This is a genomic window from Nocardioides sp. (assembly GCF_036405735.1).
Lineage (GTDB): Bacteria > Actinomycetota > Actinomycetes > Propionibacteriales > Nocardioidaceae > Nocardioides.
This window is the reverse complement of record NZ_DASWXC010000058.1, coordinates 114,647-157,924: the sequence shown is the minus strand read 5'-3', so window position 1 is coordinate 157,924 and position 43,278 is coordinate 114,647. Positions and strand designations below refer to the sequence as shown.

The following is a 43,278-nucleotide window of genomic DNA, read 5'->3' as shown; positions in this document are numbered from 1 at the left end:
GCCGTGCGCCGCCGCCTGCTGCTCGGCGTCGGTGCGGCCGCCGTCGTCGGCGGAGCCGCGTGGTCCGCGGCCGCTACGGTGGACGACACGGCACCGGTGGCAGCGGCGCCCGCGGCCGCGGCCACGGCTGAGGACGCCTCGGCGGTCGAGGCGATCGCCGGCGCGCTGGACAGCTGGCTGAAGCTCGCCGGCGAGCTGGACGACCCGGCGCCGCTGACGGGCAACCTGCCGTTCGGCGTGCAGGACTTCGTCGCGCAGGAGCTCCCGCAGGTGGCGCAGATGCTGACCTGGGCCGACGGGCAGATCGCGGCGATGGCCGGCGAGGGTCTCACGCTGGCCGCGTTCGACGAGCGGCTCGACGACCTCGACGGCGACGGCGACCGGGCCAGCGACTACCACGGCCTCGAGGGCGTCGTCGTCGACTTCGACGCCGACATCACCCCGCAGACCGGCACCGGTCCCTACGACGTCAAGGTGAGCATCGCGGTCGACGTCGACGAGGACAGCCCGCTCGCGATGACGCTCGACGGCCTCCAGATCAACGGTGCGGAGGTCGCCGACGCCCTCGACCTGCGGCTCGGCACCACCGTCAAGGTGGACCCGCTGGGTGCGACGAAGGTCCGCATCCCCGTCAGCGCCGACCCGGTGGGCACTGTCCGCGCCGGTGTCGACGTCGCCTTCGAGGGCGACGACAACCCGCTGAAGTTCCAGACCGGCATCCTCGGCGTCGCCGGGACCGGCACGGTGAAGGCCGACGCCGGCGTCTCGGTCACCCTCAAGGACCCCAACGGCGACGGCTTCCTCGACGAGACCGAGCTCGCCACGCCGGCGAAGCTGGTGAAGCTGGGCTGTGTCTCCAACGGCGCCGCAGTGGACCTGGCCGTCACCACCGACCTCGCCGGTCTCTCGGGCACGGTCGGCACGATCACGCTCGACGACGCCAGCCTCTGCAACGGTCTCTCCGCACCCGAGGTCAAGCTCGGTGACCTGGCCCAGTTCCGCAGCCTCACCCTGGGCGATGTCGTCAACGGCCTGGCCCAGGTGACCCGCGCCGTGCAGTCCGCGCAGGCCGCCGGCGACCTCGACATCCCGTTCGTCGAGGAGCCGCTGCGCGACATGGTCGACGTCAGCGACAAGCTCGTGAAGTTCTTCGTCGACAACGGCTTCACCGACGAGGCCAACCCGCTGTCCACCATCTCGGTCGACAACGCCGCGGAGGTGGGCGTGACGTCCGTCCAGGACCTCATGCCCAAGCTCGCCACCGCCCTCGGGATGGAGCCCGACGCGCTCGACTTCCGGTACGCCGACGGGCGACTGCTTCTCGGCGTCAAGGCCTCCGGCGACGCCGGTGAGAAGACCGCCGACCTCGACCTGGGCACCACGCTGACCGGCGCGGGCATCACGGAGGTCACCGGTGCCGCCAGCGCATCCGTCCACCCGTCGTACGCCATCGACTTCGGCATCGGCCTGGACGTCACCGCCGGCAAGGCGTTCGACGAGCGGTTCTTCCTCACCAACGGCGCCGGCGGCGCCATCGCCACCCTGGACGCGCCGGTGAAGGCCGACATCCAGCTGGACGCGATCGCCTCCGTGCTCGGCGTCCACCTGGCCGACTCCGTCGCCGACGGCCCCGTGGAGCTGCTGAAGCGCGCCGACGCCGCCAAGCCGATGGTCTCCGTCGGCCTGGTCGACCCCAACAGCGACGGCCGCACCACGCTGGCCGAGCTCGCCGCTGCCAAGGCCCTGCCGGTCACCGGCGCCATCAACGCCACCGTCCCGTCCTTCGACCTGACCGCGTCGGCCGAGCTGGCCGGCGTCCCGCTCGGGGCCGGCAAGCTCACCGTCGCCTGGGCGAAGGTGCCGGACGCCTCGACGCTGAAGGTGACGCCGAGCCAGGACTTCCTGGACAACGTGCTGCCCTTCACGCTCGACACCGACAACCCGCGGGCGATGATCACGCAGGTCCTGACAGTGACCAAGCAGACCATCGACCAGATGCGCACCGCGGTCGCCGCCGGCAACGCGACCTCGAGCAAGCCGCTGCCGCTGATCGGCAAGAGCGTGGCCGACCTCGACCCGGTCCTGCAGAAGATCCAGGGTGTCGTCGACGAGCTCATCCAGGTCAACGACATCAAGACCATGGCCCAGCTCCAGACCGAGCTGAGCAAGCGGCTCGGCACCGCCCTCGGGCTCAAGCTGCCGACCGGGCTGAAGGCGATGGAGGCCGCGACGGAGAGCGGCCAGAGCTTCGCGGCCTCGGACTTCGTGAAGTTCCGCTACCTGAAGAAGGCCGACACCACGCCGGGTGCGCTGATCGTCGACCTGGACTTCGGCGTGTGCACCACCGACCGAACGGCCGGCCGCACCTGCACGGTCACCACCGACGCGCTGACCGGCATCCCGTTCAACCTCGACCTCGGCAGCGGTTCGAAGGCGGCCGGCATCGCCGGCATCGGCAGCTCGGGCACGGTCAACGTGTCCTTCGACGCCCGCGCCAAGCTCTCCTTCGGCGTCGAGCTTCCCGACGTCGCCGTCGGCGCGGCCGGCCAGCTGCCGAAGGTCACGGGCGAGCCGAAGCTCTTCGTCCTCGACAACGCCCTGCTCGACATCGGCGTCGGCGCGAGCGTCGACGGCACCATCAACGCTGCGCTCGGCCCGCTGCAGGTCAGCCTGGGCAAGCAGGACGTCGAGAACGCCCAGGCGAGGATTGCCGCCCGCTTCAAGGTCGCCACGCCGGCGCCCACCGGGAAGCGCCTGATCATCGGCTCCGACGCGTTCAAGACCTGGACGCTGACCCTGCCGCCGAAGTCGCCGCTCACCGTCCACGAGGAGGACGAGGCGCTGGCAGCGAGCTGCCCGCCGCTCATCCCGGACGGCGTGGACGCCTGCGCGGTCCTGCCGGTCTACGTCGGCGACACCGACCTCGGCAGCATCACCTTCGAGGCGCCGGACCTGCTCAAGCCCGCCGGCTGGTACGTCGACAGCACCTCGGTCGAGAACGCCATGAAGAACGAGGCGATCCAGTGGAAGCTGCTCGTCGAGGGTGTCCGCACCCTGACCCAGCAGGTCAGCGAGGGCCTGCGCAACCTCCCGGCCGGCACGAAGATCCCGCTGCTCGGCACTGACGTCACCGCAGGCGCCGACGTGATGGACAAGTTCGACACCAACGTGCTCGGCCGCATCGACGAGCTCGCCACGACCCTGACCACCCAGGCGCCGACCACCGGCCTGGCGAAGTCCAAGGCCGAGGAGCTGCTCGCCGAGATCCCGGGTGTCTCGGGCAGCACCGCGCCGACCGTCGAGATCACCTGCCTCCTCGCCGACGGCACTGCCGAGACCTGCAAGGGCGACGAGCCGATCGCGAAGCTGCAGAGCCTCGAGGTGCACCTGCCGCTGTTCTACGGGGTGGCGGAGACCACCGCGCCGTTCGACCTCGGCTTCCCGGGCCTGCGACTCGCCAGCGAGGCCGGCGTGACCGGTTCGGCCGGCATCCGGGCCAACCTCGCCTTCGGTGTCGACCGCGACCTCGGCTTCTACGTTCCCACCGCCGGGGCCGACAAGGAGCTCTCGGTCCAGGCCACCGGCGACCTGCCCGAGGTGGCGGACGGCCCGGACCTCAAGGGTGACCTGGCCTTCATCCCGATCGAGATGGAGGACAACCACGACACCAACGCGGAGGGCGACCCCGTCCACGACGTCAGCGTCACCGCCGCGGTCGACCTGCGCACCGACCGTGCCGACGGCCGCCTGCCGCTGGCCGATCTCGGCCGGGCCCAGGTCGTCCCGTCGGTCGACGCCTCGGCGAAGGTGAACCTCGCCATCACGACGCTCAAGGGCGAGAAGGCCGCGTCCGCGCTGCCGACGTTCGCGACCGACCTGAAGGTCGACGCGGGCGTCTACTGGACCGGAGCCGGCGCACCGATCCCCAACGCGACGATCAAGTTCGACAACGTCACGATCGACGCCGGCAGCCTGGTGACCGACTTCCTCAAGCCGGCGGCCAAGACGCTGCACACCTACACCGGTCCGCTGGAGAAGCCGATCGACGCGATCCGGCAGCCCATCCCCGGCGCCACGGAGGCGGCGAAGCTCGCCGGCATGCCGAAGCCGCCGACCTGGTACGACGCCTTCAAGGCCGCCGACCAGGCGGCCAACGGCGCGAACTCCACCGGCCTGCAGATGATCGACCGGGTCATCCAGCTCATCGACCTGGTCCGGGCCATCGACAGCGCCGACGCGCCCGACGGGGTCATCAACCTGGGGTCGTTCACCGTCGCCGACGAGAAGGTCGCCCAGCCGGTCGCGCTGACCGAGGCCGACACGCTGATCGAGAGCAAGACGGTCGTGACGCCCAACGTGCTGGGCGCCATCGAGTTCAAGGGTCCGCAGGGCGACCAGGCCGACGCGGCACTCGACGACGCGAGCTCCACGGGCGGCTTCACGTTCCCGGCGTTCGAGAACCCGTCGTCGCTCTTCGGGATGCTGCTCGGCAAGGACGTCACGCTCGTGTACTTCGACGCCGGCAAGCTGGCGGTCCAGCGTGGCTTCCAGTTCCGCTACCCGATCGGTCCCGCGAACCTCTACATCGGCGGCAGCGCCGGCGTCTCCGGTCACCTGGCCGCCGGGTTCGACACCTACGGGATCCGCAAGGGCTTCGAGGTGCTGCTCGACGAGGACGAGACCAACAACACCGCGTGGAAGGTGTCGGAGGGTCTGCTCCAGGGCCTCTACCTCGACGACTTCGACCAGACCGGCAAGGACGTCCCCGAGATCCGGTTCGACGCCGAGCTCACCGCGGGCGCGTCGGTCGGCGTACCCGGCTTCGAGGCCGGGGCCGAGGGCGGTGTGCACGGGACGGCCGAGTTCAACCTGAAGGCGAACGAGACCGGCAAGGTCCGCTACACCGACCTCGCCGCGCAGCTGAAGGTCAACAGGAACCCGCTGTGCTTCTTCGACGCCTCCGCCTACGTCGACGCGTTCATCCGCGCCTACGTGGACACACCCGTCGGGCGTGGGGAGTACCCGATCGTCTCGAAGCGGATCTACGAGCAGGAGGACCTGTTCTCCTTCTGCCAGACGCCGCAGGGCGGTGAGAACGGCGAGGAGCCGTACGTCAACGTGCTGGCCGACCTCGACGGCGCCGGGAAGATGACGTTCCGCAACGACCCCTCCCCGGAGTCGTTCCAGGTGACGCAGACCGACCACGACACGGTCGAGGTCTCCTCGCAGGGCCTGGTCGAGACCTACGACGGCGTGACGGCGATCTTCGCCGACCTCAAGGGCGGGGACGACGTCTTCGACGTCCGCACCTCGACCCTGCTCACCGCCGAGGCACCCCGGGTGCCGGTCACCGTGTGCGGTGGCGCGGGCAACGACCGGGTCACCGTCGAAGCCGGCACCGCGACGCTGTACGGCGACAGCGGTCCGGGTTGCGTGGCCGTGACCAGCGTGAGCGCCGGGTCGGACACCCTGACCTCGGGCGCGGCGAACGACCTGCTCGTCGGTGGTCCCGGCGCCGACGACCTCAACGGCGGGGCGGGGATCGACGAGCTGACCGGCGAGCAGGGCGACGACATCCTGCTCGGCGGCCCGGGCGACGACAAGGTCGACGGCGGCAACGGCACGGACATCACGTCCTACACCGACCGGCAGCAGCCGGTGACCGTCGACCTCGCGGCCACCAGCGGCGTCCCGGGCGAGGCCGACACCTCGATCTCGATCGAGGCGGTCTACGGCGGCGCGGGCGCCGACCTGATCAAGCTGCCGGCCAGCGGTGACGTCCGCGCCGACGGCGGCCCGGGCGACGACGAGTTCCACGCCGGCGCCGGGACCGCGCTGCTCATGGGCAGCGCCGGCAACGACACCTTCATCGGTGGCGCCGGCGCCGCGCAGGTGGTCGGCAGCGACGGCAACGACGTCCTCGTCGACGGCCCCGGCTCCCAGAGCTTCCTGGGTCTGGGTGGCGCCGACGTGGTCGACTACTCCGCGCTCGGCGAGCCGGTCCGGGTCAGCATCGACGGGGTGCCAGGCGACGGGCCCATGTCGGCCGCGGCGGACAACATCGTCGACACCGACGTGGTCATCGGCACGGCGTACGCCGACCAGCTCATCGGCGGCTCCGTCGGGGAGGAGCTGCGCGGAGGCGCCGGCGACGACCGCCTCGAGGGCGGGCCCGGCTCCGACGTACTCCTCGGTGCCGAGGGCCTCGACGAGCTCGTCGGCGACTCCGGCGCGGACGACCTCCGCGGCGGTGCCGACGACGACGTCCTCCAGGGCGGTGCCGGCACGGACGCCCTGCTCGGCGAGACCGGCGACGACGACCTGACCGGCGGCGACGGCGACGACGCGCTCGACGGCGGCGTGGGTGCCGACCGGCTCGACGGTGGTGCCGGGGCCGACTCCTTCACCGGTGGCGACGGCTTCGACTGGGCGGACTACTCCGCCCGGGCCGAGGACCTGACCATCTACAAGGACAACGTGGCCAACGACGGCGCGGGCGAGAAGGACAACGTCCGGACCGACGTCGAGCGGATCACGACCGGCCCGGGGACCGACACCGTCTGGGGCTGGACCGGTGACGACGTCTTCGAGACCGGCCTGGGCAACGACCGGATGCACGGTCAGGGCGGCGCGGACACGTTCGAGGGTGGCGAGGGCGACGACGACCTCTACGACCTCGACATGAACAAGCAGGACGCCACCCAGTACGTCGACCACGGCGACGACCGCTTCGTGGCCGGCCCCGGCAACGACGAGGCCTTCGGCAACGGTGGGCTCGACGTCTTCGAGCTCGGCGACGGTCGCGACTGGGCCTACGGCGGCAACGGCGCCGACCGGATGGACGGCGGCGACGGCGACGACCAGATCTACGGCCGCGGCGGCGACGACTACATCGACGGCGGGGTCGGCACCGACGGCATCCAGGGTGGCGACGGCGACGACGAGATCCGTGGCGGCACCGGCGCTGGCACCGGCACCATCTACGGCGGCCTCGGTGAGGACACCATCTACAACGCCACCGGCGGCGGCAGCGTCTACACCGGCACCGGTGGCGGCGCGGGCACCGACGCGGACCCGGACGACAACACGGTCTACGGCTACGCCGGCGTGCAGAGCACCTACACCGGAGCCGGCGGCGTCGACACGATGTACCTCGGCGACGGCAGCGACCTCGTCCACGCGGGCGGCGGTGCCGACGTCGTGCACCTGGGCGGCGGTGAGGACACCTTCTATGCGAGCCTCGGCGACGACACCGTCTACGGCGGTACCGAGAAGGACCAGCTGCACGGCGGTGAGGGCGACGACGTCCTCGAGGGCGGCCTGGGTGCCGACGGCGTCAACGGCGACGAGGGCGACGACGTCCTCGACGGCGGTGAGGGCGACGACACCCTGTCGGGTGGTCGCGGCGACGACCTGCTGGTCGGCGGCATCCACGCCGACATGCTCTACGGCAGCGACGGCTTCGACACGGTCAGCTACGAGGGCCGCACGACGCCGGTCGTCGTCAAGGAGGACGGCAACTACACCGAGGGCGGTGTGGAGGACGTCAGCAACCGGCCGACGTACGAGGGCTACCGCGACTACATCGAGTCGACCGAGCGCATCGTCGGCGGCTCCGCGAGCGACGTGATCTCGATCGGGTTGAGCTCGCGCAAGGGGGTCGCGATGCTCGAGGGCGGGGCCGGCAACGACACCTTGATCAGCCGCGCCGGCCACCCGACGATGTTCGTCGGCGGTCCCGGCAACGACACCCTCACGGGCGGGTCGGGGGCCGACGTGTTCGACCAGGGCACCGAGCCCGACGGCGCCGACAAGATGACCGGCGGCGGTGGGTTCGACGCGGTGGACTACTCCCGTCGCCCGACGGGCAGCACCACGGTGACCTTCAACGGGATCGCCGACGACGGCGCAGGCGACGAGAAGGACAACGCCGGTGCCGACATCGAGGAGAACTCCCTCGACGGCGAGCGGCTGATGACGTCCATGGTGAAGATCGACGAGGGTGCCGCGGGTGCGGTCCGGTCGGCCGTCTTCACGGTGGTCCTGACCCGGCCGGCGACCACGGCCACAGTGGTGCCGTGGTCGGTCGCCGACCACACCACGGCCGAGGGCGAGGACTACGTCGGCAGCTCCGGCACGCTGACGATCCCGGCGGGCGCACGGACGGGCACCTTCCAGATCCAGATCCTCGGTGACACGGTCGACGAGTGGGAGGAGTACGCCTTCGTCACGGTCGGGGACCCGGCTCAGGACGCGGACACCGTGCTCCTGGTCATCGCGGACGACGACGGCTCGGGTGGTCAGGGTCCCTCGCCGACCGGCACTCCGGTGCCGCCGACGCCGACGGGGACACCGACGGGGACGCCGACGGGGACGCCGACAGGAACCCCGACGGGCACGCCGACGGGGACGCCGACGGGGACGCCGTCCGGCACGCCCACAACGGGGCCGACCCAGGCGCCGCCTCCGCCGGCCACCGGCCCGGGGAGCGCCGCGTGTGCCTCGGCCGTGGCGACGACGGCGCAGGCGAAGGCGACGTCGGTCAGCGCCGCCAAGAAGGTCACCACGCTGAAGCAGAAGCTGAAGAAGGCCAAGAAGGCGCACAGCCGGAAGGTCCCGAAGCTGAAGAAGCAGCTGAAGCAGGCCCAGCGCGCGGCCCAGGCGGCGTCCGGCTCGGTCGCCGTCGCCCAGGCCCAGCAGTCGGTCGCCTGTCGCTGACGTGCCGGTCAGCGGCGGTACGCCGGCGCCCGGCTGCCGGGCGCCGGCTCGCCGCTCGCCAGCAGCGGGATGACCCGGGGCTCGACGAGGGTGGACAGCACCACGACGCTCGTAGAGCGGACGACGGCGCTGGACTGGTCGATGCGCACCAACACCGCCTGCAGCTGGGCGTGGGAGGCGGTGGCGACCTTGCAGACGACGTCGAAGGAGCCGGTGGTCGCCGAGGCCTCGAGCACCTCGGGGATCTCGGCCAGGTCGGCCGCGACCTGGTCGAGAGCGCCCTGGGAGATCTCCAGCGTGACGAAGGCCTGCACCGGGAAGCCCGCGGCCGCCGGGTCGAGGGTCGGCGTCCAGTCCCTGACGACGCCGTTCTCCACGAGCCGGCGCAGTCGGCTCTGCACCGTCGCGCGCGCCACCTTCGTGACCCGGGACAGCTCCAGGTCGCCGATGCGGGGGTGCTCGTCGAGCGCCGCCAGCAGGGCGACGTCGAGGGCGTCGAGCCGGGCGGTCGCGGCGGTGTCAGCCATGGACCTCAAACTAGTCACTATGTCCAGATCTTCCTAGAAGAAGATGCGCAGGTTGGGCACTCTGACCAGAGCGACGTGCGCATCTTGCCCGGCGCTGACCGCCGATCTTGGATGTGAGTCATGACACTCGCGGACACGCTGACGGACCAGGAGAAGCTCGCCGACCTCGACCTCGACACGCTCAAGCAGCTGGTCGGCCTGGTGGAGTACGACGCCTCGCACGACCCGTTCCCCGTGACCGGCTGGGACGCCGCGGTCTGGGCGGTCGGCAACGCCGCGCAGGGCGCCCACTTCTTCATCTCCGCCTTCGGCATGGAGCTGGTCGCGTACTCCGGCCCCGAGACCGGCAACCGCGACCATGTGGCCTACGTCCTCAAGAGCGGCAGCGTGCGCTTCGTGCTCAAGGGCGGCGTCGACCCGACGAGCCCGATCATCGCGCACCACGCCAGGCACGGCGACGGCATCGTCGACATCGCGCTCGAGGTCCCCGACGTCGACAAGTGCATCGAGCACGCCCGCAGCGTCGGGGCCACCGTCCTGGAGGAGCCGCACGACCTCACCGACGAGCACGGCACGGTCCGGGTCGGCGCCATCGCGGCGTACGGCGAGACCCGCCACACGCTCGTCGACCGCAGCCGGTACGACGGCCCCTACCTGCCCGGCTACGTCACCCGCACGTCGTCGTACCGACGTCCCGAGGGCGCCCCGAAGCGGCTCTTCCAGGCGCTCGACCACATCGTCGGCAACGTCGAACTCGGCCGGATGGACGAGTGGGTCGAGTTCTACCGCAAGGTCATGGGCTTCACGAACATGGCGGAGTTCATCGGCGACGACATCGCCACCGACTACTCCGCGCTGATGAGCAAGGTCGTCGCCAACGGCAACCACCGCGTGAAGTTCCCGCTCAACGAGCCGGCGATCGCCAAGAAGAAGTCGCAGATCGACGAGTACCTCGAGTTCTACCAGGGGCCCGGCGCCCAGCACCTGGCGCTGGCGACCAACGACATCCTGGCCACCGTCGACGCGCTGCGCGACGCCGGCATCGAGTTCCTCGACACGCCCGACTCCTACTACGAGGACCCCGAGCTGCGTGCCCGCATCGGCGAGGTGCGGGTGCCGATCGAGGAGCTGCAGCGGCGCAAGATCCTCGTCGACCGCGACGAGGACGGGTACCTGCTGCAGATCTTCACCAAGCCGATCGGCGACCGGCCCACGGTCTTCTTCGAGTTCATCGAGCGGCACGGCTCCCTCGGGTTCGGCAAGGGCAACTTCAAGGCGCTCTTCGAGGCCATCGAGCGCGAGCAGGCGCGGAGAGGGAACTTCTAGTCATGCCGTACTACCGCCGCGCCGGCGACGTCCCGCCGAAGCGCCACACCCAGCACCGGGCGCCCGACGGGACGCTCTACTACGAGGAGCTGATGGGCGAGGAGGGGTTCTCCTCCGACTCCTCGCTGCTCTACCACCGGCACATCCCGTCGGCGGTCGCCGAGTTCCGCACCTGGGACCTGCCCGACCAGTCGCTGGTGCCCAACCACCCGCTCACGCCGCGCCACCTGAGCACGCACAAGCTCTTCGAGGACGGCGCGTCGGGGATCGACGCCGTGACCGGCCGGCGGCTGCTGCTGGGCAACGCCGACGTCCGCATCTCGTACGTCGTCGCGGACGCCCCCTCGCCGTACTACCGCAACGCGATCGGCGACGAGTGCCTCTACCTCGAGGCGGGCGAGGCGGTCGTCGAGACGGTCTTCGGCGACCTCGAGGTGGCCGAGGGCGACTACGCGATCATCCCGCGCGCCACCACCCACCGCGTCGTGCCGCGGGGGGCGGTGCGGATCTACGCGATCGAGGCCAACTCGCACATCACGCCGCCGAGGCGCTACCTGTCCAAGCACGGCCAGCTGCTCGAGCACGCGCCGTACTGCGAGCGGGACCTGCGCGGGCCGACGGACCCGCGGGTGGTTTCGACAGGCTCAACCAGCGAGGGGGTGGAGGTCTTCATCAAGCACCGCGGGCACGGTCCGGGCGGGCTGGCCGGCACGGTGCACACGCTGCCGCACCACCCGTTCGACGTGGTGGGCTGGGACGGCTGCCTCTACCCGTTCGCCTTCAACGTCCGGGACTTCGAGCCGATCACCGGCCGGGTGCACCAGCCGCCGCCGGTGCACCAGGTCTTCGAGGGCACCAACTTCGTGATCTGCAACTTCGTGCCGCGCAAGGTCGACTACCACCCGCTGTCGATCCCCGTGCCCTACTACCACTCCAACGTCGACTCCGACGAGGTGATGTTCTACTGCGGCGGCGACTACGAGGCCCGCAAGGGCTCCGGCATCGGGCAGGGATCCATCTCGCTGCATCCCGGTGGCTACCCGCACGGCCCGCAGCCGGGTGCCTACGAGCGCTCGATCGGGGTGGAGTTCTTCGACGAGCTCGCCGTCATGGTCGACACCTTCCGGCCGCTGGAGCTGGGCGAGGCGGCGCGCGAGTCCGACGACGGTCTCTACGCCTACTCCTGGGTGCGAGGCGACCGCGGCGAGCAAGGTGCGACGGACGGATGAGCGTTCTCTTCGACGGGCTCCTCGACGACGCGGCGGTCTTCCCGCCGGGCAACCTGCCCCTCGCGGAGGCGGTGCCGGCGCACCAGGAGCACCGGCGGGCGCCGTACGCCGCCCTGGTGGGCGCGTTCGTCGTCGCGGCCGCCGACCTCGACGCGCTGTCCGACGCCACCCGCGAGCTCGAGGGGGCGCTCGCGGTCTCGCTCACCGTGCCGGCGCCGGACGCGGTGGGGGCAGCGCTGAGACGTGCCGCGGGCGTCCGGGGCGTGCGGCTGGTCGGCGTCGAGGTGGCGGTGCCCGCCGCCGTCGCCCCGGGCACCGTGGTCAGGACGCTGGACGACGCCCTGGACGACGCGGTGGGCGACCGCGACCTGCGCGTGTTCGTGGAGCTGCCCCGGGACGAGCGCCGCGACCGGCTGGTGGAGAAGCTCAGCGACTCGCCGTACCTCGCCAAGCTGCGCACCGGCGGCGTCCGCGCGGACCTGCACCCCGGTGAGGCGGAGCTGGCCGCCGCGGTGACCGGGCTGGTGGCGGCCGGCGTGCCGTTCAAGGCCACCGCCGGGCTGCACCACGCGGTGCGCAGCACCGACCTGGCCACCGGCTTCGAGCAGCACGGCTTCCTCAACCTGCTCGCCGCCACCGCGGCCGCGCGCGCCGGGGCCGACTGCCGCGACGTCGCGGACGTGCTGGCCCAGCGCGAGGAGGCTGCCGTCGTGGCGGCGGTGCGCGGTGCCGACCCGGCCGTGCGGGAGCTGTTCTGCTCGTTCGGCACCTGCTCGATCGTCGACCCCGTCGCCGACCTGGCCCGGCTGGGCCTGCTCACCCCCGCCATGGCGGTGACCCGGTGACCCGGCTGGAGGTCGCGGCCGACGACCTGTTCGGCCTGCACAACCTGCCGTACGGCGTCTACTCGGTGCCCGGGCAGGAGCCGCGGCTCGCCACCAGGTACGGCGACTATGTGGTCGACCTGGCGCTGCTGCTCGGCGACCCCGACGATCCCGTGCTCGCCGCGCCGAGCCTCAACCCGCTCCTGGCGCAGGGCCACGCCCGCTGGGTCGAGGTGCGAACCGCGATCACCCAGGCGCTGCGGGGGGACCTGCCGGAGCACGCCGTCCACGCGGTGCATGACCTGGGCGCGGTGACCCTCCACCTGCCGGTCGAGGTCGCCGACTACGTCGACTTCTACGCCTCCGAGCACCACGCCGCGAACCTCGGCCGGCTGTTCCGGCCCGACAACCCCGAGCCGCTGCTGCCGAACTGGCGACACCTTCCGGTGGGCTACCACGGCCGCTCGGCGTCGATCGTGGTATCGGGCACCGACATCGTGCGGCCGTGCGGCCAGCGGGCCAGCGACACCGGGCCCGTCTTCGGACCCTCGACCCGGCTCGACATCGAGGCCGAGATCGGCTTCGTCGTGGGCACCGGCAACCCGATGGGCGAGCCGATCGCCGTCGAGGCCGCCGAGCGCCACCTCTTCGGGGTGGTGCTGTTCAACGACTGGTCCGCCCGCGACATCCAGGCCTGGGAGTACGTCCCGCTCGGGCCCAACCTCGGCAAGTCGTTCGCCTCGACGATCTCCCCGTGGGTGGTGCCGATGCTGGCGCTGGAGGCGGCCCGGGTGCCGACGCCGGTGCAGGAGCCCGCGGTGCTGCCCTACCTCGCGATGCAGCCGCACCCCTGGGGCCTCGACATCGACCTGGAGGTGGAGTGGAACGGCGAGGTCGTCAGCCGGCCGCCGTACGCCGCCATGTACTGGTCGCCCGCGCAGATGCTCGCCCACCTCACCGTCAACGGGGCGCCGACCCGCAGCGGCGACCTGTTCGCGTCGGGGACCGTCTCGGGTCCTGCCAAGGAGCAGCGTGGCGCGTTCATCGAGCTGACCTGGGGCGGCAGGGAGCCGGTCACCGTGGCGGGCGCGCGGCGCACGTTCCTCGAGGACGGTGACGAGGTGGTGCTGCGCGCCACCGCACCCGGGCCGGACGGCACGAGGATCGGGTTCGGCGAGGCGCGGGGCAGGATCACACCCGCGAAGCCGCGGAGCTGAGCGCGGCGATCGAGTCGTCGTCGCACTCGGCCCAGAAGCCGCCGACGACGTCCTCGACGTGGGTGAACGACTCCGCGGCGTAGAGCAGCGGCTGGTAGACGGTGATGTCGTAGTCGGTGGTGCCCATCGCGACCAGGTCAAGCGGACGGATCGTCATGCTGCCGAACTCCCCGGTCTCGCCGGGCGAGGAGAGGATGCCGGCGCCGTACGCCTTGAGGTCGCCGTCCTCGTGCAGCACGCCGAACTCCAGGGTGAACCAGAAGACCTTGCTGACGAACTCCAGCGCCTCCGGCGTCTGGACGCGCCGCGAGGCGGCCCCGGCCAGCTCGTAGAGCGCGGTGAAGCGCGGGTTGGCCAGAGTGTTGCCGTGACCGACGACCTCATGGATCACGTCCGGCTCGGGCGTGTAGAGGGGCACGGAGTGGTGGCGGACGTACTGCGTCGCCCAGAAGGTGCGGTCGGCCAGCGATCCGTAGAACTCACGCAGCGGGACCAGGCCGGCGGCCGGCAGGTAGCGGAAGCCGGTCAGCGGGGCCAGCGCGGCGCTGACCTCCTCGAGCTGGGGGATGTGGTCGCGCGGCAGGCCGAGCGCCTCTTTCCCGGCGAGGAACTCGCGGCACGCGTGCGCCTCGTGCAGCGGCACCAGCGCCTCGCTGACGGCGCGCCACACCGCGTGCTCGTCCTCGGTGTAGTCCGCCGTCGGCGCGGGCTCGCCGGGCTGCCACCGGGCGGCGAGGGTGGCGAGCGCGTCCCGGCGCCGGCGGTACTCGGCGTCGGCGAAGCCGGGGTGGTCGCGACCGAGCTGCACCTGCAGCGTGCCGTCGTCGTGCGCGACGATGGGCGCGAAGTACTGCGCTTCCTCGAACATGGCTCCAGTGTCGTCAGGTGTCCGACGTTACGCGAGATCTCCCGGACGGATGGCTCGTCATGCCGGGATGACGGTGGCAAGATGTCCAGACATGGACGCCATCGACCGGCAGCTGCTGGACGTTCTGCGCGCCGACGCCCGGGTGTCGGTCCGCGACCTCGCCGGCCGGGTCGGCATCAGCCGGGCCAGCGCCTACGCCCGTCTCAAGCGGCTGCAGGACGACCGCGTGATCCGCGGCTTCACCGTCGAGGTCGACCACGCCGCCCTGGGGTTGGGTGTCGCGGCCTACATCCATGTGCGGATCAAGCAGAACTCCTGGAAGTCGTTCCGGGAGAAGGCATGGGCGATCGAGGAGGCCGCGCACGTGGCGCTCGTGGCGGGCGACTTCGACTGCCTGATGCTGGTGCGGGCGCGCAGCACCGAGCACCTGCGCGACCTGGTGCTCGAGCGGGTGCAGGCGCTGCCCGAGGTGCTCGCCACCCAGACGGTGCTGGTCTTCGAGGAGCACCGCGGGTCGGTGTGACGGGCGCTCAGGCCCCGGACTGCTCCTTCTCGGGCTTCGGCTCGTCGGACTCGTCGGGGTCCAGGCCCAGCCGCTCCGCGATGGCGTCGACCTTGCGCTCCATGCGCTCCATGTCCTCGGCGTCGACCTGGAACAGCCAGTGCTTGGCGCCCAGGAGCAGGATCGCCTGGAAGATCAGCTGCAGCCACTCGCTCTGCCAGTTCTCGAGCGTGCTGGCCCAGAAGTCGGTCATGTAGTCGGCCCACACGAACGGCTGGCCGTGCTCCTGCTGCTCGCTGCGGAACGTCGCGAGCTGGGTGAGGAAGTGCCCGAGCCACGAGCCCAGGAACAGCAGGACGAGCAGGTAGACGGCGCCCCAGCGGCGGATGTGCTTCATGGCAACACACTTCCTCTCTGCAGATGTGACGAGGCGCTGGTACCCACGGCGGCGCTTTGCATGGCCCGGAGTGCCCGCCGGGGACCCGCGTGACTGCCGGGGCGGCGGGTACCCGGTCACTGCAACCACGACCCCATGACGACCCGGAGGTGAGGCATGAGCGAGCAGGAGCGACTCGGCAGGCTCGACGACGATGCGGAGCAGCAGGAGCCGTCGTCGACCACCGACGGCCCGGCAGCCGAGGGAGAGTACGACCCCGCGCAGGGCTCCCCGGGCACCCCGCACCCGCCCCGGCAGGCGGGGTTCTCCGAGGAGATCACCCACTACGACACGGACCGGAGCGACTGACCGGCCAGTGAGCGGCTAGCCCGCAGGGGCGACCGACGGCACGTGCGTCACCTGGTCCCAGGTGAAGGTGTACGTGCCGCCGCTCGCCGGGACGGTCAGCGCGAGGTTGCTGCCGCCGGCCGCGCCCCCGGCGCCGTAGTTGACGTCCCAGGACCCGTCGATCGCCACCTTCCACTCATACGACCCGCCCGGCAGCGTGAAGGTCGCGTGCCACTGCCCGTCGGTCGTGTCGAACGCCAGGCCGGTGGCAGCGCACGCGGGGTCCCAGTCGGCCGGACAGCCGAGCTCGGACTGGAGACTGCCGGCCACGGTCACCGACCCCACCGCCGGCGCCGGCTCGGCGGTGGTCACCGTGACCACCGCGCTGGTCACCGGCGCCTGCCCGGGCTCGCGCAGCACGGCGCGGTAGGACACCGACGTGCCGAGCGGGAGGTCCGAGACGTCGTCGACGGCGGTGTACGCCGGCGCGGAGTCGTCCGTGCCGAGCGACGTCCACCCGCCACCGGCCACGCTGCGCTCGAACTCCACCACCTGTCCGGGCCGCTCCGGCTGGACGGTCGCGCTGATCGTCACCGGGTCGATGCTCGTGACGGTGCCGCCGTCGGTCGGCGCGCCGATGACGACCGCCGGTGACAGCACCTGGGTCGAGCGTGCCGCCGACCCCCGGGTGTGGCCGGCGTTGTCCAGCACGGCCGCGCGGTAGGCGACCGGCGTGCCGGGCTCGATCGCCGAGGTGTCGTGGAAGACCTGGTACGGGGCGGAGTCGTCGACGCCGATCGTCCGCCACGGGCCGTCTCCGACCCGGGCCTGGAACGTCACCTCGTAGAAGGAGGTCCCCGCGACGTCGGCCGCCACGTGCATCCGGCCACGGTCCTCGGCCGCTGGGGACGGGGCCCGGAGCGAGATGGCCGGCGCCTGATGCGATCGCGGGATCGCCCGCTCGGAGACGTAGACCGCCGCCGCGAGGCCGGGCAGCGTCACCGACAGCTCGCGGTGGCCGTCGGTGCGCAGTCGCGCCGGGCCCGCGCCGTACAGCTTCTCGAAGGCGCCGCCCCGCACCCAGGTCGGCACGTCGGCGGCCGCGCTCGCCTTGCTGTTGTTGAGCAGCACGACGTACTCCCGCTGGGTGGACCGGTCGAAGCGGGAGAACGCCAGCAACCCCGGACCCGAGGCGGCGTGGCGGACCTGCTGGGCGCCGTCGCGCAGCGCGGGGTGCGACTCGCGCAGCGCGTCCAGCTCGCCGATCAGCCGGTAGAGCGGGTGGCTGGGGTCGTAGTTGTCCGAGGCGGGCGTGCGGTCGGTGCCGAGCTGGTCGCCGGTGCGGTACTCCTCGACCTGGGAGGCGAACATCGTCTGCCGTGCCGACTGGTCGCCGCCGGTCCCGGCGAAGCCCTGCTCGTCGCCGTAGTAGACGACCGGGTTGCCGCGGGAGAGGTAGAGCAGCTCGTGGGCGAGCCGGTCGCGGGCGAGCAGCTCCTCCTCGGTGGCGCCGGGATTGTCGTTCCTCAGGAAGTGGCCGATCCGGCCCATGTCGTGGTTGCCCAGGAAGGTCGGCAGTGCGTAGGCGTTGGAGTCGGCGTCGGTGTACCAGTCGTCGGCGACGAAGAACTCGGCCAGCTGCTGCGCGCTCAGCCCGCGGGAGGCGAAGTCGCGCGCCGCCCACTGGAACGGGAAGTCGAGGATGGCCTGCATCCGGTTCATAGTCGTGTAGCGCGACGTGAAGGCCTTGGCGGCAGCGTCGCTGCCGTCGAGCGCGACCTCGCCGAACATGAAGAAGTCGGGGTTGCCGGCCTCGGTGGCGACGTCCTGCAGTGCCGGGCCGAAGTGCTGCCAGAAGGCGTCGTCGACGTGCTTCATGGTGTCGATGCGGAACCCGTCGATGCCGAACTCCTCGACCCACGTCGAGTAGATCTCGGTCATCCCCTCCCGCACCGTCGGGTGCTCGGTGAAGAGGTCGTCGAGGCCGAAGAAGTCGCCGTACTGGCTGTCCTCGCCGACGAAGGTCGTGTTGCCCCGGTTGTGGTAGAGCGTCGTGTCGTTGAGCCAGGCCGGGACCTTGAGGTCCTCCTCGCCGCTCTCCAGGACCGGCGTGTAGGGGAACGAGGTGGCAGGGTCGAGCGGTGGGAACGGATCGGGGTAGTCGCGGTCGTCGAACGGCGTGCCGTCGGCGGAGCGGTACGGGCTCACGTCCTTCGGCACGTACGCCGTGCGCGCACCCTCCTCGTAGCCGATGACGTCCGCGGTGTGGTTCGTGATGATGTCGAAGAACACCTTGATGCCGCGGTCGTGCGCGGCGTCGATGAGCTCGGTGAGCTCGGCGTTGGTGCCCAGGTGCGGGTCGATCTGGGTGAAGTCGGTGATCCAGTAGCCGTGGTAGCCGGCCGACGGGCCGTCCTCGAGCTGGACCGCCTTGTTCTTGAACACCGGCGTCAGCCAGATCGCGTCGGTGCCGAGCCCCTCGATGTAGTCCAGCCGCTCGCGCAGGCCGGCCAGGTCGCCGCCCTGGTAGAACCCCTTGGCGGTCGGGTCGAAGCCGTGGGTGAGCCGGTCGCCGCCGAGGCCGCCGGTGTCGTTGGCCGGGTCGCCGTTGGCGAACCGGTCGCCCATCACGAAGTAGAAGCTCTGGCCGGTGAGGCCCGGCCGGGGCGCATGGTGGGCGAAGTGGCGGCTGCGGTCGGCTCGATGCCGGTGGTCAGCGCCGCTGGCCATGGCCGGCAGCGTCAGGGGCAGCGCGATCGCGAGGCCGAGGGTGGCGGCGAGCAGGCGGCGGGGTCGCCGAGGTCCGAACATGACAGTGGCCTCCCGAGAAGTGACGTGCGTCACAGACGCTAGGCCCGGTCAGCGGCGTCCGGCAAGGGGCGTCGACGGCCCTTGCGAGGCGAAAACGGACCGCGGATGCCGCAACTGTGGCAGGTTCGCGCCGATGGATCAGGAACACGGCGTTGGGGCGGCCGTGGCAACTCGGACCTGCATCGGGAGGTGCGTATGGCGGTGCGGCGCTGGTGGCAGGAGCCACCCGCTGGTGCGACGGTGCGCGCGATCAAGCTGACGACCGGCATCCTCTACCTCTGCGGGGCGCTGAGCTGCGCGGTCGCCGTCGCCCTGCTCCCGGTCACCGCCGAGGTCCGGCTGGCCATCCTCGGGCTGAGCGCCGTCGCGGTGCTGATCGGGCTCGGCCTGCTGTGGCGCGGCGAGCGGCTGCCGCGCTGGACCTACCACGTCAACCCGCTGTTCGGGACGGGCGCCTTCGGCACCTTCGCGCTCCTGGTCGGCGCGGACGCGCCCAGCGCCGCGCTGGTGGCGCCCTTCCTGGTCATCGTCGTCAACATCCCGTTCCTCTTCGCGCTCCCCGCCCTGGCCGTCCACCTCGCGATCGTGTTCGGTGTGGCGGGCGCCCTGTTGGCGCACCTCGGCGAGTCCGCGGGCGCGATCACCCTCAACCTGGTCACCTGGCTGAGCGTGGCGGCGGTGGCGACCTACCTCGCCCGCCTCACCGACGCGCTGGAGGAGGACCAGCTCACCGGGCTGCCGAACCGGCGCGGCTTCGCCCGCCGCTTCGACCAGATCCTCCTCGCCTGCGGCCGGGACGGCACCCCGCTCACCCTGGCGATGCTGGACCTGGACCGGTTCAAGGTCGTCAACGACCTGCTCGGCGAGGAGGCCGCCGACCGGATCCTGGTCGACTGTGCCCGTGCCTGGGGAGAGAGGCTGCCCGCCAACGCGACCCTCGCGCGCTGCGGTGGGGACGGGTTCGGCCTGCTGCTGCCCGGCCGACACGCCGGCGAGGCCGCCGTGCTCGTCAACGACCTGCTCAGCTTCACCGCCGAGGAGGTGACCGCCTCGGCGGGCATCTCGCAGTGGCAGCCGGGGGAGTCGGCCAACCAGCTCAAGCGTCGTGCCGACGACGCCCTGTACGACGCCAAGCGCTCCGGGCGCGACCGCGCGGTCATCTTCGGGCGGCCCTCCGGCGCGGCCCCCGTGGACGGCGACCGCGCCGTCGACCCGGTCACCGGTGTGCCGTTCTACGAGCGGTCCGAGGAGGGGCAGTCCTGGTTCACCTCGGCGGCGCTCGTGATCGAGGTCGACAACTACCTCGCGACGACCCAGGTCGTCGGCTTCGAGGCCGGTGACCTGCTCCTGCTGGAGGCCGCGGAGCGCATCGACGCCGAGATCGAGGGCCTCGACGCCCGGGTACGGCGCCTGCAGGGTCCCCACTTCCTGGTCCTGGTCAGCGCCGACTCGGTGGCGGACGTGCGCGACCTGGCCGACCGGCTCGCCTACACCGTCGACCGGCAGCCGACCGGGCTCGCGGGCCAGCGCGGCGGCCTCACCGTGGGCGTCGCGCTCGCGGCCCGTGACGGCAGCGACGTGACCACCCTCATCCGCTCGGCGATGACCGCGGCGGCGTACGCCAAGCGCGACCAGCCCGGCACCGCCGTCTTCTTCGAGCCCGACATGGCCGAGGACGCCCGGGACCGGCTGGCGCTCAGCCGGGCCCTGCGCACGGCGATCGAGCAGCGGGAGATCACCCTCGTCTACCAGCCCCAGGTCCGGGTCTGCGACGGCGTGCTGGCCGGGGTCGAGGTGCTGGCGCGGTGGACCGAGCCGGAGCGCGGCCCGATCCCGCCGGGGCGCTTCGTGCGGCTCGCCGAGCAGATGGGCATGAGCCGCTCCTTCGACCGGATGATCCTGGACATGGCGCTCGAGCAGCTGCGCGCCTGGGACGACGCCGGCGTGCGGATCCCCCGCATCTCGGTGAACGCCATGGCCGAGACGGTCAGCTCGGGGACCATCTCCGACAACGCCCCGGCGCTGCTGGCCCGGCACGGCGTCGAACCGGAGCGGTTGACCATCGAGCTGCTCGAGAACCGGCTCCTCGACGAGGAGCGTGGCGCGGCGATGCTGCACCGGATCCGCGACCTCGGCGTCCGGGTCAGTCTCGACGACTTCGGCACCGGCTACTCCTCCTTCGGCCAGCTCGTGAGCCTGCCCGTCGACGAGCTCAAGATCGACCGGACCTTCCTGGTCGACCACGGCGGCTCGGGGGTCGACGTGACGGTCATCGGCTCGATGATCCAGGTCGGGAAGGCGCTCGGACTCGACGTGATCGCGGAGGGCATCGAGACCGTCGAGCAGCGGGACCGGATCTCCGACCTGGACTGCCCGGTGGGCCAGGGCCGGTTCTTCGCCCCGCCGATGCCTGCCGACGAGCTGGCGCGGTGGGTCGCCGCCCGGGGCTGCTAGCCGAGCGGTCGCACCGCGACGGCGGCCGCCCGGGCGCCGTACGCCGGGCCGAACAGGACCGCATGCACGAGCAGCGGGAAGAGCTGGTGCAGCCCGATGCGGTCGCGCCAGCCGTCCGCCAGCGGGCTCACCTCCTGGTAAGCGTCCAGGACGCGGTCCAGCTGCGGCAGACCGAAGAGCGCGAGCATCGCCAGGTCGGTCTCGCGGTGGCCGAAGTACGACGCCGGGTCGATCGTCCACGCGTGCCCGTCCTGCCCCCACACGACGTTGCCGTTCCACAGGTCGCCGTGCAGCAGGGCCGGCGGCTCGGCGGGCACCAGCTCCGGTAGCCGCGGCAGCACCGCCTCGACGGCCGCAGCCTCGTCGGCCGTGATCGCCGCCCGGTCGCGCGCCAGCCGCAGGTAGGGCAGCACCCGGTTGGTCGCGTAGAACTCCGCCCAGTCCGGCGCAGGCCGGTTGGGCAGCGGGAGCGGACCGACGAAGCCGTCCTGGTCCGCGCCGAACTCCGGCCGGGTCACGGCGTGAGCGCCCGCCAGCGCTCGGCCGAGCGCCTCGGCGCTCTCGCCGGTGGGGCGGCCCGGCTCGACCCAGCGCAGCACCAGGCACTCGTCGTCGGCGCCGAGCAGGTCGGGCACCGACAGCGGTGTCGCGGCCAGCGCCCGCAGTCCACGCGCCTCGGCGGCGAAGAAGCCCGCCGGCGGGTGCGGCATGGTCTTGACCAGCCCGGAGGTGCCGTCGTTGAAGCGCAGCTTCGTGAGCGTCGTGCCCGTCCCGCCCGCCACCGGGGACGTCGCGACGACCGGCAGACCGACGAGCGCCTCGGCCCGGCGCGCCACGGTCGGTCGCCTGGTCACGGAGCCAGCGCCCCGCCGATCTCGCGCACCAGGACCGCCGTCGTACGCTCCACCATCGCCAGCACCTCCTCGAAGCCGTCATCGCCACCGTAGTAGGGGTCCGGAACCGCGCCCGGCCCGTCGGGGTCCAGGTCGCGGAAGAGCATCACCCGCTCGGAGCCGCCGCCGAGATCGGCCAGGTTGTCGGCGTCCATGGCGAGCACCAGGTCGAAGTCGGCCAGCCAGGTCGGCGTGGAGTGTCGAGCACGGTGCCGGGTGGGGTCGAACCCGTGCGCGTCGAGCGTGGCGGCGGCGCGAGGGTCCATCGGCTTGCCGACGTGCCAGTCGGCCGTCCCGGCGCTGGCGACCGTGACGCGGTCGGCCAGCCCGGCCTCGAGCAGCCGCTGCTGCAGCACGACGTCGGCCATGGGGGAGCGGCAGATGTTGCCCAGGCACACCAGCGCGACGGCGTACCGCCCGGGGCGGCGCGGCGGCGGGATCACCGGTCCAGCGCCCGGTCGACGAGCCAGGAGACGAGCGTGACGACGATGGCGCCGCCGACCGCGGGCCAGAACCCGTCGACCCGGAAGCCGCCACTGAGACCGGGGTCGACCTGCTGCGCCAGCCACCCGGTCAGCAGCAGCACCGCCGCGTTGATGACCAGCAGGAACAGGCCGAGCGTGAGCAGCACCAGGGGCAGGCTGAGGATGGTGAGCGCCGGCTTCACGACCGCGCGGACCGCGCCGAGGATCAGCGCGACGCCCAGCAGCGGCACGGCTCGGTCCACCAGCCCGTCGCTGGCCGTGTCGGTGAACCGGATGCCGTCCAGGAGCCAGGTCGCGGCGAGGAGGGCGACGGCGTTCGAGATCCACCAGGCCAGGAAGCGCATGGCGCTCAGTGAAGCATGAGGCGGCCGGTGCTCGGCCGCCGGTCGGGGCGGCCCTCTAGGGTCGCACTGTGTTTCCGATCGGCGGCTACCCGGTGATGCTGCTCGGCGCGCTGGGCGTCGGCGCGGCGCTCGTGGTGCTGGCGGTGCTGGCCGGTCGGTGGATGCGCTGGCTCAGCGCCTGGTCGGTCGCCGGCCTGCTCTGGAGCCTCGCGGTGATCGCTCTGGTCACCCTGATCCCGGCCCAGGGTGCGCCCGGGATCGTGCCCGCCGAGGGCCGGCTGGACTCCTGCTCGTGGGACATCGGCGGCCCCGCCCCCGACGGCTTCTGGATCTTCGAGAGTGGCCAGCGGCTGCTCAACACCTTGCTGTTCGTGCCCTCCGGCGTGTTGGTCGTGCTCGCCGCGACCCGGCTGCGCGGCGTCTGGCCGTGGCTGCTCGTGCCGCTCGGCGTGGTGGCGCTGGCGGCGTACTCCATCGGCATCGAGGCGGTGCAGCTTTGGCTCGCGCGCATCGACCGCGCCTGCGACGTCACCGACGTCATCGACAACGTCACCGGTGCCCTCATCGGGGTCGTGGCCGGCGTCGGTGGGGTCGCCGTCGCCCGGGTCCTACGCTCTCACCCGTGAGCCCCTCGCCTCAGCCACGCCCGCGCCTCGGAGGCCTCCCGCCGTACGTCGCCGGCCGTCTGCCCGTCGCGCGACCCGGCCAGGTCGTCTACAAGCTGTCCTCCAACGAGAACCCCTACCCGCCGCTGCCGGGCGTCCTCGAGGCCGCGGTGAGCGCCGCGGCCTCGATGAACCGCTACCCCGACATGGGGAACACCGCCCTGTACGCCGCGCTCGCCGAGACGTACGACGTCCCGGCCGAGCGGCTCGCCGTCGCGACCGGGTCGACCGGACTGATCTACCAGCTGCTCGCGGCCTTCCTCGAGCCCGGCGACGAGGTCGTCTACCCGTGGCGCTCCTTCGAGGCCTACCCCATCGCCGTGACCGTCGCCGGCGGCGCGTCGGTGCAGGTGCCGCTGCGTCCCGACGGCTCCCACGACCTCGACGCGATGGCGGCGGCGGTGAGCCCCCGCACCCGCGTGGTGATCCTGTGCAGCCCGAACAACCCGACCGGCCCGGCGCTGACCCACGCGGCGGTCTCCGACTTCCTCGACCGGGTGCCGTCCGACGTGCTCGTGCTGCTCGACGAGGCGTACGTCGAGTTCGTGCGCCTCGACGGTGCGGTCGACGGCCTGGCGCTGCAGCGCACCCGGTCCAACGTCGTCGTGCTGCGCACCTTCTCCAAGGCCTACGGCCTGGCGGGCTTCCGGGTCGGCTACGCCATCGGGCCCGAGCCGATCGCGGCGGTGCTGCGTGCCGTCTCGTTGCCGTTCGGCGTCAACCTCGTCGCCCAGGCGGCCGCCGTCGCCTCGCTGGCCGCGCGGACCGAGCTGCTCGAGCGGGTCGAGGCCCTGGTCGCCGAGCGCACCCGGGTGCTGGCCGGCGTGCGCGAGGCCGGGTGGAGCGTCCCGGACGCGCAGGGCAACTTCGTCTGGTTCCCGCTGGCCACCGCTCGGATCCCGGACTTCGTCGCCGCCGCCGAGGGGCTCGGCCTCACCGTCCGGCCGCTCGGCGAGGGCGTACGGGTGACCATCGGCGAGGCCGAGGCCAACGACCGCGTGGTCGAGCTCGCGGGGCGCACCGTGGAGCTTTCCGCGGCTGATCTACGTTGGGGCACATGAGCGCCGAGGAGGACCTGCAGCCGACGTACGTCGAGAAGGGCCAGGAGTTCAACCGCGACATGCGGTACATCCCGGACCGGATCACCCAGGACGGCCGGGTGCCCCAGCGCGGTCCGGCCGACGTGCCGCTGTGGCCGGTCGAGCCCGGGCGCTACCGGTTGATCGCCGCCCGGGCATGCCCCTGGGCGAACCGCTCGATCATCGTGCGCCAGCTGCTCGGGCTGGAGGACGTCATCTCGCTCGGCACGCCCGGCCCGACCCACGACAAGCGGTCGTGGACGTTCGACCTCGACCCGGACGGTCGCGACCCGGTGCTCGGCATCGAGCGGCTGCAGGAGGCCTACTTCAAGCGCTATCCCGACTACCCGCGCGGCATCACGGTGCCCGCGGTCGTCGAGGTCTCCTCCGGGAAGGTCGTGACCAACGACTTCCCGTGGATCACCCACGACCTCTTCTTCGAGTGGCGCGACTTTCACGCAGAGGACGCTCCGGACCTGTGGCCCGAGGCGCTGCGCGAGGAGATGGAGGAGGTGATGCAGCGGATCTTCGTCGAGGTCAACAACGGCGTGTACCGCTGCGGGTTCGCCGGCTCCCAGCGCGCGTACGACGCGGCGTACCGCCGGCTGTGGGAGGCGATGGACTGGCTGGAGGAGCGGCTCGCGGACCGGCGCTACCTGATGGGCGAGGCGATCACGGAGGCCGACATCCGCCTCTACACGACCCTGGCGCGGTTCGACGCGGTCTACCACGGCCACTTCAAGTGCAACCGCAACAAGCTCACCGAGATGCCGAACCTGTGGGGCTACGCCCGCGACCTCTACCAGTCGCCCGGGTTCGGCGAGAACACCGACTTCGACCAGATCAAGGCGCACTACTACGTCGTCCACACCGACATCAACCCGTCCGGCATCGTCCCGCAGGGGCCCGATGAGTCGGTCTGGCTGGAGCCGCACGGTCGCGGCTGAGGGCCGGTCCCCAGGTCTGCGTGAATCTCGCCCCGGCCGGTCGGCCCTCCGGGCGAGATTCACGCACGCAGGCGGGCGAAGTGCGGGCGCCACCCGTCGCCGAGAACAGCCGGTACGCCGGGCACGCCGCGCTCCAGCGCCGCCCGCCGGATCCTCTCGAGGGTGCGCTCGGGCGTGACGTAGACCCCTCGGGCCAGCACCGTGATCAGTCGCCAGCCATCGTCGTGGCTAAGCTCGCGTCGCTCCGTGTCTTCCTCCCAGCTCTCCGCCCGATCGATATGGACCCGGCCGTCGTAGTCGATCGCCAGGCGTTGCTCCGGATAGCTCAGGTCGTACATCCGGACAGGGACACCGCACTCGTCGCGGATCGTGAAGTTCACCCGGGGCTCGGGCAGTCCTGCCCAGACGATCAGCATCCGCAGCCGGGTCTCCATCGGAGAGTCGACTCGCTCGCGCACGTCGGTCACCGCGGCGCGGGCCGCCTCACCGCCCGGCAGGGTGGTCGCGGCGCAGAAGGCGAGCAGCTGGCTCAGCGTGAGTGAGGTACGCCGAACGAGGTGGTCGCCGGCGACGACGAGGTCGAGCCGGTCCAGCACCTCGGCCAGCTCGACGAAGAGCTGGGCCGGCTGGGAGACCCGGGTGCCGTCCTTCAGCATGGTGAGCCCGGCCGGGCGCAGGTAGCAGTCGACTCCGTCGCGGCTGCGCCGGTCGCGCGCCCGGGTGACGGTCACCTGCTGTCGGCCCGTCGGCTGCTCCAGCGCCTGTGGCAACGGGACCCGGTGGATCAATGCCGCCGAGACATGGCTGGCCCAGCTCCCCTCGGGGAACGGCAGGGCAGCGGCGCGGGCGTGCAGCGCCGGAGAGACCGGCACCTGTGTGCCGACGTACACGCCGTGGGCCAGCGAGCGGTACCCCGGACCGCGCAGCTCCTTGTCCGTGACTCCAGCCGCCAGTGCGTCCCGGCGTCGGAACGGACGGTCGGTGTCGAGGGGCGCGTCGGGCGCGGACATGACCGCACTGTGGCGCGATCAGACGGAGCCGACTGGGGCCTCTCCACAGCCGTGCGTGAATCTCGCCCCGGCCGGCGCGCCCCGAAGGCGAGATTCACACACGCAGAGGGCTCCAGCGGACGGGGCCGGTTCGGCCTACCGCTGGGTAGCAGGTACGTTGTGACCGAGCCCGGATGTGGGCTGGGTCACACGCCGCGCAACCACCCTTCGCGGGGCGGGTGACCGCCGAGCACGACCGCGACGGTCGATCCCGTCAGGTCGCCGACGCTAGGAGGATGCCGTGAGCGAGCATCTGGAGACCCCCGCGGAGTCCCCGCACTTCGTCCAGCTCCTGACGCCGGAGGGGGTACGGGTCCAGCACCCGGACTACTCCTTCGACGGTGACGCGGAGCAGATCAAGGGCTTCTACCGCGACATGGTGCTGACCCGCCGCGTCGACATCGAGGCCACCGCGTTGCAGCGGCACGGCGAGCTCGGCCTGTGGGCCCAGCTGCTCGGCCAGGAGGCCGCGCAGATCGGTGCCGGCCGCGCGCTGCGTCCGCAGGACTTCGTCTTCCCGACCTACCGCGAGCACGGTGTGGCCTGGTGCCGCGGGGTCGACCCGCTGAAGCTGCTCGCGCTGTTCCGCGGTGTCGACCAGGGCTCGTGGGACCCCGCCGAGCGCAACTTCGGGCTCTACACGATCGTCATCGGCGCCCAGACCCTGCACGCGACCGGCTACGCCATGGGCGTCCAGCGCGACGGCGCGGTCGGCACCGGCGACCCGGACCGCGACACCGCGGTGGTCGCCCACTTCGGCGACGGCGCCTCCAGCCAGGGCGACGTCAACGAGGCGTTCGTCTTCGCGGCCTCCTACAACGCGCCCGTGGTGTTCTTCTGCCAGAACAACCAGTGGGCGATCTCCGAGCCGTTCGAGCGGCAGAGCCGGATCCCGCTCTACCGCCGCGCCGAGGGGTTCGGCTTCCCGGGCATCCGGGTCGACGGCAACGACGTGCTGGCGACGTACGCCGTCATGCAGTCGGCCCTCCAGCGGGCCCGCGAAGGCGGGGGACCGACGCTCGTGGAGGCCTACACGTACCGCATGGGCGCCCACACCACGACCGACGACCCCACCCGCTACCGCGTCTCCGACGAGGTCGAGCACTGGAAGCTGAAGGACCCGATCGCCCGGGTCGAGGCCCACCTGCGCCGCGGCGGGATGGCCGAGGAGTCGTTCTTCACGGGCGTCGCGGCCGAGGCCGAGGCGCTCGGGGAGCGACTCCGCGACGGCTGCCGCTCGCTGCCCGATCCCGCGCCCGGGCCGCTGTTCGACAATGTCTACGCGGAGATGACCGAGGAGCTGGCCGCCCAGCGCGACGGGTACGCCGACTACGTCGCTTCGTTCGAGGGGGTGGCCTGATGACCACGCAGAAGCTCACGCTCGCCAAGGCCCTCAACGCGGGGCTCCGCAAGGCGATGGAGGACGACCCGAAGGTGCTCCTCATGGGCGAGGACATCGGCCGGCTCGGTGGCGTCTTCCGGGTGACCGACGGCCTGCAGAAGGACTTCGGCGAGGACCGGGTGATCGACTCACCGCTCGCCGAGTCCGGCATCGTCGGCACGGCCGTCGGCCTGGCGCTGCGCGGCTATCGGCCGGTCGTGGAGATCCAGTTCGACGGGTTCGTCTACCCGGCGTACGACCAGATCGTGTCCCAGGTCGCCAAGATGCACTACCGCTCCGGCGGGCGGATCGGCATGCCCGTCGTCATCCGGATCCCGTTCGGCGGCGGGATCGGCGCGGTCGAGCACCACAGCGAGTCCCCGGAGGCGCAGTTCGCGCACACCCCGGGGCTCAAGGTGGTCGCCTGCTCGAACCCGGCCGACGCCTACTGGATGATCCAGCAGGCCATCGCCTGTCCCGACCCGGTGATCTTCCTCGAGCCGAAGCGGCAGTACCACGCCGGCGCCGTCGAGGTGGACACCGCCGCGACGCCGGCGCCGCTGTTCAGCTCGCAGGTGGTCCGCCCCGGCACCGACGCCACCGTGCTCGCCTACGGGCCGACGGTCGCGGTCGCGCTGCGCGCCGCGGACGCGGCCGCCACGGAGGGGAGGTCGCTGGAGGTGGTCGACCTGCGGACCCTCTCGCCGCTCGACCTGGCCCCGGTCTACGAGTCGGTACGGCGGACCGGCCGGGCGGTCGTCGTCCACGAGGCCCACGTCAACCTCGGCATGGGCGCCGAGCTGGCCGCCCGGATCACCGAGGAGTGCTTCTACTTCCTGGAGGCGCCCGTGCTGCGTGTCGGTGGCTTCGACACCCCGTACCCGCCGGCGCGGGCCGAGGAGCACTTCCTGCCCGACCTCGACCGGGTGCTCGACGCCCTCGACCGGAGCTGGGCGTGGTGACGGGCGGGATGACGGGCGGGGTGACGGCAGGAGTGCAGGAGTTCAAGCTGCCCGACGTGGGCGAGGGCCTCGTCGAGGCCGAGCTGGTCTCCTGGCAGGTCGCGGTCGGCGACGCGGTGCAGATCAACGACATCGTCTGCGAGATCGAGACCGCCAAGTCGGTGGTGGAGCTGCCCTCGCCGTACGCCGGAGTGGTGCTGGAGATCCTGGTGCCGGTCGGCGAGACGGTGTCGGTCGGGACGCCGATCATCCGGATCGGGCAGCCCGGTGCCGACACCTCCTCGGTGGCCGGGTCCCCGAGCGAGGCGAGCGGGGCCGAGACCGCCGCGCCGGAGGAGCCGATGGGCACGCTCGTCGGCTACGGCCCCAAGGAGGCCGGATCACAGCGGCGGGCGCGCCGCTCAGCAGGGGCCGCCCCTGCGGGTGGGTCCAACGGGGCCGCCCCGTCCGCGACCGGGCCCGCGACCGGGCCCGTGCCGGCCAAGCCGCCGGTCCGGGGTCTGGCCCGCGAGCTGGGCGTCGATCTGCGCTCGGTGACCCCCACCGGCCCGCACGGCGACGTCACCCGCGAGGACGTGACGTCATACGGTTCCGCGGCTCCGGCGACCAGGTCGTACGACGTCCCGCCGGTCACCTACACCGGCCGGATCACCCGCGAGCCGATCAAGGGTGTGCGCAAGATGATGGGCCAGGCGATGGTCGGCAGCGCCTTCACCATCCCCCACGTCACCATCTGGACCACCGTCGACGTCACCGCGACGACACAGCTGTGTGCGCGGCTGCGCACGGAGCCGGCGTACGACGGCGTGCGGGTGAGCCCCCTGCTGGTGCTCGCCCGGGCCTGCGTCGAGGCGCTGCGCCGGCACCCGCTCCTCAACGCGGTGTGGGAGGAGGAGGCCCAGGAGGTCGTGCTGCGGCACTACGTCAACCTCGGCATCGCCGCGGCCACCCCGCGCGGGCTGGTCGTGCCGAACATCAAGGACGCCGACCTGCTGGCCGCGCCCGACCTCGGGCGGGCCCTCAACCGGCTCACCGACGTCGCCCGCGAGGGGAGGACGCAGCCGGCGGAGCAGACCGGTGGGACGTTCACGATCACGAACATCGGTCCGTTCGGTATCGAGGGCGGCACGCCGATCATCAACCCCGGGGAGTCGGCGATCCTGGCCTTCGGGGCGGTGCGCAAGCAGCCCTGGGTCGTGTCGTCCGACGGCGAGGACCGGCTGGCGATCCGCGACGTGTGCACGCTGTCGCTGAGCTTCGACCACCGTCACGTCGACGGCGCCGCCGGCTCGGCGTTCCTCGCCGACGTGGCGGCGGCGATGGCGGACCCCTCCGGTCTGGTCTGACGCGTCAGGCGCCGGCCGCAAAGTGTCACCGTGACACTTCCAAACTGTCACCGTGACAGTTCGCCACAGGAGTGACCTTTTGAACTGTCACCCCTGGCGCCAACTGTCACCGTGACACTTTGCGCGGGCTGCGGCGCGAACGACCAGCGGTCTGGTCGGACGCGTCAGGCGTAGCGGGAGGCTCGGGCTGCCGGCGTACCGGCTCCACGCGCCAGCAGTCCGGCCAGCTCCTCCTCGATCACCGCGCCGACCCGGTGGCAGAAGGCATCCGGCTCCTCGGCGGCGTCGGGCAGCTCCGGGATGATCCGGTCGACGATGCCGCGGGCGTGCAGGTCGAGCGCCCGGACCTGCTGGGCGCGCGCCATGTCCGCCGCGTGGGACACGTCGCCGTGCACGATGGCCGAGGCGCCCTCCGGCGGGAGGGGCGAGAGCCACGCGTGCTGGGCGGCCACCACCCGGTCGGCGGGGAGGAACGCCAGCGCCCCGCCGCCGTTGCCCTCGCCCAGCATCAGGCACAGGGTCGGCGCCTTCGCGGTGACGAGCGCGTCGATGCAGCGGGCGATCTCGCCGGCCATGCCGCCGTTCTCGGCGTCGGCGGACAGCGCGGCGCCACGGGTGTCGATCACCGTCAGGACCGGCAGACCGAGGTCCGCGGCGAGCCGCATCCCGCGTTGAGCCTCCCGCAGCGCCTGCGGCCCGAACGGCTGCTGCTGTTGCTCGCGGCGGTCCTGCGCCAGCAGGACGCACGGCGCGTCCCCGAAGCGCGCCAGCGCGATGAGGAGCGCGGGGTCGCGCTCGCCCTGGCCGGTGCCGTTGAGGGGTACGACGTCCACGGCCGCCGTCTTCAGCAGCCGCCGCACCCCCGGCCGGTCCGGCCGCCGGGAGCGGGTGACCGCGTCCCAGGTGTCGACGTCGGGCAGGGCGGGCGGGGTGGTCTCGACGCGCCTCGCTGCGCTCGTCGGCTCGACCACCGAGGGGGAGGTCGGCTCGACCGCCGAGGGGGCGAGCGCCTGAGGACCCGGACGGGTGAGCAGGATCGTCAGCGCCCGGTCCAGGATCCCGGCGATCTCGTCGGGCGGGAGGACGGCGTCGATGATGCCGTGGGCGTAGAGGTTCTCGGCCTGCTGTACGCCGGGCGGGAACGGCTCGCCGTGGAGCAGCTCGAACACCTTCGGACCGAGGAAGCCGAGCAGCGCCCCCGGCTCGCCGACGGTGACGTGACCCAGCGACCCCCAGGAGGCCATGACGCCGCCGGTCGTGGGGTGGCGCAGGTAGACGAGGTAGGGCAGTCCGGCCGCCTTGTGCGCGGCGACCGCCTCGGTGATCCGCACCATCTGCACGAAGGCCGGCGTGCCCTCCTGCATCCGGGTGCCGCCCGACGCCGGCGCCGCCAGCAGGGGCAGTCCTTCGGCCGTGGCCCGCTTGATGGCCGAGACCAGCCGGTCGGCGGCGTCACGCCCGATCGACCCGGCGAGGAAGCCGAACTCCGAGACGAGCACCGCGACGCGGCGCCCCATCATGAGGCCGGACCCCGTGAGCACCGACTCGTCGACCCCGGTGCGCTCCTCGGCCGCGGCCAGCTCCGCGGCGTACGCCGCGCTGACGCCGACGCGCGCGGGCGGGGTGTCCCAGGAGACCCAGGAGCCGTCGTCGAGGACCAGGTCGATGAGCTGCCGGGCGTTGAGTCGTGCCATGCGGCCGAGGTTACTGATCCGTAGCGTCGGCGCGGAACGTCGCCAGCAGCTCCTTCTCCCGCTCGGCGGAGATGCCGGTCACCCGGGCGTCCGGCGTGGCGTCGAGCCAGGCCAGGGTGTCCCGCGCCGACTCCGCGAGCGGTCGCACGGTCAGCCCGGCGGCGAGCGAGGGCGAAACGTCGTGGGCCAGCATGCCGTCGTACGCCGGCCGCGGGAGCCACAGCGGCACCGACTCCGGACCCATCCACGGCTCGACGCCCTGCTCGGCGAGGAGCTCCTGCGGCACCCAGACGTACGTCGGCCGCGACCCGACGCCCTCGGCGACCGCGTCCAGCAGCTGCTCCAGCGGCATCGCCGGGCCGACGCCGTCGAAGGTCCCGGGGGTCCGGGCGGTGGCGGCCCGGACGATCCACGCCGCCAGGTCACGCACGTCGATCACCTGCACGACGTCACCCGGGCGGCCCGGCGCGAGCACCTCGCCGGAGCCGGCGTCGGCGATCCGCCGCGGCCAGTAGGAGAACCGTCCCGTCGGGTCGCCCGGCCCGACGATGAGTCCCGGCCGGATGACGGTCGCGGAGGACGCGCCGGCTCGGACGGCGTCCTCGCAGGCCACCTTCATCGGCCCGTAGGCCTCCGGGTCGAGGGTCAGGTCGACGTCGCCGAGGATCGGCTCGCGCAGCGGCAGCGTGCCGGGCCGGCCGTTCGGGGTCGACTCGTCGGCGTAGACGTTGATGGTCGAGACGAAGACCCAGTGGGCATGGGGGAAGGCAGTCACCGCCGCGGCCACTCGCGACGGGTGCCGCGCGACGTCGACCACCGCGTCGAAGTGGCGCTCGGTCAGCTCGTCGGGGACCGGGTGCGCCCGGTCCCACGGCACCAGCTCGGCGCCGTCGGGCACCGACCCGGAGGTTCCGCGGGCCGCACACGTGACGGTGTGGCCCCGGCGTACCGCCTCGGCGGCCACCGCCCGGGAGAGGAAGACGGTCCCGCCCAGCACCAGCAGTCTCATGGCCACCACCGAAGCCGACGCGGGGCCGGCGGGGCAAGGCTGTCCGCCCAGAGCGGAACTACCGCGGTGTGGTCGGACTGGTCAGCCAGGCGGTGAAGAACGCGGTCAGGTCCTCGCCGAGCTGCTCGTTGACCCACGCCACGTAGTCCTCCCGCGTGGTGCTGCGGCCCGCCCGGGCCGCGGGCCACTCCCGCACCAGCCGCCAGAAGGCCTCGTCGCCGACCAGCGACCGCAACCGGTGCCACATCACGGCCGGGCCGAAGTAGACGTTCTGGTCGGCGAACCTGCCCGGGTCGTAGGCGCCGGGCGGGCCCGACTCGCGGCGCTCCCGCGGCTCGAGCCTGGCCCACTCGGTGATCGACTCGCCCGGCGGCAGCTGCCAGGCCTCGTCCTGCCACACGCCCTGGAGGTAGGTCGCCATGCCCTCGTTCATCCAGACGTCGCGCCAGTCGGCGGGCGTGACCAGGTCGCCGTACCACTGGTGCGCGAGCTCGTGGACGATCACCTCCGGGGCGGTGGACAGGCCGTCGTCGCCGAGCGTGATCATCGACTGCGTCTCCATCCCGCTCTCGGACTCGACCACCACGATGCCGAGGGCGTCGAACGGGTAGGGGCCGAGCCGTTCCTCCAGCCAGGCCAGCAGCTCCGGGGTCCGCTCCAGGTCGTTGACCAGGCCGGGGTCGTCGGCCGGCACCCAGTACGTGATCGGCAGGCCGCGCGGGCCGGTGGCCTCGGTGAGCGTGTAGGCGCCGACGGCGAGCGTCACGAGGTACGCCGCCGCGGGGTCGTCGAGTCGCCAGTGCGTGGTGGTCCGACCGTCGGTGGTCTCACGGGACTCCAGCACCCCGTTGGCGACGCCGATCCAGTCGCCGGGCGCGTGCACGGTGATGTCGTACAGGGCCTTGTCGGAGGGCTGGTCGTTGACGGCGTACCAGGTGTAGGCGCCGTACGGCTCCTGCATCGTCCACAGCCCGCCCCTGCTGTCGACGGTCAGGCCGAGCGGCTCGGTGTCGCCGCGCCGGCTGGGTGCCGGCACCGGCTGCGGGGTGCCGGCGTAGTCGAGCGCGAGCGTGTGGACGGCGTCGGCGCGGACCGGGGCGTCGACCACCAGGTCCTTGCCCTCGCGGCGCACGGCGACGGGCTTGCCGTCGAGGGTGACCTCGGTCGTGGCGAGCTGCTCGGAGAGGTCCAGCCGGAAGGCCGGTGCCGTCGCGGTGGCGCGGAAGACCAGCTGCTGCTCGCCGCTGAGCACCCGCGCGTCGTTGTCCCAGGTGAGCTCGAGGTCGTAGTGCAGCGCGTCGACGCCCGGGTCCCCTGCCGCCGGGTACACCGAGTCCTCCACGGGTGCGCTCACCGCGGCGGCGTACTCCTCCGCGATCGTGCTTCCGCTCGGCGCCGGCCGGGGGCCGTCGGCCCCGTCCCCCGACGTGCAACCGGCCAGGACGGCCGCCACCGCGAGCCCGGCGGCGGTCAGGCGCAGACGCATGGGTCGATCATGCCCTGCCGCCGTCGGCTGGCCCGAAAACCACTGGCGCTCGGTCGATAGCCTTTCAGGCGATGTCCACGAACCCGAGCAACCTCGCGACGATCGTTGCGAGAGGACTGGCCGCCGGTCACGGACCGAAGGCTCTGTTCGACTCCCTCGACCTGGTGCTCGCGCCGGGCGACGTCGTCGGTCTCGTCGGCCCCAACGGCGCCGGCAAGTCGACCCTGCTGCGCGTGCTTGCCGGTGAGCTGGCTCCCGAGGAGGGGTCCGTGAGCGCGTCGCCGCCGGGAGCGGCGGTCGGCTACCTACCCCAGGAGACCGAGCGCAGGGACGGCGAGACGGTGCGGCAGTTCCTGGCGCGCCGGACCGGGGTGGCGCGGGCCCAGACCGCGTTCGACACCGCGACGGAGCGGTTCTCGGCCGGGGAGCCCGGGGCCGACGAGGAGTACGCCGTGGCGCTGGAGCGGTGGCTCGCCCTCGGCGGCGCCGACCTCGACGAGCGGGCCGAGCAGGTGGCCGCCGACCTCGGCCTGGGTGTCGACCTGGACCTCCCCATGACCGCGCTGTCGGGCGGCCAGGCCGCCCGCGCGGGCCTGGCGTCGCTGCTGCTGTCGCGCTACGACGCCTTCCTCCTCGACGAGCCGACCAACGACCTCGACCTCGACGGCCTGGACCGGCTGGAGCGGTTCGTCGCGGGGCTGCGCGCGCCGACCGTCATCGTCAGCCACGACCGCGAGTTCCTGGCCCGCACCGTGAACCGGATCGTCGAGCTCGACCTGCACCAGCACCAGGTGAACGTCTACGGCGGCGGCTACGACGCCTACCTGCGCGAGCGCGAGATCGCCCGGCAGCACGCCCGCGAGGCCTACGAGGAGTACGCCGGCAAGCTGGCCGACCTCTCCGGCCGGATCCAGACCCAGCGGGCCTGGGCGCAGCAGGGCGTGCGCAACGCCAGGCGCTCCATCAACGACGAGCCCGACAAGTCGATCCGCCGGTTCCGGGCCGAGTCGGCCGAGAAGCAGGCGGCCAAGGTCCGGCAGAGCGAGCGCGCCATCGAGCGGCTCGAGCGCGACGCCGTGGAGGAGCCGCGCAAGGAGTGGGAGCTGCGGCTGGAGATCGCGGCCGCCCCGAGGTCGGGTGCGGTGACGGCGACGCTCCGCGGTGCCGTCGTACGCCGGGGTGGGTTCGTCCTGGGACCGGTCGACCTCGAGATCGGCTGGGCCGACCGGGTCGCGATCACGGGGCCGAACGGCTCGGGGAAGTCCACCCTGCTGGGCGCTCTGCTCGGCCGGATCCCGCTGGACGAGGGCCACGCGTCCCTCGGCCCGGGCGTGGTGGTGGGCGAGGTCGACCAGGCTCGACGGCTCTTCGAGGGCGAGGAGCCGCTGGCCGACGCGTTCCAGCGGCACGCCGGCGACCTGACGCCGGAGGCCGTGCGCACGCTGCTGGCGAAGTTCGGCCTCAAGGCCGACCACGTGCTGCGGGGAGCCGCGACGCTGTCACCGGGCGAGCGGACCCGCGCCGCGCTCGCCCTGCTCCAGGCGCGCGGGGTGAACCTGCTCGTCCTCGACGAGCCGACCAACCACCTGGACCTGCCGGCGATCGAGCAGCTCGAGCAGGCGCTGGAGCAGTTCCCCGGCACGCTGCTGCTGGTCACCCACGACCGGCGGATGCTGGAGGCGGTCCGGGTGGACCGCCGTCTCCGGGTCGAGGACGGCCGGGTCACCGAGGAGTGAGCGCGGGGTCCGCGACCAGCGCGGCGAGCCGCTGGGCGACGTACTCCTGCTCCACCGAGAACGGGTGGAACGGGATGGCGCCCGGGCCGGAGAAGCCGTTGACCCACGGCTCGTCGGAGCAGATGTCGTGGCCCTCGCTGGGGCCGAGCAGATCCAGGTAGGTCGCCTTGGCGCGCGCGGCGCCGCGTTCGACGGCCCGGCTCATCTGCTCGTTGACCGAGCGCGCGAACGGGTAGTCCCCGGGCGCGAACGGCAGGTCGGTGCAGGTGCCCGAGGCCGGCACGAGCTGCGGGTAGCCGACCACCACGACCCGGGCCGCCGGCGCGGCCGCCCGGACCCGGCGGACCGCCTCGGCGACATTGCCCTCGATCCGGTCGAGCCGCTGCGCCAGGCCGGGTCGCAGCCGGTCGGTGCACGGAGTGCCGGCGGTCTCGGCCGCGTGCGGGCGGACGCACGCCCCGACCAGGCTGCCGAACAGGTTCAGGTCGTTGCCGCCCAGGCCCACGGTCACCAGGTCCGTGTCGGGCGTGAGCGCCTCCAGCTGCGGTGACACCGCCTGGCCGTCGACGCGTTGCGGCGCCGTCAGGTGCGCGGTGGCGGCGCCGCCGCAGCTCACGTCGACCAGCTCGGCGACGTCGATCGCCTCCGCGAGCAGGTGGGGGTAGTTGCGGCTGGAGCGAAGACAGCCGTCGTCGGACTGCCGCCCCGGGACGCCAGGGGCCGCGGTGAACGAGTCGCCGAGCGCGACGTAGCGCCGTACCGACGGCGGCGTCGCCACAACGGCGGGGGAGGACGACGTCGCGCTCGGGCGCTGGTCCGGCCGCGCCGCCGACGGGCCGTCGCTGCACCCGGTCAGGACGCACAGCAGCAGCGGTACGGCGGCGAGGAGTCGGCGACGGTGGCTCACTCCTCCACCGTACGGACGCCGCGGTTCCGGTCCGCCGACGGTGCCGCGCGCGCTCACCCGAGCGCGACGGTCAGCGCCAGCACCGTGGCGGGATCCTCGAGCCGGTCGCCGTACAGGTCACGGAGCTGCCCCATCCGGTAGCGCACCGTCTGCGGGTGCACGAAGAGCTCGGCCGCGACGTCCTCGCGGCGGCCGTGGTGGAGCAGCCAGGAGCGCAGGGTCTCGGCGAGCTTCTCCGCCGTGCCCGGCCGCAGCTCGGCCAGCGGTGCCAGCGCGGTACGCCGCAGGTCCTCGAGTGCGTCGGGGTCGGCCCCGAGCACCAGTCGGACCAGGTGGTCCTCGGTGTCGTGCCCCCAGCCCGCCTGCTGCACGCGCAGCGCCCGGGCATAGGAGAGCCGGGCCTCGCGCCACGGCTTCGGCGGACCGACCACGGCACCGCGCCCGGCGACGGCCTGCAGCAGCACCGCCCGCCGCGTCGGCTCGGCGTCGGGCACGAGCAGCAGCGTCGTGTCGTCGATCTCGGGCAGCTCGTGCAGCACGAGCGTGGTCTGCGGCACCGCGGCCAGGACCGGCCCGAGCTGGGACGCCGGGACCAGCACGGCCGCCAGCGTGGTCGGCGGCTGCCAGTCGGCACGCTCCGCCAGGTCGTCGAGCACCTCGGTGGTCGCACCCGTGAGCAGCCGGCGGCCGAGCTGCTCGAGCAGCCGCTGACGGACCCTGCCGGAGCTCGCGAGCTCGTCGGCGTGGCCGGCAGCGGACGCGTCGGAGACCTCGTCGATCCAGGCGAAGACCAGGGCGGCGAACTCGACGAGCGTCTCGGCGGGGACGCCCGCGGCCACTGCCTCGGAGGACAGCTCGCGCCAGGCCACGCGGGCCCCGATGCGGTACGCCGCGAGCAGCGCCTCCGGGGTGCGACCGCTGCGCGCCTCGCCGCGACCCAGGGCGTAGGCGCCCTCGACGGCCTGGGGGGCGGCGGGAAGGGTCTCGACCGACTGCCCCGAGGCGACGGACAAGAACCCGTCCAGCGCCGTGCCGACCGCCGTCCGGATCGTCTCGACCATCTTCCCCGACCAGGCGTCGCGATAGCTGGGCACGCCCTCGATGACGGCCGCGACGACGTCCTCGCCGACGCGCGGCAGGATGGCGCGGATCCGGTCGGCGATCTCCGGCGAGAGCCGGACCGGCGGGGTCGGAGGTGGCTCCCGGCGGACCCGCAACCTGACCATGGCGCTCCTTGATCTTTGTCTCCAGCGAACAAATGGGACCCGACTATTCACGTCTGTCACACAGGAGTTTACGTGCTGTGAGCAGTCACCATGGTCATGTGACGACCTCTCTGCTGACTCGGGCGCCCCGCGGCCTCTCGCTGCGGGATCGGCTCGTGCGCCTGGCGGAGGCCGCGACCACCCCGGTGCTGCCGGCCGACTACCTCGATCTCTTCGCGCCGTTGCGCTCCGGAGCGCCGCTGCGCGGCCGGATCGTCAGCGTGGAGCCGGAGACCCGCGACGCCGCCACCATCGTCATCAGGCCGGGCGCCGACTGGGCCGGGCACGTCCCCGGGCAGTACGTCCGCATCGGCATCGACGTCGACGGTGTGCGGCAGTGGCGTGCCTACTCGCTCACGCACGGACCGCGCCGCGACGGCTACATCTCGGTCACCGTGAAGGCGGTTCCCGACGGCACGGTGAGCAACCACCTCGTGCACGACGCGCGGCCCGGCACCCTCGTGCACATGGAGCAGGCCGCCGGGGAGTTCGTGCTGCCCGCCGACCTGACCGGCCGCAAGCTCCTGTTCATCACGGCCGGCTCGGGCGTGACGCCGGTCGTCGGCATGCTCCGCAACCTCTTCCCGGTCACCGACGAGGGGGTCGTGGGTCTCGACAAGCTCGACCAGCGGGGCCCGCGGCGTGGGCTCGACATCACGGTCGTCCACGTGGCGCCCAGCGAGCCGGACTCGATCTTCCTGCGCAACCTGCGCGAGCTCGACGAGGCGGGCGCGATCCGGCTCGTCGCGAGGTACGACGACGTGCACGGTGTGCTCGACGTCGACGCGCTCGACGACCTGGTGCCCGACCTGGCCGAGCGGACGACGTACGCCTGCGGGCCGGCCGGCCTGCTCGACGCCCTGCGCGAGCACCACGACGCGCGCGGACTGGAGCTGTTCACCGAGCAGTTCCGGCTCACGACCGTGGTCGTCGGCGAGGGCGGCACCGTGCGCTTCGAGGCCGGCGGCCAGGAGGTCGAGGCCGACGGCGCGACCCCGATCCTCGACGCCGCCGAGGAGGCCGGCGTCCTGATGCCGAGCGGGTGCCGGATGGGCATCTGCTTCGGCTGCGTGCTGCCCCTCAGGGAAGGGGCCGTCCGCGACCTTCGCAACGGCGATCTCACCGTGGCCGTGCCCGGCGAGAACGACGGCATCCAGATCCAGACCTGCATCTCGGCCGCGGCCGGGAACTGCGTGATCGACCACTGATCCCCCGATCAGCGAGGAGAAACCCCATGACCATCGTCAACGAGCCGAACACCGGCACCGAGAACAGCCCGATCGCCCACCTGGCGCGGGAGGACATCGAGGCGATCGGCGCCGAGCTCGACGCCATCCGGCGCGAGGTGATGGCGTCGCGCGGTGAGCGCGACGCGGCGTACATCCGGCGCGTCATCAAGACCCAGCGCTACCTCGAGCTCGGCAGCCGTGCCGTGCTGCTCGGCAGCCTGTTCCCGCCCGCCTTCGTCGCCGGCACGATCGGCCTGAGCATCGCCAAGATCCTCGACAACATGGAGATCGGGCACAACATCATGCACGGCCAGTGGGACTGGATGCGTGACCCGAAGATCCACTCGACGACCTGGGAGTGGGACAACGCCGCCACCTCGGAGGGGTGGAAGCGGTCGCACAACGAGGAGCACCACACCTACACCAACATCGTGGGCATGGACAACGACCTCGGCTGGGGTCTGGTCCGCGTCGACGAGGAGCAGCCGTGGAACCCGCGCTGCCTCATCCAGCCGGGTCTGAACTTCATCAACATGCTGATCTTCGAGTACGGCATCGCGATGTACGACCTCAAGCTCGGCGACAACCTCCGCCTCCCCAAGGAGGAGCGTCCCGAGTGGTTCACGAAGGGCCTGAAGGGCTCGCTGAGGAAAATGCGCCGGCAGGCGCTCAAGGACTACGTCGTCCACCCGCTCCTGTCCGGTCCCTCGGCGCCGACGACCCTGCTGGCCAACCTGATCGCGAACCTGGCCCGCAACGTCTGGTCGCACAGCGTCATCATGTGCGGCCACTTCCCGGAGGGCGTCTCGACCTTCGAGGTCGACGAGCTGCCGGAGAACGAGACGCGCGGTGACTGGTACCTGCGCCAGATGCTCGGCTCCGCCAACATCTCCGGCTCCAAGGCCGTCCACGTGATGTCCGGCAACCTGTCACACCAGATCGAGCACCACATCTGGCCCGACCTGCCCTCCAACCGCTACGCCGAGGTCGCCCCGCGGGTTCGCGCGCTCTTCGAGAAGTACGGCCTGCGCTACCACACCGCCCCGCTGCCCCAGCAGGTCTACAGCGCCTGGCACAAGACGGTCCGGCTGGCCTTCCCCAACGGCTGGTGGGAGACCACCACGAAGAGGAACCTGCCCTCCCAGCTGCTCCTGCTTCGCAAGATCGTCAAGGCCGACGAGCGCACCCGCCGCCGGCTGCTCAAGGAGCTCGAGGCGCGCGCCGCGACCGCATGAGGCAGGTGCGGTCCGGGGTACTTGCTCCGGACCTTGTCTGCACCTCGTCGTCGCACCACCGTCATCGCCGTCGCCGCCCTGGTGGCGGCGATGGCGCTCGTCCTGGGCTGCCTCGCGGAGCCGCGTCGTACGACGCCTGCCGGCCGTGACGCCGCACCGGCGGAGTCCGCGACGGCGCCGACGACGCTCGCCTCGCCGGCCGCTCCCGTACGACGCGCGCCCGCCGCTCGCCGGACCGGTGCGCAGCCGGTGCCCGTCGATCCTGTCGATCCTGTCGATCCCGACGCGGTCGTGCGCCATCCGCCGGTGCGACTCGAGGAGCCGGTGCGCGGTGCGGCCGCACTGCGAGCGGTCGAGGACCGGATCGAGCAGGTCGCGTCGTTCAACGGGCGCAGCGTGGCCCAGCTCCGCCGGCTGCTGAGCACCGACGAGACCGTCTGGCTCGACCCCGGCGGCCGGCTCTTCGTCCGCGAGCCGGCGCGGCCGGCGGCCGCCGAGCCGGACGCCGCCGAGCCGGACGCCGCCGAGCCGGCGACGTCGGGGGAGGTCTCCGCGGGGGCAGCGGCAGCCACCGCCGTCGACCCGGCGCGCGCCTTCCAGCTCCACAGCCTGCCCGGCGCCAGCCGCCGGATCTACCTCGACTTCGACGGCCAGGAGGTCAGCCAGACGGCGTGGAACCTGCACACCACCTCGCTGCTCCCGGCCGGCTGGTACCAGGGCTGGGATCCCGCCGGCGACGGCCAGGGCGTCTTCAACGACGCCGAGCGGCGGGCGATCTACGAGATCTGGGCCCGGGTGGCCGAGGACTACGCGCCGTTCAACGTCGACGTCACCACCGAGGACCCCGGCGAGGCGGCGCTCGCGCGGACCACCAGCGCGGACCAGTCCTACGGCACCCGCGTGGTCTTCAGCGACAGTCGGACGGCCATGACCACGCTGTGCGGTGGCTACTGCGGCGGCATCGCCTGGATCGACGTGATGGGCCTGGTCGACCCCGTCGACCTCTACCGCGTCGCCTGGGTCTTCCCGGCCGGTACCGGGCCGACGCCGGGCGCGATGGCGGAGGGCGCCTCCCACGAGGCCGGCCACACGCTCGGGCTCAACCACGACGGGAACGCCTCGGCGAGCTACGACCAGGGTCACGTCCCATGGGCGCCGATCATGGGCGCGGCCTACTACCGCGGCGTCTCCCAGTGGTCCAAGGGCGACTACACCGGCGCCACCAACCGCGAGGACGACGTCGCGATCATCAAGCAGCACCTCGGCGAGCGCCCCGACGAGGCGGGTGGCACGGTGGCCACGGCCGCCGCGCTTCCGGTGGAGCCGGGCATCATCGCCAGCCGCGCCGACCGGGACGTCTACCGGCTCGGCGACTGCGGGGCCGGCTGGACCGTCACGGCGTGGCCGGCCGCGCTGGCCGGGGCCGACCTGGACGTGCAGTTGAGGATCGTGGACGAGACGGGAGCGACCCTGGCAGCGGGGGCTCCTGCCACCGGGGAGAGCACCGTCACGATCACCGATCCGACCGGCACCCGCCGCAGTCAGCGGGTCGGCACCGGGATGGACGCCACGCTCACGGGCACCGCACCGGGCCGGCTGTTCGTCGTGGTCGACGGCGGCGGTGCCCAGGCCGGTGGCGCCGGCAACCCGGTCACGGACTACGACGACTACGGCAGCCTGGGCGGCTACCGGGTCGCCGCGCAGGGCTGCAGCGCCGCCACCGAGACGCGGCCGGCCGGAACGCCCGAGCCGACGGCGACACCCGCGCCCGATCCGCTGGTCCTGCCACCCGCCGCACCCGTGGGTCCGACGCTGACCGCGCCGTCACGGCCCCGGATCCGGCAGGCGGTGCCCGGTCGTCGAGGTGGACCCCGGACGGTGATCGCCCGGTGGGCGCCGCCGGCCAGCACCGGGGGACGAGCACTGACCGGCTACCAGCTCGTCGTCTACCGGCTGCGCGACGGCCGCGTCGTCGGCACCCAACGGCTCGCCGTCGCTCCGAGCCGCACCTCCCGCGAGCTGCGGCTGGCCCTGCGGCCGCGGATCCGCTACGCGTTCGCGGTGCTGGCCCGCAACGAGATCGGGTGGAGCCCGGCGAGCGGTCGCTCCAACGCCGTCCGCCCGCGCTGAGCGGTCGGGTCAACCGCCCAGGTAGCGCACCTCGAGCGGCGTCTCGACAACCGCCTCACCGACCCGGGAGACCCGGAACGCCTGACCGTCGGGCCGCTCGCTGACGGCCTCGACGAGCGTCCCGTCACGCCACAGCAGGGCGACCCCGTCGTCGGCCGCGTGGCCGTCGGGAAGCTCGCCGGTGCCGACCATCCGGTGGTACGCCGCCTGCCGCTCCGCCTCGCCGAAGTAGTGCG

The 43,278-nt window shown here is 72.6% G+C and carries 32 protein-coding genes (1 of these 32 running past the window's edge); 18 read left to right on the top strand and 14 right to left on the bottom strand.

From position 1 onward, the window contains the following. Positions 1-96 precede the first annotated feature (96 nt). Positions 97-8,718, top strand: coding sequence for a Calx-beta domain-containing protein (locus VGE38_RS09605; protein ID WP_331142316.1), 8,622 nt, complete (start codon positions 97-99; stop codon positions 8,716-8,718). A gap of 8 nt (positions 8,719-8,726) precedes the next feature. Here the strand turns inward: VGE38_RS09605 and VGE38_RS09600 are convergent, their stop codons facing one another. Further along, the gene (locus tag VGE38_RS09600; protein ID WP_331142315.1) at positions 8,727-9,245 is read right to left on the bottom strand and encodes an Lrp/AsnC family transcriptional regulator; all 519 of its coding nucleotides are present in this window, start codon (positions 9,243-9,245) and stop codon (positions 8,727-8,729) included. A gap of 120 nt (positions 9,246-9,365) precedes the next feature. On the opposite strand from VGE38_RS09600, the gene hppD reads away from it, so the two are divergent. Genes hppD through fahA form a run of 4 tightly spaced genes read left to right on the top strand, consistent with a single transcriptional unit; the run spans position 9,366 to position 13,841 of the window. Beyond that, positions 9,366-10,571, top strand: coding sequence for a 4-hydroxyphenylpyruvate dioxygenase (hppD, locus tag VGE38_RS09595; protein ID WP_331142314.1), 1,206 nt, complete (start codon positions 9,366-9,368; stop codon positions 10,569-10,571). Between the two features lie 2 nt (positions 10,572-10,573). After that, complete coding sequence (locus VGE38_RS09590) at positions 10,574-11,800, top strand: homogentisate 1,2-dioxygenase (protein WP_331142313.1); 1,227 nt, start codon at positions 10,574-10,576, stop codon at positions 11,798-11,800. Continuing rightward, positions 11,797-12,645 carry a hypothetical protein gene (locus VGE38_RS09585; RefSeq protein ID WP_331142312.1) on the top strand — a complete coding sequence of 283 codons (849 nt, stop codon included), beginning with the start codon at positions 11,797-11,799 and terminating at the stop codon, positions 12,643-12,645. The genes VGE38_RS09590 and VGE38_RS09585 overlap by 4 nt, the downstream gene beginning before the upstream one ends. Continuing rightward, positions 12,642-13,841 (top strand): fumarylacetoacetase, encoded by a 1,200-nt coding sequence (fahA, locus tag VGE38_RS09580; RefSeq protein ID WP_331142311.1) that lies wholly within the window; start codon positions 12,642-12,644, stop codon positions 13,839-13,841. The genes VGE38_RS09585 and fahA overlap by 4 nt, the downstream gene beginning before the upstream one ends. Here the strand turns inward: fahA and VGE38_RS09575 are convergent. Further along, positions 13,816-14,709 carry a phenylalanine 4-monooxygenase gene (locus tag VGE38_RS09575; protein ID WP_331142310.1) on the bottom strand — a complete coding sequence of 298 codons (894 nt, stop codon included), beginning with the start codon at positions 14,707-14,709 and terminating at the stop codon, positions 13,816-13,818. The genes fahA and VGE38_RS09575 overlap by 26 nt on opposite strands. A 91-nt stretch (positions 14,710-14,800) precedes the next feature. Here VGE38_RS09575 and VGE38_RS09570 point away from each other — a divergent pair, with 91 nt between their 5' ends. Next, positions 14,801-15,232, top strand: a complete 432-nt coding sequence (locus tag VGE38_RS09570) for an Lrp/AsnC family transcriptional regulator (protein WP_331142309.1) — start codon at positions 14,801-14,803, stop codon at positions 15,230-15,232. A gap of 7 nt (positions 15,233-15,239) precedes the next feature. On the opposite strand, the gene VGE38_RS09565 is transcribed toward VGE38_RS09570, so the two are convergent. Further along, positions 15,240-15,608 carry a DUF6766 family protein gene (locus VGE38_RS09565; RefSeq protein WP_331142308.1) on the bottom strand — a complete coding sequence of 123 codons (369 nt, stop codon included), beginning with the start codon at positions 15,606-15,608 and terminating at the stop codon, positions 15,240-15,242. Positions 15,609-15,764: 156 nt separating this feature from the next. Here VGE38_RS09565 and VGE38_RS09560 point away from each other — a divergent pair, with 156 nt between their 5' ends. Next, entirely contained in the window at positions 15,765-15,956 is a 192-nt protein-coding gene (locus VGE38_RS09560) for a hypothetical protein (protein ID WP_331142307.1), read from the top strand. A 15-nt stretch (positions 15,957-15,971) separates the two neighbouring features. Here the strand turns inward: VGE38_RS09560 and VGE38_RS09555 are convergent, their stop codons facing one another. Continuing rightward, positions 15,972-18,746 (bottom strand): alpha-amylase family glycosyl hydrolase, encoded by a 2,775-nt coding sequence (locus VGE38_RS09555; RefSeq protein WP_331142306.1) that lies wholly within the window; start codon positions 18,744-18,746, stop codon positions 15,972-15,974. Positions 18,747-18,941: 195 nt separating this feature from the next. On the opposite strand from VGE38_RS09555, the gene VGE38_RS09550 reads away from it, so the two are divergent. Beyond that, positions 18,942-21,200 (top strand): EAL domain-containing protein, encoded by a 2,259-nt coding sequence (locus VGE38_RS09550; protein ID WP_331142305.1) that lies wholly within the window; start codon positions 18,942-18,944, stop codon positions 21,198-21,200. Here the strand turns inward: VGE38_RS09550 and VGE38_RS09545 are convergent. The 3 genes from VGE38_RS09545 to VGE38_RS09535 are packed head-to-tail and all read right to left on the bottom strand — an operon-like array spanning position 21,197 to position 22,922. After that, a complete protein-coding gene (locus tag VGE38_RS09545) occupies positions 21,197-22,054 on the bottom strand; it encodes a fructosamine kinase family protein (protein WP_331142304.1) in 858 nt (285 codons plus the stop codon). The two genes, VGE38_RS09550 and VGE38_RS09545, sit on opposite strands and share 4 nt — an antisense overlap. Beyond that, positions 22,051-22,536 carry a low molecular weight protein-tyrosine-phosphatase gene (locus tag VGE38_RS09540; RefSeq protein WP_331142303.1) on the bottom strand — a complete coding sequence of 162 codons (486 nt, stop codon included), beginning with the start codon at positions 22,534-22,536 and terminating at the stop codon, positions 22,051-22,053. Before VGE38_RS09540 ends, VGE38_RS09545 begins: the two co-directional genes overlap by 4 nt. After that, entirely contained in the window at positions 22,533-22,922 is a 390-nt protein-coding gene (locus VGE38_RS09535) for a phage holin family protein (protein WP_331142302.1), read from the bottom strand. Before VGE38_RS09535 ends, VGE38_RS09540 begins: the two co-directional genes overlap by 4 nt. A 68-nt stretch (positions 22,923-22,990) precedes the next feature. Here VGE38_RS09535 and VGE38_RS09530 point away from each other — a divergent pair, with 68 nt between their 5' ends. Genes VGE38_RS09530 through VGE38_RS09520 form a run of 3 tightly spaced genes read left to right on the top strand, consistent with a single transcriptional unit; the run spans position 22,991 to position 25,613 of the window. Then, positions 22,991-23,548: a VanZ family protein gene (locus VGE38_RS09530; protein WP_331142301.1), complete on the top strand. Its 558-nt coding sequence runs from the start codon at positions 22,991-22,993 to the stop codon at positions 23,546-23,548. Then, positions 23,545-24,648, top strand: coding sequence for a histidinol-phosphate transaminase (locus VGE38_RS09525; protein ID WP_331142300.1), 1,104 nt, complete (start codon positions 23,545-23,547; stop codon positions 24,646-24,648). Before VGE38_RS09530 ends, VGE38_RS09525 begins: the two co-directional genes overlap by 4 nt. Continuing rightward, the gene (locus tag VGE38_RS09520) at positions 24,645-25,613 is read left to right on the top strand and encodes a glutathione S-transferase family protein (protein WP_331142299.1); all 969 of its coding nucleotides are present in this window, start codon (positions 24,645-24,647) and stop codon (positions 25,611-25,613) included. The genes VGE38_RS09525 and VGE38_RS09520 overlap by 4 nt, the downstream gene beginning before the upstream one ends. A gap of 59 nt (positions 25,614-25,672) precedes the next feature. Here VGE38_RS09520 and VGE38_RS09515 read toward each other — a convergent pair whose 3' ends face one another. Then, on the bottom strand, positions 25,673-26,623 hold the full coding sequence (locus tag VGE38_RS09515) for a hypothetical protein (RefSeq protein WP_331142298.1): 951 nt from the start codon (positions 26,621-26,623) through the stop codon (positions 25,673-25,675). A gap of 280 nt (positions 26,624-26,903) precedes the next feature. On the opposite strand from VGE38_RS09515, the gene pdhA reads away from it, so the two are divergent. Genes pdhA through VGE38_RS09500 form a run of 3 tightly spaced genes read left to right on the top strand, consistent with a single transcriptional unit; the run spans position 26,904 to position 30,351 of the window. Continuing rightward, positions 26,904-28,022 (top strand): pyruvate dehydrogenase (acetyl-transferring) E1 component subunit alpha, encoded by a 1,119-nt coding sequence (gene pdhA / locus VGE38_RS09510; RefSeq protein ID WP_331142297.1) that lies wholly within the window; start codon positions 26,904-26,906, stop codon positions 28,020-28,022. Continuing rightward, entirely contained in the window at positions 28,022-29,005 is a 984-nt protein-coding gene (locus tag VGE38_RS09505) for an alpha-ketoacid dehydrogenase subunit beta (RefSeq protein WP_331142296.1), read from the top strand. Before pdhA ends, VGE38_RS09505 begins: the two co-directional genes overlap by 1 nt. Before the next feature lie 20 nt (positions 29,006-29,025). Further along, positions 29,026-30,351: a dihydrolipoamide acetyltransferase family protein gene (locus tag VGE38_RS09500; protein ID WP_331142295.1), complete on the top strand. Its 1,326-nt coding sequence runs from the start codon at positions 29,026-29,028 to the stop codon at positions 30,349-30,351. A 164-nt stretch (positions 30,352-30,515) separates the two neighbouring features. Here the strand turns inward: VGE38_RS09500 and VGE38_RS09495 are convergent, their stop codons facing one another. From VGE38_RS09495 to VGE38_RS09485, 3 genes are read right to left on the bottom strand one after another with little or no spacing between them, the layout of a single operon-like run. Beyond that, on the bottom strand, positions 30,516-32,045 hold the full coding sequence (locus tag VGE38_RS09495) for a carboxyl transferase domain-containing protein (protein ID WP_331142294.1): 1,530 nt from the start codon (positions 32,043-32,045) through the stop codon (positions 30,516-30,518). A 10-nt stretch (positions 32,046-32,055) separates the two neighbouring features. Beyond that, positions 32,056-33,054 carry an NAD-dependent epimerase/dehydratase family protein gene (locus tag VGE38_RS09490; RefSeq protein WP_331142293.1) on the bottom strand — a complete coding sequence of 333 codons (999 nt, stop codon included), beginning with the start codon at positions 33,052-33,054 and terminating at the stop codon, positions 32,056-32,058. Between the two features lie 58 nt (positions 33,055-33,112). Next, positions 33,113-34,540 carry a M1 family metallopeptidase gene (locus tag VGE38_RS09485; RefSeq protein ID WP_331142292.1) on the bottom strand — a complete coding sequence of 476 codons (1,428 nt, stop codon included), beginning with the start codon at positions 34,538-34,540 and terminating at the stop codon, positions 33,113-33,115. Between the two features lie 71 nt (positions 34,541-34,611). Here VGE38_RS09485 and VGE38_RS09480 point away from each other — a divergent pair, with 71 nt between their 5' ends. Next, positions 34,612-36,276 carry an ABC-F family ATP-binding cassette domain-containing protein gene (locus VGE38_RS09480; RefSeq protein WP_331142291.1) on the top strand — a complete coding sequence of 555 codons (1,665 nt, stop codon included), beginning with the start codon at positions 34,612-34,614 and terminating at the stop codon, positions 36,274-36,276. Here the strand turns inward: VGE38_RS09480 and VGE38_RS09475 are convergent. Further along, on the bottom strand, positions 36,263-37,183 hold the full coding sequence (locus VGE38_RS09475; protein ID WP_331142290.1) for an SGNH/GDSL hydrolase family protein: 921 nt from the start codon (positions 37,181-37,183) through the stop codon (positions 36,263-36,265). The genes VGE38_RS09480 and VGE38_RS09475 overlap by 14 nt on opposite strands. A 53-nt stretch (positions 37,184-37,236) precedes the next feature. Beyond that, complete coding sequence (locus VGE38_RS09470) at positions 37,237-38,409, bottom strand: PucR family transcriptional regulator (protein WP_331142289.1); 1,173 nt, start codon at positions 38,407-38,409, stop codon at positions 37,237-37,239. A gap of 98 nt (positions 38,410-38,507) precedes the next feature. Here VGE38_RS09470 and VGE38_RS09465 point away from each other — a divergent pair, with 98 nt between their 5' ends. The 3 genes from VGE38_RS09465 to VGE38_RS09455 are packed head-to-tail and all read left to right on the top strand — an operon-like array spanning position 38,508 to position 43,042. Then, the gene (locus VGE38_RS09465) at positions 38,508-39,656 is read left to right on the top strand and encodes a ferredoxin reductase (protein WP_331142288.1); all 1,149 of its coding nucleotides are present in this window, start codon (positions 38,508-38,510) and stop codon (positions 39,654-39,656) included. 26 nt (positions 39,657-39,682) lie between these two features. Next, complete coding sequence (locus VGE38_RS09460; protein ID WP_331142287.1) at positions 39,683-40,912, top strand: fatty acid desaturase family protein; 1,230 nt, start codon at positions 39,683-39,685, stop codon at positions 40,910-40,912. Between the two features lie 33 nt (positions 40,913-40,945). Beyond that, positions 40,946-43,042, top strand: a complete 2,097-nt coding sequence (locus VGE38_RS09455) for a hypothetical protein (RefSeq protein ID WP_331142286.1) — start codon at positions 40,946-40,948, stop codon at positions 43,040-43,042. Positions 43,043-43,051: 9 nt separating this feature from the next. Here the strand turns inward: VGE38_RS09455 and VGE38_RS09450 are convergent, their stop codons facing one another. Further along, positions 43,052-43,278: the end of a Type 1 glutamine amidotransferase-like domain-containing protein gene (locus VGE38_RS09450; RefSeq protein ID WP_331142285.1), read on the bottom strand. It continues 490 nt past the right edge of the window; the window shows 227 of its 717 coding nt (coding positions 491-717); its start codon lies off the right edge, out of view; the stop codon is at positions 43,052-43,054.

What these genes read in the sequence shown, in the direction of transcription:
- VGE38_RS09600 (WP_331142315.1), bottom strand. Translation starts at nt 9,245, where the DNA reads ATGGCTGACACCGCCGCGACCGCCCGGCTCGACGCCCTCGACGTCGCC.
- hppD (WP_331142314.1), top strand. Translation starts at nt 9,366, where the DNA reads ATGACACTCGCGGACACGCTGACGGACCAGGAGAAGCTCGCCGACCTC.
- VGE38_RS09590 (WP_331142313.1), top strand. Translation starts at nt 10,574, where the DNA reads ATGCCGTACTACCGCCGCGCCGGCGACGTCCCGCCGAAGCGCCACACC.
- VGE38_RS09585 (WP_331142312.1), top strand. Translation starts at nt 11,797, where the DNA reads ATGAGCGTTCTCTTCGACGGGCTCCTCGACGACGCGGCGGTCTTCCCG.
- VGE38_RS09575 (WP_331142310.1), bottom strand. Translation starts at nt 14,709, where the DNA reads ATGTTCGAGGAAGCGCAGTACTTCGCGCCCATCGTCGCGCACGACGAC.
- VGE38_RS09570 (WP_331142309.1), top strand. Translation starts at nt 14,801, where the DNA reads ATGGACGCCATCGACCGGCAGCTGCTGGACGTTCTGCGCGCCGACGCC.
- VGE38_RS09565 (WP_331142308.1), bottom strand. Translation starts at nt 15,608, where the DNA reads ATGAAGCACATCCGCCGCTGGGGCGCCGTCTACCTGCTCGTCCTGCTG.
- VGE38_RS09560 (WP_331142307.1), top strand. Translation starts at nt 15,765, where the DNA reads ATGAGCGAGCAGGAGCGACTCGGCAGGCTCGACGACGATGCGGAGCAG.
- VGE38_RS09555 (WP_331142306.1), bottom strand. Translation starts at nt 18,746, where the DNA reads ATGTTCGGACCTCGGCGACCCCGCCGCCTGCTCGCCGCCACCCTCGGC.
- VGE38_RS09550 (WP_331142305.1), top strand. Translation starts at nt 18,942, where the DNA reads ATGGCGGTGCGGCGCTGGTGGCAGGAGCCACCCGCTGGTGCGACGGTG.
- VGE38_RS09535 (WP_331142302.1), bottom strand. Translation starts at nt 22,922, where the DNA reads ATGCGCTTCCTGGCCTGGTGGATCTCGAACGCCGTCGCCCTCCTCGCC.
- VGE38_RS09520 (WP_331142299.1), top strand. Translation starts at nt 24,645, where the DNA reads ATGAGCGCCGAGGAGGACCTGCAGCCGACGTACGTCGAGAAGGGCCAG.
- VGE38_RS09515 (WP_331142298.1), bottom strand. Translation starts at nt 26,623, where the DNA reads ATGTCCGCGCCCGACGCGCCCCTCGACACCGACCGTCCGTTCCGACGC.
- VGE38_RS09505 (WP_331142296.1), top strand. Translation starts at nt 28,022, where the DNA reads ATGACCACGCAGAAGCTCACGCTCGCCAAGGCCCTCAACGCGGGGCTC.
- VGE38_RS09495 (WP_331142294.1), bottom strand. Translation starts at nt 32,045, where the DNA reads ATGGCACGACTCAACGCCCGGCAGCTCATCGACCTGGTCCTCGACGAC.
- VGE38_RS09490 (WP_331142293.1), bottom strand. Translation starts at nt 33,054, where the DNA reads ATGAGACTGCTGGTGCTGGGCGGGACCGTCTTCCTCTCCCGGGCGGTG.
- VGE38_RS09485 (WP_331142292.1), bottom strand. Translation starts at nt 34,540, where the DNA reads ATGCGTCTGCGCCTGACCGCCGCCGGGCTCGCGGTGGCGGCCGTCCTG.
- VGE38_RS09480 (WP_331142291.1), top strand. Translation starts at nt 34,612, where the DNA reads ATGTCCACGAACCCGAGCAACCTCGCGACGATCGTTGCGAGAGGACTG.
- VGE38_RS09470 (WP_331142289.1), bottom strand. Translation starts at nt 38,409, where the DNA reads ATGGTCAGGTTGCGGGTCCGCCGGGAGCCACCTCCGACCCCGCCGGTC.
- VGE38_RS09460 (WP_331142287.1), top strand. Translation starts at nt 39,683, where the DNA reads ATGACCATCGTCAACGAGCCGAACACCGGCACCGAGAACAGCCCGATC.